This window comes from Bradyrhizobium ingae, assembly GCF_055791185.1.
The window spans coordinates 1-57,156 of sequence record NZ_JBVUBB010000037.1; the positions used below are offsets into that span (position 1 = coordinate 1).

The 57,156-nt window shown below is 64.6% G+C and carries 51 protein-coding genes; 25 read left to right on the top strand and 26 right to left on the bottom strand.

The genetic code is table 11. The features are described 5' to 3' along the window. Nucleotides 1–232: 232 nt before the first annotated feature. Nucleotides 233–835: a heme ABC exporter ATP-binding protein CcmA gene (gene ccmA, locus ACV1FX_RS34175; protein ID WP_473121945.1), complete on the bottom strand. Its 603-nt coding sequence runs from the start codon at nt 833–835 to the stop codon at nt 233–235. Between the two features lie 239 nt (nt 836–1,074). Here ccmA and acnA point away from each other — a divergent pair, with 239 nt between their 5' ends. The 3 genes from acnA (at nt 1,075) to ACV1FX_RS34190 (ending at nt 5,762) form a co-directional block, all read left to right on the top strand. After that, nucleotides 1,075–3,795, top strand: coding sequence for an aconitate hydratase AcnA (gene acnA / locus ACV1FX_RS34180; RefSeq protein ID WP_473121946.1), 2,721 nt, complete (start codon nt 1,075–1,077; stop codon nt 3,793–3,795). 237 nt (nt 3,796–4,032) lie between these two features. Continuing rightward, on the top strand, nt 4,033–4,806 hold the full coding sequence (locus ACV1FX_RS34185; RefSeq protein WP_473121947.1) for a DUF1223 domain-containing protein: 774 nt from the start codon (nt 4,033–4,035) through the stop codon (nt 4,804–4,806). Nucleotides 4,807–5,390: 584 nt separating this feature from the next. Next, nucleotides 5,391–5,762, top strand: coding sequence for a DUF2794 domain-containing protein (locus ACV1FX_RS34190; protein ID WP_473121948.1), 372 nt, complete (start codon nt 5,391–5,393; stop codon nt 5,760–5,762). Between the two features lie 136 nt (nt 5,763–5,898). On the opposite strand, the gene ACV1FX_RS34195 is transcribed toward ACV1FX_RS34190, so the two are convergent. The 4 genes from ACV1FX_RS34195 to ACV1FX_RS34210 all read right to left on the bottom strand — a co-directional run bounded on the left by ACV1FX_RS34195 (nt 5,899) and on the right by ACV1FX_RS34210 (nt 11,009). Further along, a complete protein-coding gene (locus tag ACV1FX_RS34195) occupies nt 5,899–6,429 on the bottom strand; it encodes a GNAT family N-acetyltransferase (protein WP_473121949.1) in 531 nt (176 codons plus the stop codon). A gap of 214 nt (nt 6,430–6,643) precedes the next feature. Beyond that, nucleotides 6,644–7,435, bottom strand: a complete 792-nt coding sequence (locus tag ACV1FX_RS34200) for a Bax inhibitor-1/YccA family protein (protein WP_473121950.1) — start codon at nt 7,433–7,435, stop codon at nt 6,644–6,646. Between the two features lie 269 nt (nt 7,436–7,704). Continuing rightward, entirely contained in the window at nt 7,705–10,290 is a 2,586-nt protein-coding gene (locus ACV1FX_RS34205; RefSeq protein WP_473121951.1) for an ABC transporter permease, read from the bottom strand. Beyond that, nucleotides 10,287–11,009, bottom strand: a complete 723-nt coding sequence (locus ACV1FX_RS34210) for an ABC transporter ATP-binding protein (protein ID WP_473121952.1) — start codon at nt 11,007–11,009, stop codon at nt 10,287–10,289. The genes ACV1FX_RS34205 and ACV1FX_RS34210 overlap by 4 nt, the downstream gene beginning before the upstream one ends. A 55-nt stretch (nt 11,010–11,064) precedes the next feature. On the opposite strand from ACV1FX_RS34210, the gene ACV1FX_RS34215 reads away from it, so the two are divergent. The 13 genes from ACV1FX_RS34215 to ACV1FX_RS34275 all read left to right on the top strand — a co-directional run bounded on the left by ACV1FX_RS34215 (nt 11,065) and on the right by ACV1FX_RS34275 (nt 25,602). Further along, nucleotides 11,065–11,700: an arylesterase gene (locus ACV1FX_RS34215; RefSeq protein ID WP_473122009.1), complete on the top strand. Its 636-nt coding sequence runs from the start codon at nt 11,065–11,067 to the stop codon at nt 11,698–11,700. A gap of 172 nt (nt 11,701–11,872) precedes the next feature. Beyond that, nucleotides 11,873–12,409: an RNA 2',3'-cyclic phosphodiesterase gene (gene thpR, locus ACV1FX_RS34220; protein WP_473121953.1), complete on the top strand. Its 537-nt coding sequence runs from the start codon at nt 11,873–11,875 to the stop codon at nt 12,407–12,409. Nucleotides 12,410–12,572: 163 nt separating this feature from the next. After that, nucleotides 12,573–13,760, top strand: a complete 1,188-nt coding sequence (gene zapE / locus ACV1FX_RS34225) for a cell division protein ZapE (RefSeq protein ID WP_473121954.1) — start codon at nt 12,573–12,575, stop codon at nt 13,758–13,760. Between the two features lie 227 nt (nt 13,761–13,987). Further along, nucleotides 13,988–14,956, top strand: a complete 969-nt coding sequence (mdh, locus tag ACV1FX_RS34230; RefSeq protein ID WP_473121955.1) for a malate dehydrogenase — start codon at nt 13,988–13,990, stop codon at nt 14,954–14,956. 197 nt (nt 14,957–15,153) lie between these two features. Continuing rightward, a complete protein-coding gene (sucC, locus tag ACV1FX_RS34235) occupies nt 15,154–16,350 on the top strand; it encodes an ADP-forming succinate--CoA ligase subunit beta (RefSeq protein ID WP_449380585.1) in 1,197 nt (398 codons plus the stop codon). Nucleotides 16,351–16,353: 3 nt separating this feature from the next. Further along, nucleotides 16,354–16,833 carry a DUF1579 family protein gene (locus ACV1FX_RS34240; protein WP_473121956.1) on the top strand — a complete coding sequence of 160 codons (480 nt, stop codon included), beginning with the start codon at nt 16,354–16,356 and terminating at the stop codon, nt 16,831–16,833. An 11-nt stretch (nt 16,834–16,844) separates the two neighbouring features. Further along, nucleotides 16,845–17,306 carry a hypothetical protein gene (locus ACV1FX_RS34245; RefSeq protein WP_473121957.1) on the top strand — a complete coding sequence of 154 codons (462 nt, stop codon included), beginning with the start codon at nt 16,845–16,847 and terminating at the stop codon, nt 17,304–17,306. A 64-nt stretch (nt 17,307–17,370) separates the two neighbouring features. Further along, nucleotides 17,371–18,255, top strand: a complete 885-nt coding sequence (gene sucD / locus ACV1FX_RS34250; RefSeq protein WP_092289970.1) for a succinate--CoA ligase subunit alpha — start codon at nt 17,371–17,373, stop codon at nt 18,253–18,255. Between the two features lie 138 nt (nt 18,256–18,393). Continuing rightward, the gene (locus tag ACV1FX_RS34255; RefSeq protein WP_473121958.1) at nt 18,394–21,351 is read left to right on the top strand and encodes a 2-oxoglutarate dehydrogenase E1 component; all 2,958 of its coding nucleotides are present in this window, start codon (nt 18,394–18,396) and stop codon (nt 21,349–21,351) included. A 178-nt stretch (nt 21,352–21,529) separates the two neighbouring features. Beyond that, the gene (gene odhB / locus ACV1FX_RS34260; RefSeq protein ID WP_473121959.1) at nt 21,530–22,765 is read left to right on the top strand and encodes a 2-oxoglutarate dehydrogenase complex dihydrolipoyllysine-residue succinyltransferase; all 1,236 of its coding nucleotides are present in this window, start codon (nt 21,530–21,532) and stop codon (nt 22,763–22,765) included. 55 nt (nt 22,766–22,820) lie between these two features. Further along, complete coding sequence (locus ACV1FX_RS34265; protein WP_473122010.1) at nt 22,821–23,582, top strand: SDR family oxidoreductase; 762 nt, start codon at nt 22,821–22,823, stop codon at nt 23,580–23,582. Between the two features lie 55 nt (nt 23,583–23,637). Then, nucleotides 23,638–25,038 (top strand): dihydrolipoyl dehydrogenase, encoded by a 1,401-nt coding sequence (gene lpdA / locus ACV1FX_RS34270; protein WP_473121960.1) that lies wholly within the window; start codon nt 23,638–23,640, stop codon nt 25,036–25,038. 33 nt (nt 25,039–25,071) lie between these two features. Then, a complete protein-coding gene (locus ACV1FX_RS34275; protein WP_473121961.1) occupies nt 25,072–25,602 on the top strand; it encodes a hypothetical protein in 531 nt (176 codons plus the stop codon). Between the two features lie 97 nt (nt 25,603–25,699). Here ACV1FX_RS34275 and ACV1FX_RS34280 read toward each other — a convergent pair whose 3' ends face one another. The 4 genes from ACV1FX_RS34280 to ACV1FX_RS34295 form a co-directional block, all read right to left on the bottom strand. Further along, nucleotides 25,700–26,293 carry a DUF4337 domain-containing protein gene (locus ACV1FX_RS34280; protein ID WP_473121962.1) on the bottom strand — a complete coding sequence of 198 codons (594 nt, stop codon included), beginning with the start codon at nt 26,291–26,293 and terminating at the stop codon, nt 25,700–25,702. A 112-nt stretch (nt 26,294–26,405) separates the two neighbouring features. After that, on the bottom strand, nt 26,406–27,947 hold the full coding sequence (locus tag ACV1FX_RS34285) for a sulfatase (RefSeq protein WP_473121963.1): 1,542 nt from the start codon (nt 27,945–27,947) through the stop codon (nt 26,406–26,408). Between the two features lie 112 nt (nt 27,948–28,059). Beyond that, on the bottom strand, nt 28,060–28,311 hold the full coding sequence (locus ACV1FX_RS34290) for a hypothetical protein (protein ID WP_473121964.1): 252 nt from the start codon (nt 28,309–28,311) through the stop codon (nt 28,060–28,062). 205 nt (nt 28,312–28,516) lie between these two features. Further along, nucleotides 28,517–29,482: a tyrosine recombinase XerC gene (locus ACV1FX_RS34295; RefSeq protein ID WP_473121965.1), complete on the bottom strand. Its 966-nt coding sequence runs from the start codon at nt 29,480–29,482 to the stop codon at nt 28,517–28,519. A gap of 112 nt (nt 29,483–29,594) precedes the next feature. Here ACV1FX_RS34295 and ACV1FX_RS34300 point away from each other — a divergent pair, with 112 nt between their 5' ends. After that, nucleotides 29,595–31,808 (top strand): primosomal protein N', encoded by a 2,214-nt coding sequence (locus tag ACV1FX_RS34300; protein WP_473121966.1) that lies wholly within the window; start codon nt 29,595–29,597, stop codon nt 31,806–31,808. Nucleotides 31,809–32,049: 241 nt separating this feature from the next. Here ACV1FX_RS34300 and ACV1FX_RS34305 read toward each other — a convergent pair whose 3' ends face one another. Beyond that, nucleotides 32,050–32,562 carry a septal ring lytic transglycosylase RlpA family protein gene (locus tag ACV1FX_RS34305; protein WP_473121967.1) on the bottom strand — a complete coding sequence of 171 codons (513 nt, stop codon included), beginning with the start codon at nt 32,560–32,562 and terminating at the stop codon, nt 32,050–32,052. 648 nt (nt 32,563–33,210) lie between these two features. Between ACV1FX_RS34305 and ACV1FX_RS34310 the strand changes: the two genes are divergently transcribed. From ACV1FX_RS34310 to ACV1FX_RS34335, 6 genes are all read left to right on the top strand, one after another. After that, a complete protein-coding gene (locus ACV1FX_RS34310; RefSeq protein WP_473121968.1) occupies nt 33,211–33,771 on the top strand; it encodes a F0F1 ATP synthase subunit delta in 561 nt (186 codons plus the stop codon). Next, nucleotides 33,771–35,300: a F0F1 ATP synthase subunit alpha gene (gene atpA / locus ACV1FX_RS34315; protein ID WP_473121969.1), complete on the top strand. Its 1,530-nt coding sequence runs from the start codon at nt 33,771–33,773 to the stop codon at nt 35,298–35,300. Before ACV1FX_RS34310 ends, atpA begins: the two co-directional genes overlap by 1 nt. 152 nt (nt 35,301–35,452) lie before the next feature. Then, entirely contained in the window at nt 35,453–36,328 is an 876-nt protein-coding gene (locus ACV1FX_RS34320) for a F0F1 ATP synthase subunit gamma (RefSeq protein WP_473121970.1), read from the top strand. A 49-nt stretch (nt 36,329–36,377) separates the two neighbouring features. Continuing rightward, on the top strand, nt 36,378–37,820 hold the full coding sequence (atpD, locus tag ACV1FX_RS34325; protein ID WP_473121971.1) for a F0F1 ATP synthase subunit beta: 1,443 nt from the start codon (nt 36,378–36,380) through the stop codon (nt 37,818–37,820). A gap of 114 nt (nt 37,821–37,934) precedes the next feature. Beyond that, complete coding sequence (locus tag ACV1FX_RS34330) at nt 37,935–38,342, top strand: F0F1 ATP synthase subunit epsilon (RefSeq protein ID WP_473121972.1); 408 nt, start codon at nt 37,935–37,937, stop codon at nt 38,340–38,342. Nucleotides 38,343–38,483: 141 nt separating this feature from the next. Further along, nucleotides 38,484–40,175 (top strand): adenylate/guanylate cyclase domain-containing protein, encoded by a 1,692-nt coding sequence (locus tag ACV1FX_RS34335; protein WP_473121973.1) that lies wholly within the window; start codon nt 38,484–38,486, stop codon nt 40,173–40,175. Between the two features lie 280 nt (nt 40,176–40,455). Here the strand turns inward: ACV1FX_RS34335 and ACV1FX_RS34340 are convergent, their stop codons facing one another. From ACV1FX_RS34340 to proB, 10 genes are all read right to left on the bottom strand, one after another. Continuing rightward, nucleotides 40,456–40,956, bottom strand: coding sequence for an RNA pyrophosphohydrolase (locus tag ACV1FX_RS34340; RefSeq protein ID WP_473121974.1), 501 nt, complete (start codon nt 40,954–40,956; stop codon nt 40,456–40,458). 167 nt (nt 40,957–41,123) lie between these two features. Then, on the bottom strand, nt 41,124–41,630 hold the full coding sequence (locus ACV1FX_RS34345; RefSeq protein WP_473121975.1) for an RNA pyrophosphohydrolase: 507 nt from the start codon (nt 41,628–41,630) through the stop codon (nt 41,124–41,126). A gap of 72 nt (nt 41,631–41,702) precedes the next feature. Next, nucleotides 41,703–42,911 carry a divergent polysaccharide deacetylase family protein gene (locus tag ACV1FX_RS34350; RefSeq protein WP_473121976.1) on the bottom strand — a complete coding sequence of 403 codons (1,209 nt, stop codon included), beginning with the start codon at nt 42,909–42,911 and terminating at the stop codon, nt 41,703–41,705. Nucleotides 42,912–43,080: 169 nt separating this feature from the next. Next, nucleotides 43,081–44,436 (bottom strand): S41 family peptidase, encoded by a 1,356-nt coding sequence (locus tag ACV1FX_RS34355; RefSeq protein WP_473121977.1) that lies wholly within the window; start codon nt 44,434–44,436, stop codon nt 43,081–43,083. Next, nucleotides 44,433–45,752 carry a murein hydrolase activator EnvC family protein gene (locus ACV1FX_RS34360; protein WP_473122011.1) on the bottom strand — a complete coding sequence of 440 codons (1,320 nt, stop codon included), beginning with the start codon at nt 45,750–45,752 and terminating at the stop codon, nt 44,433–44,435. Before ACV1FX_RS34360 ends, ACV1FX_RS34355 begins: the two co-directional genes overlap by 4 nt. A gap of 32 nt (nt 45,753–45,784) precedes the next feature. Next, nucleotides 45,785–46,267 carry a 23S rRNA (pseudouridine(1915)-N(3))-methyltransferase RlmH gene (gene rlmH, locus ACV1FX_RS34365; protein ID WP_473121978.1) on the bottom strand — a complete coding sequence of 161 codons (483 nt, stop codon included), beginning with the start codon at nt 46,265–46,267 and terminating at the stop codon, nt 45,785–45,787. 96 nt (nt 46,268–46,363) lie between these two features. Continuing rightward, entirely contained in the window at nt 46,364–46,720 is a 357-nt protein-coding gene (rsfS, locus tag ACV1FX_RS34370) for a ribosome silencing factor (RefSeq protein ID WP_027523570.1), read from the bottom strand. 195 nt (nt 46,721–46,915) lie between these two features. After that, the gene (locus ACV1FX_RS34375; RefSeq protein ID WP_473121979.1) at nt 46,916–47,566 is read right to left on the bottom strand and encodes a nicotinate-nucleotide adenylyltransferase; all 651 of its coding nucleotides are present in this window, start codon (nt 47,564–47,566) and stop codon (nt 46,916–46,918) included. Nucleotides 47,567–47,582: 16 nt separating this feature from the next. Then, entirely contained in the window at nt 47,583–48,890 is a 1,308-nt protein-coding gene (locus ACV1FX_RS34380) for a glutamate-5-semialdehyde dehydrogenase (protein ID WP_473121980.1), read from the bottom strand. Nucleotides 48,891–49,115: 225 nt separating this feature from the next. Further along, on the bottom strand, nt 49,116–50,237 hold the full coding sequence (gene proB / locus ACV1FX_RS34385; protein ID WP_473121981.1) for a glutamate 5-kinase: 1,122 nt from the start codon (nt 50,235–50,237) through the stop codon (nt 49,116–49,118). A gap of 189 nt (nt 50,238–50,426) precedes the next feature. Here proB and ACV1FX_RS34390 point away from each other — a divergent pair, with 189 nt between their 5' ends. Further along, a complete protein-coding gene (locus tag ACV1FX_RS34390) occupies nt 50,427–51,395 on the top strand; it encodes a Bug family tripartite tricarboxylate transporter substrate binding protein (RefSeq protein ID WP_473121982.1) in 969 nt (322 codons plus the stop codon). A gap of 85 nt (nt 51,396–51,480) precedes the next feature. Here ACV1FX_RS34390 and ACV1FX_RS34395 read toward each other — a convergent pair whose 3' ends face one another. The 3 genes from ACV1FX_RS34395 to ACV1FX_RS34405 all read right to left on the bottom strand — a co-directional run bounded on the left by ACV1FX_RS34395 (nt 51,481) and on the right by ACV1FX_RS34405 (nt 54,646). Further along, the gene (locus ACV1FX_RS34395) at nt 51,481–53,112 is read right to left on the bottom strand and encodes an alkaline phosphatase family protein (RefSeq protein WP_473121983.1); all 1,632 of its coding nucleotides are present in this window, start codon (nt 53,110–53,112) and stop codon (nt 51,481–51,483) included. Nucleotides 53,113–53,265: 153 nt separating this feature from the next. Next, nucleotides 53,266–54,306, bottom strand: coding sequence for a GTPase ObgE (gene obgE / locus ACV1FX_RS34400; RefSeq protein WP_473121984.1), 1,041 nt, complete (start codon nt 54,304–54,306; stop codon nt 53,266–53,268). A 157-nt stretch (nt 54,307–54,463) separates the two neighbouring features. Continuing rightward, nucleotides 54,464–54,646, bottom strand: coding sequence for a hypothetical protein (locus ACV1FX_RS34405; protein ID WP_473121985.1), 183 nt, complete (start codon nt 54,644–54,646; stop codon nt 54,464–54,466). 14 nt (nt 54,647–54,660) lie between these two features. On the opposite strand from ACV1FX_RS34405, the gene ACV1FX_RS34410 reads away from it, so the two are divergent. Further along, nucleotides 54,661–55,575, top strand: a complete 915-nt coding sequence (locus ACV1FX_RS34410) for a DMT family transporter (RefSeq protein WP_473121986.1) — start codon at nt 54,661–54,663, stop codon at nt 55,573–55,575. An 80-nt stretch (nt 55,576–55,655) separates the two neighbouring features. Here the strand turns inward: ACV1FX_RS34410 and ACV1FX_RS34415 are convergent, their stop codons facing one another. The 3 genes from ACV1FX_RS34415 to rplU form a co-directional block, all read right to left on the bottom strand. Further along, entirely contained in the window at nt 55,656–56,249 is a 594-nt protein-coding gene (locus ACV1FX_RS34415) for a GNAT family N-acetyltransferase (protein WP_473121987.1), read from the bottom strand. A 140-nt stretch (nt 56,250–56,389) separates the two neighbouring features. Next, nucleotides 56,390–56,659 carry a 50S ribosomal protein L27 gene (gene rpmA, locus ACV1FX_RS34420; RefSeq protein WP_018643862.1) on the bottom strand — a complete coding sequence of 90 codons (270 nt, stop codon included), beginning with the start codon at nt 56,657–56,659 and terminating at the stop codon, nt 56,390–56,392. A gap of 103 nt (nt 56,660–56,762) precedes the next feature. Continuing rightward, nucleotides 56,763–57,137 (bottom strand): 50S ribosomal protein L21, encoded by a 375-nt coding sequence (gene rplU / locus ACV1FX_RS34425; protein WP_473121988.1) that lies wholly within the window; start codon nt 57,135–57,137, stop codon nt 56,763–56,765. Nucleotides 57,138–57,156: the final 19 nt, after the last annotated feature.

Below are 57,156 nucleotides of genomic sequence, written 5' to 3' on the forward strand. Positions count from 1 at the left end.
GGGGGTAGCCCCGGGGAAAGTAAGAGAGGTTCGCGAGCCGCTAGCAACAGAACGCCCGCACCGTTCGCGATTAAACCGGGAGGCCGTACCGTGTGGCACCCCCCTCCCTGCCCCTCCCCCGCAAGGGGGGAGGGAACGGATAAAGCTGAGTCCAGCCTCGCTGAGGCTCTTGGTAAGGAGAAGCGCCTGTGCCGCGCCGACACGCAGCAGGAAAGCTGAGGGTGGTCGAACCTCACGCCACACCCCCGATCCGCAACTCCCGCGCATCGATCCCCAGCGCCATGTGGGTGGCGGCGATGATCAGGCCCCCGCGCTCCAGGTGCTCCCGCATCACGGCGCAAAACATGTCCTGACCGGCGGTGTCGAGCGCGGTGGTCGGCTCGTCCAGCAGCCAGACCGGGCGGCGGACCGTCAGCAGGCGGGCAAGGGAGAGGCGGCGGCGCTGGCCGGCGGAAAGGAAGGCGGCCGGCAGATGGGTGGCATGGTCGAGGCCGACGGTCGCAAGATTTTCAGCCCCGTCGACGCGCTCGCCGCCCAGAAAATCAGCCCAGAATGCGAGGTTTTCCGCCACGCTCAGCGCCGGCTTCAGCGCGTCGCGGTGACCGAGATAGTGGCATTGCTCGGCCAGGTTCAGCTCAGTGTCGCCGCCGGACAGCTCGATCGTGCCGCCGGCCGGAATCAGCAGCCCCGCGATCAGCCGCAGCAGCGAGGTCTTGCCGGAGCCGTTGCGCCCCACCACCGCCAGCGCCTCACCGGAGGCGGCCGCAAAATCGAGGCCCGCAAACACCTCGCGGCCGCCCCGCACGCATCTGATGCCACGCCCTGAGAGCTGCATGTCGCCTCTGGTCGCCCCCTTCACCGCTAGCCCGCAAGAAAACTTGGGGTAGCGCAGCAGAATTTGAGGCTCCGGGATTGCTGCGGCACGATCGTCCTTGTGGCGGTGCGGTTAGAAAGCTTCTATAAGCCCGGAACTTGATGCAGCACTCCACTCGCTCCTGCAAGCGACCCAGCCGGATTTGCTGACGGTGTTAAAGTACCCTCTGCCGGGTATAACTAACAATTGGGATTTCCTACATGACCTCGCTCGACAGCTTCAAATGCAAAAAGACCCTCAAGGTCGGCGCCAAGACCTATGTCTATTACAGCCTGCCGACCGCCGAGAAGAATGGTCTGAAGGGGATTTCAAAGCTCCCTTATTCGATGAAGGTCCTGCTCGAGAACCTGCTGCGCAACGAGGACGGCCGTTCGGTCAAGAAGGAAGACATCGTCGCCGTTTCGAAGTGGTTGCGCAAAAAATCGCTGGAGCATGAGATCGCCTTCCGCCCGGCGCGGGTGCTGATGCAGGACTTCACCGGCGTGCCGGCGGTGGTCGACCTCGCCGCGATGCGCAACGCGATGCAGAAGCTCGGCGGCGATGCCGAGAAGATCAACCCGCTGGTGCCCGTCGATCTCGTCATCGACCACTCCGTGATCGTGAACTTCTTCGGCGACAACAAGGCTTTCGCCAAGAACGTGACCGAGGAATACAAGCAGAACCAGGAGCGCTACGAGTTCCTGAAGTGGGGCCAGAAGGCGTTCTCGAACTTCTCCGTCGTGCCGCCCGGCACCGGCATCTGCCACCAGGTCAACCTCGAATATCTCGCCCAGACCGTCTGGACCAAGAAGGAGAAGATGACGGTCGGCAAGAAGACCGGCACCTTCGAGGTCGCCTATCCCGACTCGCTCGTCGGCACCGATTCCCACACCACCATGGTCAACGGCCTCGCCGTGCTCGGCTGGGGTGTCGGCGGCATCGAGGCGGAAGCCTGCATGCTCGGCCAGCCGCTGTCGATGCTGCTGCCGAACGTGGTCGGCTTCAAGCTGAAGGGCGCGATGAAGGAAGGCGTCACCGCGACCGACCTCGTGCTGACCGTGACGCAGATGCTGCGCAAGCTCGGCGTCGTCGGCAAGTTCGTCGAGTTCTTCGGCCCCGGCCTCGACAACCTCTCCGTCGCGGACAAGGCGACGATCGCCAACATGGCGCCCGAATACGGCGCGACCTGCGGCTTCTTCCCCGTGGACGCCGCAGCGATCGATTACCTCAAGACCTCCGGCCGCGCCGCACCGCGCGTTGCGCTGGTGCAGGCCTATGCCAAGGCGCAGGGCCTGTTCCGCACCGCCAAGTCGCCGGATCCGGTGTTCACGGAGACCCTGACGCTCGATCTCGGCGACGTCGTGCCATCGATGGCCGGTCCGAAGCGTCCCGAAGGGCGCATCGCGTTGCCGTCGGTCGCCGAAGGTTTCGAGCTTGCGTTGACCAGCGAATACAAGAAGGCCGATGACGCCGAGAAGCGTTATCCGGTCGAGGGCAAGAATTTCGAGCTCGGCCATGGCGACGTGGTGATCGCTGCGATCACCTCCTGCACCAACACCTCGAATCCGAGCGTGCTGATCGGTGCCGGCCTGCTCGCGCGCAATGCGGCTGCGAAGGGCCTCAAGGCCAAGCCGTGGGTCAAGACCTCGCTCGCACCGGGCAGCCAGGTGGTCGCCGAATATCTCGCCAACTCCGGTCTGCAGAAGGATCTCGACAAGGTCGGCTTCAACCTGGTCGGCTTCGGCTGCACCACCTGTATTGGCAATTCCGGCCCGCTTCCGGAGGAGATATCGAAGTCCATCAACGACCATGGCATCGTCGCTGCCGCCGTGCTCTCCGGCAACCGCAACTTCGAAGGCCGCGTCTCGCCGGATGTGCAGGCGAACTATCTCGCCTCACCGCCGCTCGTCGTCGCGCACGCGCTCGCGGGCAGCGTGACGAAGAACCTCGCGACCGAGCCGCTCGGCGAGGGCAAGGACGGCAAGCCGGTATATCTCAAGGACATCTGGCCGACGACGAAAGAGATCAACGCCTTCATGAAGAAGTTCGTGACCGCGACGATCTTCAAGAAGAAGTATGCCGATGTGTTCAAGGGGGACACCAACTGGCGCAAGATCAAGACGGTCGAGAGCGAGACCTATCGCTGGAACATGAGCTCGACCTATGTGCAGAACCCGCCCTATTTCGATGGCATGAAGAAGGAGCCGGAGCCGGTCACGGATATCGTCGAGGCGCGCGTCCTCGCCATGTTCGGCGACAAGATCACCACCGACCACATCTCGCCGGCGGGTTCGATCAAGCTGACCTCTCCGGCCGGCAAGTATCTCAGCGAGCGTCAGGTGCGCCCCGCCGACTTCAACCAGTACGGCACGCGGCGCGGCAACCATGAAGTGATGATGCGCGGCACCTTCGCCAACATCCGCATCAAGAACTTCATGCTCAAGGGCGCCGACGGCAACATTCCGGAAGGCGGTCTCACCAAGCACTGGCCCGACGGCGAGCAGATGTCGATCTACGATGCCGCGATGAGATACCAGCAGGAGCAGGTCCCGCTGGTGGTGTTCGCCGGCGCCGAATATGGCAACGGCTCCTCGCGCGACTGGGCCGCAAAGGGCACGCGTCTGCTCGGCGTTCGCGCCGTGATCTGCCAGAGCTTCGAGCGCATCCATCGCTCCAACCTGGTCGGCATGGGCGTGCTGCCGCTCACCTTCGAGGAAGGCACGTCCTGGCAGTCGCTCGGTCTGAAGGGCGACGAGAAGGTCACGCTGCGCGGTCTCGTCGGCGATTTGAAGCCGCGCCAGAAGCTGACTGCCGAGATCGTCTCGGCCGACGGCTCGCTGCAGCGCGTTTCGCTGCTGTGCCGCATCGATACGCTGGACGAGCTCGACTACTATCGCAACGGCGGTATCCTGCACTACGTGCTGCGCAAACTCGCGGCGTAAGCGCGGATTTGTGAACGATGGCTCACTGCGAAGTGAGTAGAACGTTAAGCGAAGGCGGCCTATCAAGAGCCGCCTTCGTTCGTTTGTGGTATGTTCCAGATGGGCGCGTCCGGCGAAACATCTTCGTCTCGGGCGGTGCGGAGCGTACCGCGCGCGGAGGATTTGTCCGTAAGACTACGGTGACCAGCCGGCGACAGGATTTCCCCTCGACATCAGCCAAGGTGTGCGGCGTTCAACATGACAATGATGGCCTCTAATCTGATTTCGCGATGGTCCGGTGCGATCTGGTCGAGTGCACTTGGGGTCTGCGCAATCATCGCGGTCATCCGTCCCGCCTACGCCGATCCCCGCGCGGTGGTCGAGCTGTTCACGTCGCAGGGCTGCTCGTCCTGTCCGCCCGCCGACAAGATCATCGGCGAGCTCTCCAACGATCCCTCGATCATCGCGCTGAGCATGCCGATCGATTACTGGGACTATCTCGGCTGGAAGGACACGCTGGCGGATTCCCGCTTCTCGGCGCGGCAGCGCGCCTATTCGCGGATGCGCGGCGACCGCGAGGTCTATACGCCGCAGGTCGTGGTCAACGGCTCTGAGCATGTCATCGGCAGCGACCGCGCCGGCATCGAGAGTGCGATCGCAAAGACCGCCAAGGCCGACACCGTGATGAGCGTGCCGGTGTCGATGTCGCTCGCCGGCAAGCAGCTCAACGTCTCGGTGGCTGCGAGCAAGGAGGCGGCGGTCTCGCATGGCGAGGTCTGGATCTGCTCGATCACCAAGGCGGTGCCGATCTCGATCAGCCGCGGCGAAAATCGCGGGCAGCAGATCACCTATCACAACGTGGTGCGCAACCTGCTGAAAGTCGGCGACTGGAACGGCACTCCGGAAAGCTGGACCGTGCCGCTGGAGAACCTCACGCGCGAGGGTGTCGATGGCGCCGTGGTCTATGTCCAGGATGGCAGCCGCGAGAAGCCGGGCCCGATGCTGGGCGCCGCGTACACCTCGCTGCACTGATCTCGTAGCTTCGAATTTTTCGTAACGAGCACCGCCGCCATTCCTCATGGCGAGGAGCGCAGTCTCGCGCGCGTCCAGCGGACGATGCTTCGTATCGCCGCGTGAACCATGAAAGGCTCCGGAGGTGTGGCTAGGCCTGCTGCGCAGATTCGTCAGGATGAGGGGGAGAAACTGGAGGCGCGGGGAGAGCGGGCCGGCAAATCAACTTGGCGCAACAAAAAAGGACCAACTCTCGTTGGTCCTTCCTTCGTGCGAACAGGCCCGATCCCGACGACCCCGGGGGGCTGGGGGCTGAGGAATCCGGAACCGAAAGGACCGGGCCAACGCACACGAATCTTTTCGCAGTGCAGGGCGGCAGGCGCTAGGCGGAAAAGCGGCGAGACTATGATTCCTGCTAACGATCCCGTGACGGTATGCCGCGCGCGGGTTCCACAGCCTGGAGGTGTGTTTGCGGTGCGATGTGCACCCGCGCGGTTGGCGCCCCTTGCGGCCGGCCGCGGTTGGCGCAATCATGCAATTGTCATGATCCGCGGACGGGACGGTTTCGCGCCCGCCGGTCACCAACGCCACAGGAGGCGCTTCGCATGAGTTTGGTGCCGGAGGATGCCGATCCGAGCGAGCAGCGCGCAGTGGCGCGAGGCGCCGCTGCGAGTTCCCAGCCGAGCCGGGTGACCTTCAACCGCCTCGAATTGCATCGCATCCTCAATCTCTATGGCCGCATGGTCGCCGACGGCGAGTGGCGCGACTATGCCATCGATTTCCTGAAGGACCGGGCCGTGTTCTCGGTCTATCGCCGCGCCTCCGAAGTGCCGATCTACCGCATCGAGAAAGACCCGCGGCTCGCGCGCAAGCAGGGCATGTACAGCGTGATCTCGGCGACCGGCCTGATCCTGCGCCGCGGCCATGAGCTCGAGCGCGTGTTGCTAGTGATCGATCGGAAGCTCGCGGTGGTGTAGCCCGTCGTGCGGCCGCCGTAGCGTCGCTGCGTAGGTTGGGCAAAGGCGCTCTTGCGCCGTGCTGACCACGTCTGTCTCTCGGATTTTTGACACAAGAGGTGGGCACGTTCCGCTTTGCCCACCTACGAATCCGGGCCTACTTCTCCGGAACGCTCGTTGCGCCCTCGCCGAGGTCGCGCTGCATCATCACCGTGTCCAGCCAGCGGCCAAACTTCAGGCCGACATTGGGATGCGTGCCGATCATCTTGAAGCCGGCCCTGGTGTGCACGCCGATCGAGCCGGCATTGGCGGAATCGCCGATCACCGCGATCATCTGGCGGAAGCCGCGTGCCTCGCATTCGACGAGCAGCCGCTGCAACAGCGCCGAGCCGATGCCGCGGCGATGGAACGACGGCTCGAGATAAATCGAATTCTCGACCGTGAAGCGATAAGCCGGCCGCGGCCGGTAGGCGCCGGCATAGGCGTAGCCGGCGATGCGGCCATCGAGCACGGCGACGAAATAGGGGTAGCCGCCATCCGCCAGCGCGCGGTAGCGGCGCGTCATCTCGGCGAGGTCGGGCGGTTCGAGCTCGAAGGTCGCCGTGCCGTGGCGCACGGCGTGCTCGTAGATGGCGGTGATGGCGGGCAGGTCGGCCTCGGTTGTAGGCCTGATTTCAGGTGCGGACATGGCGGCAGCTTAGGGCCTCCACATCGTCGCTGGAAGAGGTCCCGGGGGTTTCACAGCGTCATTGCGAGCGAAGCGAAGCAATCCAGAAATGCATCCGCGGAGGGGCTCTGGATTGCTTCGCTGCGCCCGCAATGACGGGACTTGCGGATGCAGGCGGGCAAACAAAAACCCCGGCCTTGCGGCCGGGGCTCATGTCGTTCTCTCGTCTCGGCGCTTAGTCGCGCTGGCCGAGGAGCTGCAGCAGCAGCGTGAACAGGTTGATGAAGTTCAGGTACAGCGACAGCGCGCCGGTGATCGCCGCGCGTTCGGCAATGTCACCGCCGGCCGAGGCGTAGCCGTAGATGTAGTCGTTCTTCAGCCGCTGGGTGTCCCAGGCAGTGAGGCCCGCGAACACCAGCACGCCGCCGACCGACACGATGAACTGCAGCGCCGAGCTCGCCAGGAACAGGTTGACCAGGCTGGCGATGATGATGCCGATCAGGCCCATGAACAGGAACGATCCTATCCCGGTCATGTCACGCTTGGTAGTGTAGCCGTAGAGGCTCAGCGCGCCGAAGGTGGCCGCGGTGATGAAGAACACCCGCACGATCGAGGTGTGCGTGAACACCAGGAAGATCGAGGACAGCGAGACGCCCATCAGCGCCGAGAACACCCAGAACAGGATCTGGGCGGTCGAGGGGGCCAGGCGGTTGATGCCGGCCGAGATCACGAACACCATGGCGAGCGGGGCCAGGATGAACAGCCATTTCAGCGGGCTCACGAACATGGCGTAGCCGAACGGCGTCAGGAACGCGTTGCCGATCTTGGCAGCGGCGCCCGACGGGTCGTTGGTCACGGCCGCCATGTAGACACCAAGCGCGGCGAGGCCGGTGATGGCGAGGCCAATGCTCATGTAGTTGTAGATGCGCAGCATGTATGCGCGCAGGCCGGCATCGACCGTCGCGGCGTCGACACGCCCGGCGGCCCTGCCGAAAGGAGAAGCGTAGTTGCGGTCTAGGTCCGACATGGTCGAATTCCCGTTGGTTGGCCGGTCGGCACTAGGGTTGATGCCGCCGGGTCGTCAAAATTCTATCCCGGATACCGATGCCTGCCGACATTAATTTTGGCTAACAATCGGGGATCCGGACCCATCCGATATGTGGGAAACTAACACATTCGCTGCAAGCGTCCACGCGCGGCCGAATGTCGCCATGGGCGGGAAAGCCTGACACGCGGTCGTAGTTAACCCGGAAAATCCGGGGATTGGGGTACCGCGTCGGCGCCCGCTTCAATTTGTCACAAATTCCGCAACACGGTGGCGGGCTTTTGGTTCAACGCCAGCAGCGTGCCGGCAAGCCCGAGACCGACCGTGACGACGAGCGCGGAAGCGACCACGCCGGCCGCGCTGCCGGCCTGCCAGACGAAGCTCAGCGTCATCAGCCGGGTCACGATCATCCAGGCAGCTATGCTGCCGGCGATGACGCCGAACACGGCGGTGGCGAGCCCGATCAGGAGGTATTCCAGCGCATAGGCGCCGAGCAGCCGCAGCCGCGTCGCACCCAGCGTCTTCAGGATGACGGCGTCATAGACCCGGTGGCGATGGCCGGCGGCAAGCGCGCCGCCCAGCACTAGGATGGCGGAGATCAGCGTCACCGCGCTGGCGCCGCGGATCGCGAGCGTGAGGTTGGTGACGACCGACCCGACCGTCTCCATGACCTCGCGCACCCGCACGCTGGTTACCATCGGATAGGCGTCGGCGACCTCTTTGATGATCCTGCCGTCACCGGCGGCATCGCCGCCTTGTTCGGTCAGCGTCGCGATGTGGGTATGCGGGGCGCCCTTGAAGGCATTGGGCGAGAACACCAGAACGAAATTGATGCCGAGCCCCTGCCAGTCGATGTTGCGCAGGTTGGAGATTTTGGCGGGAATGTCGCGGCCGAGCACGTTGACGACGACCTCGTCGCCGAGCTTGAGGCCGAGCCCGTCGGCGATCTTCTTCTCCATCGAGACCAGCGGCGGGCCGGAATAGTCGGCGCTCCACCATTCGCCCTCGACCACCTTGGAGCCCTTCGGCAGCTCGCTGGTATAGGTCAGGCCGCGATCGCTTTGCAGCACCCATTCGGCGTCGGTCGCAGGCTTCAGCTCCTCGGCCTTGACGCCGCGCGCGCCGACGATGCGGCCGCGCAGCATCGGGACGTCCTCGACTTTCGCGCCCGGCGCGATCTGGCGCAGATAAGCGTCAAACTGCTCGGCTTGCGCGCTCGGGATGTCGATGAAGTAGAACGATGGCGCCCGGTCCGGCAGCGCCGCGAGAAACTGCCGGCGCAGATTGCCGTCGATCTGGGTGATGGTGACGAGCACGGCAAGCCCGAGGCCCAGAGACAACACCACGGACGGTGTCAGCGCGCCCGGCCGGTGGATGTTGGCGATCGCAAGCCGAAGCATCGGCAGCCGCGTACGCGGCAGCCGCCGCGCGATCGTCATCAACAGGCCGGCGATGCCGCGCAGCACTGCAAAGACGACGACGGACGAAAGCACGAACACCGTGGCGATGCGCTTGTCGAAGGACAGCCCGATCACGACCGCGACGAGAAGCGCGACCACCACCGCCATGAAGGCCAGATAGCGCCAGCGCGGCCGGTGCCATTCGGCGCTGATCGTGTCGCGAAACAGCGCGGCGACAGGCACGTCATGCACGCGCCCGAGCGGCCACAGGCCGAAGGCGAGCGCGGTGAGCAGCCCATAGACGAAGGAGAGCGCCAGCTCGTCGGCATGCACCGCCGGGATCACCGGCAGCGGCAACAGCTTTCCGAACAGGCCGACGATGACGAAGGGGAGCGCTGCGCCAAGCGCGAGCCCGATCACCGAGCCGATCCCGGCGAGCAGGATGACCTGCGCGAAATAAATGCCGAACACGTCGCGCCCGGTGGCGCCGACGGCCTTGAACGCCGCGATCACCTCGAGCCGGCGGTCGATATGGCTTTTCACGGCATTGGCGACGCCGACACCTCCGACCAAAAGCGCGGCGAGGCCGACCAGCGTCAGGAACTGGGTGAAGCGGCTGATATTGCGCTCGAGCTGCGGCGAGGCATTGGAGCGGCTGCGGATCTCCCATCCGGCCTGGGGCGCCGCGTTGCGGGCGTCGCTGATGAAAGCCTCGGTCGCGCGCTCGCTGTTGGCGCCGTCAGGCAGCTTCACGCGATAGACCCAGCGCACCAGGCTGCCGGGCTGGATCAGTCCGGTGGCCCGCAGGCCCGCCTCGCTGATCAGGAAACGCGGGCCGAAACCGATACCGCCGGCGAGCTTGTCGGGCTCGGCCTCGACCGCGCTGCGGATCTGGAAGGTCGCGTTGCCGATGGTGACACGGTCGCCGTTCTTGAGCGAAAGCCGCGCCAGCAGCGTCGGATCGGCGGCGGCACCGAACGCGCCGTCGCGCTCCGCCAGGAGGTCGGACAGCGGCAATTGCGGCGTCAGCGTCAACTGGCCGAGCATCGGATAATTGTCGTCGACCGCCTTCATCTCGACCAGCGCGAGCCTGCCGTCGGCCGCGCGCGCCATGCCGCGCAAGGTTGCGGCGATCGACACCGTGCCGCGCGAGCGCAGGAAGGCGATCTCCTCAGGCTTTGCCTCGCGCTGGAACAGCACGAATGATGCGTCGCCGCCGAGCAGAGTGCGGCCCTCGCGCGCGAGGCCCTCGCTGAGACTCGCCGCGACCGAGCCGACGCCGGCGATCGCCATCACGCCGAGCGCGATGCAGGCGATGAAGACGTAGAAGCCGCGCAGGCCTCCGCGCAGTTCGCGCAACGCGTAGCGCAGCGACAGCGCGACCGCGCCGCTTCGCGCGAACGGTTTTGGCGCGACCGGTTCGGCGGCAACGCTCATGGCTGGGAATACTGCGTATCGATGCGCCCGGAGCGCAGGCGGATCACGCGGTCGCAGCGATGCGCGAGCGAGGAATCATGGGTCACCAGCACCAAGGTCATGCCGCGCTCTGCATGCTTGCCGAAGATGAGATCGACGATCTGCTTTCCCGTCGCTTCGTCGAGATTGCCGGTGGGCTCGTCGGCGACGAGGATCGCCGGATCCGGCGCCAGCGCGCGGGCAAGCGCGACACGCTGCTGCTCGCCGCCCGAGAGTTGCGAGGGATAGTGATGCAGGCGATCGCCGAGCCCGACCGATTGCAGCTCCTGCGCGGCACGCTTGCCCGCATCCGGATTGCCGGCGAGCTCGAGCGGCACGGCGACATTCTCCAGCGCCGTCATGGTCGGGATCAGATGAAAGGACTGGAAGACGATGCCGACCTCGCGGCCGCGGAAGCGCGCGAGCGCGTCCTCGTCGAGGGCATTGAAAGGCGTGCCATTGACCACCACCTCTCCGCTATCAGGACGCTCCAACCCCGCCATCACCATCAGCAGCGTGGATTTGCCCGAACCTGACGGGCCGATCAGGCCGATTGCCTCGCTACGGCCGACCCGCAAGGAGATATCCTTGAGAATGTGGACGCGCGCCGCGCCTGTGCCCAGTGAGAGATTGACGTTGGAGATCGAGATGGTGTCCGGCCCGATGCCGGCGAGCGAAGAGGATTCGATGCGACTGTCCATGGTCCGGTCATATGGCAACTCCGCGCGCGCGGTCGAGAGGCGTTACGGATTGTTCATGCACATAGCCGTGTTGATGGTCGCTTTGATGACGGGGATTGCCGGCGCCAGCGCCCAGGCCAAGCCGCCGGTCAAGCTCGTGGTGCTCGGTGATTCCTTGAGCGCCGGCCTCGGCCTCCAGGGCCAGGAGGCATTTCCCATGAAGCTCAAAAAATCCTTGCAGGACAATGGTATAGCGGTCGATATGATCAATGCCGGGGTGTCCGGCGACACCGCCTCCGGCGGCCGTGACCGGCTCGACTGGTCGGTGCCGGAAGGAACCGAGGGGGTCATCGTCGAGCTCGGGGCCAATGATGCGCTGCGCGGGCTCGACCCCGACGTCACGCGCGCCGCGCTCAGCGACATCGTGGCGCGGCTGAAGGCGCGCGGCGTTGCGGTCATGCTGTGCGGCATGCTGGCGCCGCCGAATTACGGCGCGGACTATGCAGCGCGCTTCAATTCGATTTATCCGGATCTGGCGAAAAAATTCGACGTGCCGCTCTATCCGTTCTTCCTCGACGGCGTCGCGGCCGACGCCAAGCTCAACCAGGCGGACGGCATCCATCCCACCGCTGCGGGCGTCGACATCATCGTCAAGAACATGATGCCCACCGTGGAAGCATTCCTTGGCACCATAAGCGGGCAACGGCGTTGAAAATCAGGCAAAGCTAACCCTAATTCCCAGGGTTTTCCCGGAGTGGTCTGCGCCACGCTTCGCAGAGTCACATAACTGCGATAGGAATCAGGGTACCGGTGATTCGTCACCGGCTCTAATTTGGACATGGGCCTTTTCAAGGCGCGTGTCCAAGCATCGGGAGTGCTCAACGATGCCGCGCTTGTTTACTGGTCTGGAAATCCCGGCCGATGTCGGCCACACGCTTTCCAACTTGCGGGGTGGCCTTCCCGGCGCCCGCTGGATCGATCCCGAAAATTACCACGTTACGCTGCGCTTCATCGGCGACATCGACGGCATTTCCGCCAACGAGGTCGCCTCGATGCTGTTTCGCGTCAATCGCAAGCCTTTCGAGGTGAAGGTGCAGGGGCTCACGAGCTTCGGGGGCCGCAAGCCGCGCGCGGTGGTTGCGGCCATCGAGCCGAGCAAGCCGCTGATCGAATTGCAGGCCGAGCTCGAGCGGATGATGCAGCGCATCGGCCTCGATCCGGAGGGGCGCAAATTCATTCCGCATGTCACGCTGGCGCGCCTGCACGATGCCTCGGATCAGGACGTCGCCGATTATCTCTCGCTGCGCGGTTACTTCCCGAGCAAGGTGTTCACGGCCGAACGTTTCGTCCTGTTTTCCTCGCGCGCGTCGACGGGTGGCGGGCCGTACATCGTCGAGGATTCCTACGATCTGTGCGCGTGATCTCTTAAACTTCTCCGCGCATCGGTTTTCTCGCCGTAATCGTGGAGGCAGCCCCTTGACCCCGCCCTCTCTCCGTAAGAACGGGGCGAGGGGGAGAAACTGCATACCCCCTGGCACCAATTCTCGGCTTGCATTTTCGGCCGGTCTCTGGCGGTAAGGGGCGATGCTCTCCACCCCCAATTCATCGTTCCGAAGCGAATATCAGGCGCTGGTCTCCTCCGGCGCGATCGAGCCGGATGCGGCCCAGGCCGAGATCGCGGAGGCCTATGCGGCGCTGGATCAGCGGCTTGAAAGCTACAAGCCCGTGCGCAAGCAGGGCCTGCTCGGCCGTCTGTTCGGCGGCGGCGACAAGGACGATGCGCCGCGCGGCCTCTACATCCATGGCGAGGTCGGGCGCGGCAAGACCATGCTGATGGACCTGTTCTTTCAGCACTCCTCCGTCGCGCACAAGCAGCGTGCGCATTTCCACGAATTCATGGCCGAGGTGCATGAGCGCATCTACGGCTATCGCCAGAACATCGCGCGCGGCGAGATCGCCGACGGCGATGTGATCGCGCTGACGGCGCATGCGATCTTCGATGAGGGCTGGCTGCTCTGCTTCGACGAATTCCACGTCACCGACATCGCGGATGCGATGATTCTCGGGCGGCTGTTCGCAAAGCTGTTCGAGCTCGGCACGGTGGTGGTGGCGACGTCGAACGTCGCGCCGGACGATCTCTACAAGGGCGGACTCAATCGCGCGCTGTTCCTTCCTTTCATCGCGCAGATCAACGATCACATGGACGTGCTGCGGCTCGATGCGCGCACCGACTTCCGGCTGGAGAAACTTCAGGGCGTGAAGATGTGGCTGGTGCCGGCCGATGCCGACGCCGATGCCGCGCTCGATCGCGCCTGGGCAAAGATGACCGGCCACGCCAAATGCAAGTCACGCGACATTTCGATCAAGGGTCGCATCCTGCACGTGCCGTGCTCGGCGCACGGCGTGGCGCGATTCTCGTTCGCCGATCTCTGCGAGAAGCCGCTCGGCGCATCCGACTATTTGAGGCTTGCGCACGACTATCACACCATCCTGGTCGACCATATTCCAGTGATGGACCTCGCCGAGCGCAACGCCGCCAAGCGCTTCATCACGCTGATCGACACGCTCTATGACAATGCCGTGAAGCTGATGGCCTCGGCCGAAGCCGATCCGGTGTCGCTGTATCTGGCGAACGAAGGCAACGAGGCCAACGAGTTCAAGCGCACGTCCTCGCGCCTGATCGAGATGAGCTCGGAATCCTATCTGGCGCAGCCGCACGGCCGCAAGGATTCCACCGCCAGCGGATCCACCAAGGGTCTGGTGGAGACTTAAGTCCTAATCCCCGTCGAGGGTGCCGCTGTCATTTCGGGGGCCGCGCGAAGCGCGGTCCGATGTCGGGCTCGTCGCTTCGCGGCGCCCCGGAATGTCGGCGTTGCCATGCTGGTCGGAATATCAGCAAGCCCGACAATTGAGCATCCGGCGACTTGAACGGGGGAGGCGAAAGGGATAACCACCCCTCTCAGTTTTCCCCTCCTTACGTGTCTAAAGGACAGGTTCACATGGCGCGCGACAAGATTGCTTTGATTGGCTCCGGTCAGATCGGCGGAACGTTGGCTCATCTCATCGGCCTGAAAGAACTCGGCGACGTGGTGATGTTCGACATCGCGGAGGGCGTGCCGCAGGGCAAGGCGCTCGACATCGCGCAGTCCTCGCCGGTCGACGGTTTTGACGCGCGTTATTCCGGCGCCAATTCGTACGAAGCGCTCGACAACGCCAAGGTCTGCATCGTCACCGCCGGCGTGCCGCGCAAGCCCGGCATGAGCCGCGACGACCTCCTCTCCATCAACCTCAAGGTCATGGAGCAGGTCGGTGCCGGCATCAAGAAGTACGCCCCCGACGCCTTCGTCATCTGCATCACCAACCCGCTCGACGCCATGGTCTGGGCGCTCCAGAAGGCCTCCGGCCTGCCGCACAAGAAGGTCGTCGGCATGGCCGGCGTGCTGGATTCGGCGCGCTTCCGCTACTTCCTGGCCGACGAGTTCAACGTCTCGGTCGAGGACGTCACCGCCTTCGTGCTCGGCGGCCATGGCGACACCATGGTGCCGCTGGTGAAGTACTCCACCGTCGCCGGCATTCCGCTGCCCGACCTCGTGAAGATGGGCTGGACCTCGCAGGCGCGCCTCGACGAGATCGTCGATCGCACCCGCAATGGCGGCGCCGAGATCGTCAACCTGCTGAAGACCGGCTCGGCCTTCTATGCGCCGGCGGCGTCCGCGATCGCGATGGCCGAGAGCTATCTGAGGGACAAGAAGCGCGTGCTGCCCTGCGCCGCGTATCTCAACGGCGAATACAGCGTGAAGGACATGTATGTCGGCGTGCCCGTCGTCATCGGTGCCAAGGGCGTCGAGCGCGTCGTCGAGATCGAGCTCGCCGGCAAGGACCGCGAGGCCTTCGACAAGTCGGTCGGCGCGGTGCAGGGCCTGGTCGACGCCTGCAAGAAGATCGCGCCCGACCTTCTGGGCCGCTGATCGGGAAAATCTCGCCGAGGATCGGACCCGATCCTCGGCGCTTTCATGTCCGGAGCCCCGTCGGGTGGGTCTTCCGGGTCCGGCGGCCCAGATTCCAGAAGATTCCGGGTTGCAGATGTCGTGGTATATGGTATGCCAGACGACAAATTAGAGGCGAACCCCCGAGGTCACCGCGCGCGGGTTCAGGGAGCGACCAGATGAATATCCATGAGTACCAGGCCAAGGCGCTTTTGAACGAGTTCGGCGTGCCGATCTCCAAGGGCGTTCCGGTCCTGAAGGCGGCTGATGCGGAAGCGGCGGCGAAGGCTCTCCCGGGCCCGGTCTGGGTGGTGAAGAGCCAGATCCATGCCGGCGGCCGCGGCAAGGGCAAGTTCAAGGAGGCTTCGGCCGGCGACAAGGGCGGCGTCCGCATCGCCAAGTCGGCAGGCGAAGTTGCCGAGTTCGCCAAGCAGATGCTCGGCGCCACGCTCGTGACCGTGCAGACCGGCCCCGCCGGCAAGCAGGTCAACCGCCTCTACATCGAGGACGGCTCCGACATCGACAAGGAATTCTACCTCTCGATCCTGGTCGACCGCGAGACCTCGCGGGTCTCCTTCGTGGTGTCGACCGAAGGCGGCGTCAACATCGAGGACGTCGCGCACAACACGCCCGAGAAGATCGTCACCTTCTCGGTCGATCCGGCGACCGGCATCATGGGCCATCACGGCCGTACCGTCGCCAAGGCGCTGAACCTGTCCGGCGATCTCGCCAAGCAGGCGGAAAAGCTCACCGCGCAGCTCTTTGCGGCCTTCGTCGCCAAGGACATGTCGATGCTGGAGATCAACCCGCTGGTCGTGACCAAGCAGGGCCAGCTCCGCGTGCTCGACGCCAAGGTGTCGTTCGACGACAACGCGCTGTTCCGTCATCCCGAGGTGGTGGCGCTGCGCGACGAGACCGAAGAGGACGCCAAGGAGATCGAGGCCTCGAAATACGATCTCAACTACGTCACGCTCGACGGCAATATCGGCTGCATGGTCAACGGCGCCGGCCTTGCCATGGCGACCATGGACATCATCAAGCTCTACGGCATGGCGCCGGCCAACTTCCTCGACGTCGGCGGCAGCGCCAGCAAGGAGAAGGTCGCCGCCGCCTTCAAGATCATCACCGCCGACCCGAACGTGAAGGGCATTCTGGTCAACATTTTCGGTGGTATCATGAAGTGTGACGTGATCGCCGAGGGCGTCACGGCCGCGGTGCGTGAAGTCGGCCTCAGCGTTCCGCTGGTGGTCCGCCTCGAAGGCACCAATGTCGAGCTCGGCAAGAAGATCATCCGTGAATCAGGCCTGAACGTCGTGCCGGCCGACAATCTCGATGACGCCGCGCAGAAGATCGTGAAGGCCGTCAAGGGAGGCTAGGCCATGCCCCAGGACCATCTCGCTCAATCATCTCCGCTGCCGGAACACGCGCGTCTCGCCGCGTTCGCCGGTGAATGGGATGGCGAGGAGATGGTCTACCCGTCGCGCTGGAATGCCGGCGGGCCGGCGACCTCGCGCACGGTGGCGCGCATGGATCTCAACGGCTTCTATCTGATCCAGGACGCTGTCCAGATGCGCGACGGCAAGGAGATCTTCGCCACGCACGGCATCTTCACCTACGACCGCGATGACCGGACCTATAAATTGTTCTGGTACGACTCGCTCGGCTACACGCCGCCCTCGCCCGCCTCCGGCGGCTGGGTCGGCAAGACCCTGACGCTGGTGCGTGGCTCGCTGCGCGGCAATGCGCGCCATGTCTACGAGATCATCGACGATAATTCCTACTCGTTGAAGATCCAGTTCTCGCCGGACGCGGAAGGCTGGGCCGACGTGCTCACCGGCGTCTATCGGCGGGTGCATTAGGGGCGAGATCCATGGGTGCTGATCCATATTGGTATTTCGTTCCGTACGAGGACGATGTCGACGCGGCGCTGCAGAAGTTGCGGTTGCGCGAGTTTCAAGCCGGGCGCTATTACCCGGTGACACCGCGACAGAAATTTCCCGTCGACTTGTCGGCACCGGTGCCGGGTGCGAAGCACGGTTCGATCGAGCAGGTGATGGAGCAGTGCGACGAGACCGGTACCCGGTCCATCCTCGACATCATGCAAGTTGCGCCGGCGCCTTTCGATGGAAGCGGAATGCCATTCATGACAGCCTTTCCGTTGGCTCCGGGCGATGCGGAAGGTTTGTTCGGGACGTCAAAGCCGACGCGCGAGCAGGTCGAAACCAACCAGCGAATGTGGGATCGCATCACGCGCGGATCGGCGCTCTACACAGTCATTTTCGATAAGGGTGAACCGCACGAAATCTTTTTCGGCGGGTACTCCTTCGATTGAACAGTCACGTTGAACAGCCGTCATCCGGCCAGGTAACAGTTATCCACGAAAGTAGGCTCGCCTCATGTCCATCCTGATCGACAAGAACACCAAGGTCATCTGCCAGGGCTTTACCGGCAAGAACGGCACCTTCCACTCCGAAGCCGCGATTGCCTACGGCACCAAGATGGTCGGCGGCACCTCGCCGGGCAAAGGCGGCGCGACGCACCTGGGCCTGCCGGTGTTCGACACCGTGCGCGAGGCGCGCGAGAAGACCGGCGCCGACGCGTCCGTGATCTACGTGCCGCCGCCGGGCGCTGCGGATGCGATCTGCGAGGCCATCGACGCCGAGATCCCGTTGATCGTCTGCATCACCGAAGGCATTCCGGTCATCGACATGGTTCGCGTGAAGCGCTCGCTCGCCGGCTCCAAGTCGCGCCTGATCGGGCCGAACTGCCCGGGCGTCATGACTGCCGGCGAATGCAAGATCGGCATCATGCCCGCCAACATCTTCAAGACCGGCAGCGTGGGTATCGTCTCCCGCTCCGGCACCCTGACCTATGAAGCCGTGTTCCAGACCTCGCAAGAGGGCCTCGGCCAGACCACCGCGGTCGGCATCGGCGGCGACCCGGTCAAGGGCACCGAGTTCATCGATGTGCTCGAAATGCTGCTGGCCGACCCCAAGACCGAGTCGATCATTATGATTGGCGAGATCGGCGGTTCCGCCGAGGAAGACGCCGCCCAGTTCCTCAAGGACGAGGCCAAGCGCGGCCGCAAGAAGCCGATGGTCGGATTCATCGCCGGTGTCACCGCACCTCCAGGGCGCCGCATGGGCCATGCCGGCGCGATCATCTCCGGCGGCAAGGGCGACGCCGGTTCCAAGACGGAAGCGATGAAATCAGCCGGAATTACCGTGTCTCCGTCGCCCGCACGGCTCGGACATACCCTTGCCGAAAAGTTGAAAGGTTAATTCACTTCTTGGTGCTTTTCCGGGCGAAAGTTCGCAATAGATAGGGTAAACGGTGCCTGACATGCCGATCCGCTGCCGGGAGGATCGGTGTCGGCGCCGTTTTCATTTGCGCGAACCGAAATCGCTGGGAAATCAAGAATGTCTCGCCAGGACGCGAACGCAGCCTTTGCCCTCTCATCTTTTTTGCAGGGCACCAACGCCACCTACATCGACGAAATCTACGCCCGCTACGAGAAAGACCCCTCCTCGGTTGACGCCGAGTGGCAGGAGTTTTTCCAGAGCCTGAAGGACCAGCCGGCCGACGTCCGCAAGAACGCGGAAGGGCCGTCCTGGGCCCGGGACAACTGGCCGGTCACGCCCCAGGACGAACTGACCTCGGCGCTCGACGGCAACTGGGCCCAGGTCGAGAAGGCGGTCGGCGCCAAGATCGCCGCCAAGGCGCAGGCCAAAGGCGCCGATCTCACCTCGGCCGACGTGCTGCAGGCGACCCGCGACTCCGTCCGTGCGTTGATGCTGATCCGCGCCTACCGCATGCGCGGCCACTTCCACGCCAAGCTCGATCCGCTCGGCATCGAAGCGCAGCGCAACCGCGAGGAGCTGGACCCGCGCACCTATGGCTTCAGCGAAGCCGATTTCGACCGCAAGATCTTCCTCGATCACGTGCTCGGCCTCGAATACGGCAATCTGCGCGAGATCGTCGCGATCTGCGAGCGTACCTACTGCCAGACGCTCGGCGTCGAGTTTATGCACATCAGCAATGCGGCGCAGAAGGCCTGGATCCAGGAGCGTATCGAGGGGCCGGACAAGGAAATTTCCTTCACCCCCGAGGGTCGCCGCGCCATCCTGATGAAGCTGGTCGAAGCCGAAGGCTTTGAAAAATTCTGCGACACCAAGTTCACCGGCACCAAGCGCTTCGGTCTGGACGGCGGCGAGTCGCTGATCCCCGCGCTCGAGCAGATCATCAAGCGCGGCGGCAATCTCGGCGTGAAGGAGATCGTGCTGGGCATGCCGCATCGCGGCCGCCTCAACGTGCTGACCCAGGTCATGGGCAAGGCACACCGGGCGCTGTTCCACGAGTTCAAGGGCGGCTCGGCCAATCCCGATGCGGTTGAAGGCTCGGGCGACGTCAAGTACCACCTCGGTGCGTCCTCGGACCGCGAGTTCGACGGCAACCGCATCCATCTCTCGCTCACCGCCAACCCCTCGCATCTCGAGATCGTCGATCCCGTCGTGCTCGGCAAGGTCCGCGCCAAGCAGGACCAGCACGGCGATCCGCCTGACATGCGGATCTCGGTATTGCCGCTCTTGATGCATGGCGACGCGGCATTCGCCGGCCAGGGCGTGGTCGCGGAATGCTTCGGCCTGTCCGACCTGAAGGGCTATCGCACCGGCGGCTCGGTGCACTTCATCGTCAACAACCAGATTGGCTTCACCACCTATCCGCGCTATTCGCGGTCGTCGCCTTACCCCTCCGACGTCGCGAAGATGATCGACGCGCCGATCTTCCACGTGAACGGCGACGATCCGGAAGCCGTGGTGTTCGCGGCCAAGGTCGCGACCGAGTTCCGGCAGAAGTTCCACAAGCCCGTCGTCATCGACATGTGGTGCTATCGCCGCTACGGCCACAATGAGGGCGACGAGCCGGCGTTCACCCAGCCGGTGATGTACAAGCGGATCGCGGCCCATCCCTCGACCCTCACGCTCTATGCCAAGCGCCTGATCGCCGAAGGCGTGGTCACCGAGGGCGAGGTCGACAAGCTTAAGGCCGACTGGCGCGCCCGGCTCGATGCCGAGTTCGAAGCCGGCACCTCCTACAAGCCGAACAAGGCCGACTGGCTCGACGGCAAGTGGGCGGGCTTCAAGATCGCCGATCAGGAAGAGGACGCACGCCGCGGCGTCACCGGCGTCGACCTGCCGATCCTCAAGGACATCGGTCGCAAGATCACCAAGGTGCCGGACGGTTTCCGCGTCCACCGCACCATCCAGCGCTTCCTCGACAACCGTGCAAAGGCGATCGACAACGGCGTTGGCATCGACTGGGCGACCGGCGAGGCGCTTGCGTTCTGCACGCTGCTCAACGAGAACCACCATGTTCGCCTGTCCGGCCAGGACTGCGAGCGCGGCACCTTCTCGCAGCGCCATTCGGTGCTGATCGACCAGGAGGACGAGAGCCGCTACACGCCGTTCAACCATCTCGGTCACGAGCAGGGTCACTACGAGGTCATCAACTCGCTGCTCTCGGAAGAAGCGGTGCTCGGCTTCGAATACGGCTACTCGCTGGCCGAGCCGAACACGCTGACGCTGTGGGAGGCGCAGTTCGGCGACTTCGCCAACGGCGCGCAGGTGCTGTTCGACCAGTTCATCTCCTCGGGCGAGCGCAAATGGCTGCGCATGTCCGGCCTCGTCTGCCTGCTGCCGCATGGCTATGAGGGCCAGGGACCCGAGCATTCCTCGGCGCGCCTCGAGCGTTACCTGCAGATGTGCGCGGAAGACAACATGCAGGTGGTCTATCCGACCACGCCGGCGAACTACTTCCACGTGCTGCGCCGCCAGCTCCATCGCGAGATCCGCAAGCCGCTGATCGTGATGACGCCGAAGTCGCTGCTCCGCCACAAGCGCGCGGTGTCGCGGCTCGACGAGCTCGCCAAGGGCACGACGTTCCACCGCATCCTCTATGATGACGCCCAGATGTTGCAGAACGAGGCGATCAAGCTCGTGCCGGACGAGAAGATCCGTCGCATCGTGCTGTGCTCGGGCAAGGTCTATTACGACCTCTACGAGGAGCGCGAGAAGCGCGGCATCGACGACATCTACCTGATGCGCGTCGAGCAGCTCTATCCGGTGCCGCTGAAGGCGCTGGTCGCGGAGCTCTCGCGCTTCAAGAAGGCCGAGGTGATCTGGTGCCAGGAGGAGCCGCGCAACATGGGTGCGTGGCACTTCATCGAGCCCTATCTCGAATGGGTGCTCAACCAGGCGAACGGCGCAAGCCGGCGTCCGCGCTATGTCGGCCGCGCCGCCTCCGCCGCGACCGCAACCGGCTTGATGTCGAAGCACCAGGCGCAGCTCAAGGCGTTCCTGGACGAGGCTCTGAGCTAACCAATTTTGGACTTGAGTCATGCCCCGCGAAAGCGGGGCATCCAGTACTCCGCGGCGTTCGTTCTGCTCACGGAAATCACGCCGTACCGGATCGCCCGCACCAGTGCGCAATTGCGCACAAGGCGGGCGATGACATTTGAATTCATGACCGCACAAGCGATCTCTTAGGGAAAAGACCATGACTGAAATTCGTGTGCCGACGCTCGGCGAATCCGTCACCGAGGCCACCATCGGCCGCTGGTTCAAGAAGGCCGGCGATCCCGTCGCCGTCGACGAGCCGTTGGTGGAGCTCGAGACCGACAAGGTCACCATCGAAGTGCCGGCGCCCTCGGCCGGCACGCTCAGCGAGATCATCGCCGCTGACGGTGCGACGGTTGCGGTTGGTGCGCTGCTCGGACAGATCACCGATGGCGCCGGCGCCGCCAAGCCGGCTGCTGCTCCCGCCAAGCCTGCCGCTGCCGCCGCGCCGGCTGCAGCTCCCGCACCTGCAGCGCCCAAGGCGGCGCCCGCCGATGCGCCGCTCGCCCCGTCGGTGCGCAAACTCTCGGCCGAGACCGGCATCGATGCCTCGACCGTTCCCGGCTCCGGCAAGGACGGCCGCGTCACCAAGGGCGACATGCTCGCCGCGATCGAGCGCGCGGCCTCCGCGCCGACCCCGGTCAACCAGCCGGCCGCCGCCGTGCAGGTGCGTGCGCCGTCGCCCGCCGACGATGCCGCGCGCGAGGAGCGCGTCAAGATGACCCGCCTGCGCCAGACCATCGCGCGGCGCCTGAAGGACGTGCAGAACACGGCCGCGATGCTGACGACCTTCAACGAGGTCGACATGACCAACGTCATGGCGCTGCGCGCGCACTACAAGGACGTGTTCGAGAAGAAGCACGGCTCCAAGCTCGGCTTCATGGGCTTCTTCACCAAGGCCGTCGTGCAGGCGCTGAAGGACATCCCGGCCGTCAACGCCGAGATCGACGGCACCGACCTGATCTACAAGAACTACTATCATATCGGCGTCGCCGTCGGCACCGACAAGGGCCTCGTCGTTCCCGTGGTCCGTGATTGCGACCAGAAGTCGATCGCCGACATCGAGAAGGGCATCGCCGATTTCGGTCGCCGCGCGCGCGACGGTCAGCTCAAGATCGACGAGATGCAGGGCGGCACCTTCACCATCACCAATGGCGGCATCTACGGCTCGCTGATGTCGACGCCGATCCTGAATGCGCCGCAGTCCGGCATCCTCGGCATGCACAAGATCCAGGAGCGGCCGATGGTGATCGGCGGCAAGATCGAGGTCCGCCCGATGATGTATCTGGCGCTGTCCTACGATCACCGCGTGATCGACGGCAAGGAAGCCGTGACCTTCCTGGTCCGCGTCAAGGAGAGCCTGGAAGATCCGGCGCGGCTGGTCCTGGACCTCTGATACCCGAAGTCTTGAAAGCGCCGCCGCCTGCAAGGGCGACGGCGTGCGCGCAAAGATGGAGGCTGATGTGACGGACAAGGTTGCGATCATCACTGGCGGCAGCCGCGGCATCGGCCGCGCTACCGCGCTTGCAGCGGCGGCGCGCGGCTTTCGCGTGGTCGTCGGCTATGCCAGCAACAAGAAAGCCGCCGACGAGGTCGTCGCCGCGATCGAAGCCAAGAACGGCAAGGCGATCGCGGTGAAGTGCGATGTCGCCGAGGAAAGCGATATCCTCGCGCTGTTCAAGGCCGCTGACGCGTTCGGCACGCTCGGGGCGCTCGTCAACAATGGCGGCATTGTCGGCAAGAGCGGCGTGCGCGTCGACGAGATGTCGGCGGAACGCATCCAGCGCGTGATGGCCGTCAACGTCACCGGCTCCATCCTCTGCGCGCGCGAGGCGGTGAAGCGGATGTCGACCAGGCATGGCGGCAAGGGCGGCGTCATCGTCAATCTGTCTTCGGTCGCTGCCAAGCTCGGCTCGCCCAATACCTATGTCGACTATGCCGCCTCCAAGGGCGCGATCGATTCCTTCACCATCGGCCTCGGCTATGAAGTCGCTGGCGAAGGTATCCGCGTCGCGGGCATCCGTCCCGGCCTGATCGACACCGAAATCCACGCCGCCGGCGGCGAACCCGACCGCGCCCATCGTCTGGCCCATCTGGTGCCGATGAAGCGCGTCGGCACCGCCGAGGAAATCGCCAATGCCATCGTCTGGCTGATGTCGGACGATGCCTCCTACGTCACCTCTGCCATTCTCGACGTGTCCGGCGGACGCTGACGCGCCGCGCGGACGCTGACACGTCTTCTCACGCTAAATTACGGGACTTCCTCTCATGGCTACCTACGATCTCGTCGTCATCGGCACCGGACCGGGCGGTTATGTCTGCGCGGTGCGCGCGAGCCAGCTCGGCATGAAAGTCGCCGTGGTGGAAAAGAACGCCAGCCTCGGCGGCACCTGCCTCAATGTCGGCTGCATGCCCTCGAAGGCTTTGCTGCATGCGTCAGAGATGTTCGAGGAAGCCGGGCACTCCTTCGCCAAGATGGGCGTCTCGGTCTCCGCGCCGAAACTCGATCTGCCCGCGATGATGAACTTCAAGCAGCAGGGCATTGACGGCAACGTCAAGGGCGTCGAGTTCCTGATGAAGAAGAACAAGATCGATGTGCTCAAGGGCACCGGCAAGATCCTGGGCACCGGCAAGGTCGAGGTTTCCGCGGACGGCAAGTCGCAAGTCGTCGAGACCAGGAACATCGTGATCGCCACCGGCTCGGACATCGCGCGGCTCAAGGGCATCGAGATCGACGAGAAGCGCATCGTGTCGTCGACCGGCGCGCTGTCGCTGGAGAAGGTGCCGGGCAAGCTGCTGATCATCGGCGCGGGCGTGATCGGGCTGGAGCTCGGCTCGGTCTGGCACCGACTCGGGGCCGAAGTCATGGTCGTCGAATTCCTCGATCGTATCCTGCCGGGCATGGACGGGGAGGTCGCGCGCCAATTTCAGCGCATCCTTGAGAAGCAGGGATTTGCATTCAAGCTGGGCTCGAAGGTCACTGGCGTCGAGGCCAACGGAAAGGCACTGCTCGCGAAGATCGAGCCCGCTGCCGGCGGCGCGGCCGAGACGATCGAGGCGGATGTCGTGCTGGTCTGCATCGGCCGCGTGCCCTACACCGACGGTCTCGGGCTGAAGGAAGCCGGCGTCGCGCTGGACAATCGCGGCCGCGTCCAGATCGATGCTCACTTCGCGACCACGCTGAAGGGGGTCTATGCCATCGGCGATGTCGTTGCCGGCCCGATGCTCGCGCACAAGGCGGAGGACGAGGGTGTGGCGGTCGCGGAGATCATCGCGGGGCAGGCGGGCCACGTGAACTACGATGTTATCCCAGGCGTCGTGTATACCACGCCGGAAGTGTCCTCCGTCGGCAAGACCGAGGAAGAGCTCAAGCAGGCGGGCGTGGCCTATACCGTCGGAAAGTTTCCCTTTACCGCCAACGGCCGCTCCAAGGTCAACCAGACCACCGACGGCTTTGTGAAGATTCTCGCAGATGCGAAGACCGATCGCGTGCTCGGCGTGCACATTATCGGCCGTGAAGCCGGTGAAATGATCCACGAGGCGTGCGTGCTGATGGAGTTTGGGGGCAGCGCGGAAGATCTCGCCCGCACCTGCCATGCGCATCCGACCCGCTCCGAGGCGATCAAGGAAGCCGCGCTTGCAGTCGGCAAGCGGGCCATCCATATGTAGGCGACGCCCCGAGCCGAATCGGGCGGGAAACACATGCTGCGCCGCCTTCTTCAACCCGTCTGGGTCCTGCTGGCGATCATCTTTTTGATCGAAGCCTGGCTATGGGACCATCTCGAGCCGATCGTGGCGCGCGTCGTCGCCGCGATCCCGCTCGCGCAGTTCAAGCAATGGCTGACCGAGCGTGTCGATGCGCTGTCGCCGGCGATGACGCTGATCGTCTTCGCCGTGCCGATCATCCCGCTGTTTCCGCTAAAACTCGTCGGGCTGTGGCTGCTAACCCACGAATACTGGATGAGCGCGCTGTTCACGATCCTGTTCGCCAAGCTGCTCGGCGTCGGCGTCACCGCCTTCGTGTTCGACGTGACGCGCGACAAGCTGCTTGAGATGGCGTGGTTCGAGCGGCTCTATGAATTCGTGATGAAGATCCGCGCCAAATCCACGGCGCTGGTCGAGCCGATCAAGCAGCGTCTCAAGAGCGCTCTCACCGGCAATGGCGAGGGATGGTCCTCCCGGGCGCTCCGCCTCATCCAGCGCTTCCGCAAGAGCGTGCACGAGGCGCGGTAGCTATCGGCCGTACATTCGGTGGCATCGCCCGCGAACGCGGGCAATCCAGTGACAGCGGCGTGTGTGTCGGCTGACTACCGCGACGTCGTTACGCGCCTTACCCGTGCAGATGCAGCAGGTGCGGCCACCACAGGCCGAGCGCGGTCATCACCATGCCGGCGAGGGTCAGGATGCCGCCGACATAGGCGAGCGCAATGATGCCGGTGATGATGGTGGCCGAGGCCAGCACGATGCCGATCTGGAAGGCGGCCGAGGCCAGCTCGAAGTGGTGATATTTGGCGGTCGCCTCGTCACGCTCATGCTCGGCGTGTTTTGCTTTTTCGGCGAGCTGTTCGGTGCCCTCGCCGGTCTCCGGCTCGGAGCGATAGCGCGCCGCTGTCTTCTGCCAGTCGTCGATCTGCTTCTGCGCCGCGGCTCTGGCGGCGTCCTCGGTGGCCGAGCCCAGCGTGAGCTTGCCCTGCTCGGCGGCGGTCTGCACCACGGTGCGACGAATGCTCTTGGCCTGGAAGAATGCCCAGAGATTGGCGGCCTCGACATTCTTGCTGATCGCTTCGGTCTGCGCACCCTTGCCGAGCGTCTCGGAGATCGCAAGGAACAGCGCCAGCACCGCGATCAGAAGGGCGATCTTCTTGTTCTCGCCGGATGCGTGCTCGGCATGCTCCGCATGCTCCATGCTTTCGTGTGCGCTCATAATATCCCTCCTGGATCCGGGCGTACGATTGACCGAACCGCGCGAGCTGCGCAAGAGGTAAAGCCGCACCGAGCAGCGCCGCATGCCCGCGGCTGCCCACGCTATCCACCGTTCATCTGACCCGTTCCGACGGATACTCGACGGCGCGGCCGAAATCCGCTGTGTCGTCATACGGCGTTACGAAAAATCGCGGAGAACGTCGCTCGAAAGGGCTGCCGGCAAGGCATGAGAACACCAGCGGGAATGTGTCGACGAGCGTGAGGTCGTCGACTGCGGCCGCGCGACACTGCGCCGGAAGTCGCATCGCATCCAAAGCGCCGAACCTTTCATGCAGGTCGGCATCGGACCAATCGGTCGGCGGCTGCTTGAACTGACCCCGGAAGGCGCTCCCGTGATCCGACTGTAGGATGATCAGCGCGCTGGAATCGGATCGGACGATCCGCTGCAACAGCGTCAGCGCCTGCGAATTGGTGCAGCGAAGCTGATCGATGAAGGCCGGACGGTTCTCCGGAATCCAGAGCTGGAGGTCCGGATCGGCGGTACGGAAGCCGCAGTCCGCCGTGAAGCGGATCGGCGGATGGGGCGCCAGCACATGCGCGTACAGGAAGAACGGCGATGGCGTCGAACGGATCGCCGCGAGCTTCGCCGTCAGATCGTCGACGCCGCCCCATGCGAACGGGGCTGCCTGCCGGTATTTGAGAACGAGATCGATGATCGGCGTGTTGGACAGGATGGCGATGTCGAGCTCGTCGAGCCCGAGATTGCCTCGGATGCATTTCGGAACGTCCGGCGCGCATTGCGTCAGATAGTCGTAGCCGTTCTCGAAGTGGACGTAGGTGTATCCGGCTGCCGTGAGGCGCGACACCGTCCGGCTCTTGCCCCGCACCAGCGCCTGCATTTTCTCCGTCGACAACGGCTTGAGCGCGTCGCCCTCGCCCTCGACGGTGTAGTCGGCGTTGACCGTGCTGGAGATCGAGTTGATGGTGGACGGGAAATTCGATCGGCTCTTGCCGAGGACGACGAAGTCGAGCGCGGCAAGCGACCGGATGAAGTCGCTGTTATCGAACGCGAACTCCTCCTTGAGCACATCCTGCCGCGGATAGCCGTCCAGCACGATCCAGTAGATATTGGGCGAGATCCTGAAGCTGGCCGCCGGCTCGCTGCTATCGGTGGTGAGCGCCTGTGCACTGCGCTCCCGCGTCAGGATCGTCGCGATGCGCGCCAGTGACGGCGCCGAAAATGCAATGGACACGGCAAGGCAGATCGTGATGGTCGCAGGCTCGCGCAGCAGGCTCAGCGCGAGGACGCCGGTGCCGATCGTCACCGCGGTCCAGACCGCAGGCGCGGATTCGCCGAGATGGGCCTTCAGCTCGCGATGGATCAGGCCGACATCGTAGGCGAAGAACACGAAGACCATCAATCCGGTCGCGAGCAGGATCCGCCACAGTGCAATCCGGCGCAGCAGCAGCGCCAGGCCGGTTGCGATGAGCGCCGCGACGGCGAGCGTGGCGGCTGCGTAGGTCAGCACCCGCGTCGGGCTCGTCAGCTCGGCCATATTCGCGGCGTAGAAGTCCAGCAGCGGAACGGTTGACAGGATGACGGCGGCTGGCAGCGCGCGGAGCAGGCCGGACGTGTCGTCGATGCGCAGAGGCATGCCGGTTCAGCCCGCAAGTCTTTTCGAGTTCTTACGGCGTGCGGCCGCCGGGCGTCAGCTCGGGCCGCTGCACGATTCGGATGTTTGGTGGGGATCGCGGAACGAGCCTGGATCACGCATCACGGTCGGAGGAAGGTCCGCTGGACCAGACCTCCGGCGATGTCTTGGAGCGGGAGAACAAGCCCAGGATTCGCTTGCCATAGGAACGGATGGCAATGAGGCCGCCGGCAACGGCGGCGATCAGACCCTGCACGGCGAACGCCCCCGTGCCGGGATCCAGATAGGCATAGGCGTTGGTCGGCATCAGCGCGGCAAGGCCGGCGAGCAGCCCAACGATCACCATTGGAGAGCTGTTTTTCTTCATTGAACGCCCCGTCACTGCAATGGCGGTCCGGCCAGAACGCGCCAGGACCGCTAACAGCTACAGAGCGTAGCATTCCACCAGAAGGCGTAACCTTAAATCTTGTCCATCAAACGAAGTGTGACAGGCGTATGTGACTTTTGTGCATCTATCGTCGCAACGCCAATTTCGAAGAACAAACCGTCCTGGAAATAATCAGAAATAATGCTCAGCGCCGCGGATGCGCGCTGGCGTAGACTTCGAGCAGCCGCTCGGAATCGATGCCGGTATAAACCTGTGTGGTCGACAGCGAGGAATGGCCGAGCAATTCCTGGATCGCGCGCAAGTCGCCGCCGCGCGACAGAAGATGCGTGGCAAAGGAATGCCGCAGCGCATGCGGCGTGGCGCTGTCGGGCAGGCCGAGTGCGCCGCGCAAGCGCTCCATCGCGAGCTGGATGATGCGCGGGCTCAATGGACCGCCGCGCGCGCCGACGAAGATCGAGCCTTCGGCGGGAAGCGGATGCGGGCACATCGCGACATATTCGGCGACCAGCGCCAGAACGTTTTGCAGCACCGGCACCATGCGCGTCTTGTTGCCCTTGCCGGTGACGACGAGCACGTCGCCTTCGCCGGGGCGCGGCACGTCGCGCCGCTTCAGCCCGAGGGCTTCCGAGATACGCAGGCCCGAGCCGTAGAGCAGGGCCATCACGGCGGCGTCGCGCACGAGGATCCAGGTCTCGCGTTCTTCGCCGGCACGTTCGTCGGCATCGGTGAGGCGTTTGGCCGAAACCATCGGCAGTGGCTTCGGCAGGCTCTTGGCCACCTTCGGCGCGCGGATCGCGGAGAGCGCGCCGACCTTGCCCTTGCCTTCGCGCTCCAGAAAACGGCCGAACGAGCGCAGCCCCGCAAGCGCGCGCATCAAGGAGCGGCCGGCGACGTCGTCGGCGCGGCGCATTGCCATGAAGGCTCTGATGTCGCTCGCCTCGAGCGCAGCAAAGCGCTTCAGCGTCACGCGCTCGCCCCAATGGGTGCAGAGGAAATCCAGGCACTGCCTCAGGTCGCGGGCATAGGCCTCCAGCGTCTTCGGCGACAGCCGCCGCTCGGCACCCAGGTGCGACAGCCAGCGCATCATCTCCTGCGCGATGTCAGGATCGGCGCTCGCGAGCTGGATTTGTGGGGCGGCCGCTTTGCTCATGCGCTCTGGACGTAATGATTCCGCTCAGTATATCGCATCAGACCCGTTTACTGTTCGCTAAGGCCGTCCCACGGCGCTAGCTTCAAGGCCCCAAGGTTCCGATTCTCCGTCCATGGATCATTCGTCGCGCAGCACGACCGCTCCCCAGGCCACATCGACCCGCATGGTCGACGTGCTGGTGCCGGTCGCGCTCGACCAGACCTATTCCTACCGCGTGCCGCGCGGCATGGAATTGAAGGTGGGTGATCTCGTCGGTGTGCCGCTCGGCCCGCGCGAGGTGCTGGCGGTGGTATGGGCCGAGAACGCCAATCCGGATCCGCGCCTGCACAACCGTCTGAAGGATGTCAGCGAGAAGCTCGATGTTCCGCCGCTGAAGAGCGAGCTGCGCGCGCTGGTCGACTGGGTCGCCAACTATACGCTCGGTCCGCGCGGCATGGTTTTGCGCATGTGCCTGCGCATGGGCGAGAACCTCGGCCCCGAGCGGACGCGCGCCGGCGTGCGGCTGGTCGGCGATCCCCCGAGGCGCCTGACGCCGGCGCGGCTGCGCGTGATCGAGGTGCTGTCGGATCGCCTGCTGCACGGCAAGTCCGATGTCGTGAAGGAGGCGGGCGTCTCGGCCGGGGTGATCGATGGCCTCGTCGACGAAGGCACGCTCACGGTCGAGCCGTTGCCGCCGCCGCCACCACCGCCGGCGCCCGATCCCGCCTACGGCCAGCCGGAGTTCGCGCATCTGCAGCGCGCCGCGGTCGATGCGATGCGCGCGCTCGCAGCCAACGGCACCTTTCATGTCGCCCTTCTCGACGGCGTCACCGGCTCGGGCAAGACCGAGGTCTATTTCGAGGCGGTGGCTGAAACCATCCGCCGCGGCAAGCAGTCGTTGATCCTGATGCCGGAGATCGCGCTTACCGGCCAGTTTCTCGATCGCTTCGCGCAACGTTTTGGCGTGCGGCCGCTGGAATGGCACTCGGAACTGACGCCGCGCACCCGCGCGCGCAATTGGGCGGCGATCTCGGAAGGCAGCGCGTCGGTCGTGGTCGGCGCGCGCTCGGCGCTGTTTCTGCCCTACGCCAATCTCGGCCTCATCGTCGTCGATGAAGAGCACGACCAGGCCTACAAGCAGGACGACGGCGTGCATTATCACGCCCGCGACATGGCGGTGGTGCGGGCGCATATCGCAAAGATTCCGATCGTGCTGGCATCGGCGACACCATCGGTCGAGTCCGAGGTCAATGCGCGCAAGGGACGCTACCAGCGCATCGCGCTGCCCTCGCGTTTCGGCGGCCAGCACATGCCGCATATCGAGGCGATCGATTTGCGCCGCGAGCAGCCCGCGCGCGGCCGCTTCATCTCGCCGCGGCTCGCCGGCGAGATCAAGACCGCAATCGAGCGGCGCGAGCAGGCGCTGCTGTTCCTCAATCGCCGCGGCTACGCGCCGCTGACGCTATGCCGGGCCTGCGGCCATCGCTTTGCCTGCACGATCTGCGATGCCTGGCTGGTCGATCACAGATTCCGCCAGCGGCTGGTCTGCCATCACTGCGGTTTCTCGATGCCGCGGCCGAACGCCTGCCCGCATTGCGCGGCGGAGGAATCGCTGGTCGCGGTCGGGCCCGGCGTCGAGCGCTTGCAGGAGGAGGCGGCTGCGCTGTTCCCGCAGGCCCGCGCCATGGTGCTGTCGAGCGATCTCATCACCTCGATCGAGACCATGCGCTCGGAGCTGAACGACATTGCCGAGGGCCGCGTCGACATCATCATCGGCACGCAGCTCGTGGCCAAGGGCCACAATTTTCCGCGGCTCAATCTGGTCGGCGTGGTCGATGCTGATCTCGGCCTTTCCAACGGCGATCCGCGCGCCGCCGAGCGCACCTGGCAGCTGCTCAACCAGGTGATCGGCCGCGCCGGCCGCGAGCAGGGCCGCGGCGTCGGCTATCTCCAGACCCATCAGCCCGAGCATCCCGTGATGAAGGCGCTGATCGCCTGCGATCGCGAGGCGTTCTACAACAGCGAGATCGATCTGCGCGAGCGCACGCTCTATCCGCCGTTCGGACGGCTCGCGGGCCTGATCATTTCCGCGGGCGATCGCCCGAGTGCGGAAGGCTTTGCGCGCCGCCTCGTTGCGCTGGCGCCGCGCGACGAGCGCGTGAAGGTGCTGGGCCCCGCCGAAGCGCCGCTCGCCGTGATCAAGGGCCGCTATCGCTTCCGCATCCTGGTGAAATCCGCGCGCGGCTTCGATCTCTCGGACTATTTGCGCAACTGGCTTGCCGTGGCGCCGAAGCCGAAAGGCAATCTCAAGCTCGAGACCGACGTCGACCCGCAGAGCTTTTTGTAGCGTCGCGATCCATCCCTGTTGTTGTGTTGGCCCAACAAGGCACCCTGCACCCCCTCCCCCGCAAGGGGGGACGGAACGCACCGCGCGATCGATCAACACCGTCCTTGCAATGACGAGCGCACGAAAAAGCCCGCCGTCCCCCAAGACGGCGGGCTTGTTTCGAACGCAGCAAGTTTCACACGGTCCGTTGCGGACGATGAAGCTGCCGGGCTCGCCTAAGAGATGCGCGTCGGACGACGCGTCAGGAGACGACTTCCGCCGTCACGCGGCCGACGCCGGCGCCGGTCAGGCCGATGGCGCGGGCAGCGCCGGTGGAGAGATCGAGGACACGGCCGCGAACGAACGGGCCGCGGTCATTGATGGTGACGATGACGCTCTGGCCGCCATGGGTGACGCGGAGCTTGGTGCCGAACGGCAGCGAACGGTGCGCCGCGGTCATGGCGTTCTGGTTGAAGCGTGCGCCCGACGCTGTGCGGCTGCCGGACTCGTTGCCGTAATAGGAGGCCATGCCGGAAAAGCTGTGGCCGGAACCCGAAGAGGGCGCCACGGAGGCGTTGGCATTCATCCAGGAACCCATGTTGTTGGAGGTGTCGCTGGTGCCGGCTTCGTGATGGCGGTGGTGATGCCGGTAATGGTGGTGCCGGGATTTGGCGGATGCTTCGGTGGCAGTTCCACCGAGGACAAGAGTGGCGGCGACGAAAGCGAGTGCCGTCCGCGGCCGGGTTGCAAACCCCAGCGTTTTCAATGTCAACATTTATTGGTCCCTACGCTAGTATTGCCACACATGTGGCCAGTGGAGCCCCCATCAGTTTGTGAGCGGTAGCGCGTTTCACGCCGCAATGCGGCATGAATTGGGCAGTAATTTCGTCATGTGTCGGGTTGAGACATCTTGTTATCCGATCGGATATTCCTCGGATGTTTTGTTATCTCTGTCGTTAACGATTAATTAACTAATCGAATACTTACGAATACTGTAAAGCCAAGTTATCAGCGGGCGCGTTGAGAATTTGATAAGTAATTGACCAAGTGAATCGGCGGCCGCCGGACTCACGTCTCTGCGAGCTGTGTTCATGGCCGCTATGCGCAAAAGGCAGGAACGAATTCCTGTCGGGCCGCCCGCTCGGTCGCCTTTGGGCGCCGGCGGAACGGGGCGCCGCCCGCATGGCCGAGGGTGACCTGTGACCCAAAACAGGGACGGAGAGCCGCAGCCTTTAAGTTGGCGTCATGTTGCACGTGCGCGCCTGCTATGTTAGCAAAGCGCCGATTTTAACGAGCCCGGCACTTCCCTGTGTCGGTCGAAAATCGAAGTCCCGCTTGAATTCCAAGGGCTTGGATCGCTAGGCGCCGCTTTCGTGGCGACGGTTTTTCCCTTGCGAGTTTGACAGCTATAAAGAGCGCGTCTGTGGCTGCAGAAGATACGTCCGTTTCAGGTGTGTCCGGCCGTTATGCAACGGCCTTGTTTGAACTGGCCCGCGACCAGAATGTGGTCGATGCGGTCAAAGCCGATCTCGACCGGTTCGGCGCCATGCTCAGCGATAGCGCCGATCTGAAGCGCCTCGTCCGCAGCCCGGTGTTCTCGGCCGATACCCAGTCCAAGGCGCTGGCCGCGGTGCTGGACAAGGCCGGCATATCAGGCATTTCCGCCAATTTCCTCAAGGTGCTGACCGCCAACCGCCGGCTGTTCGCGGTGGTCGACGTCATCCGCGCCTACGGCGCGCTGGTCGCCAAATATAAAGGCGAGGTTTCCGCCGACGTGACCGTCGCGGAGCCGCTCTCGGACAAGAATCTCGACGCCCTCAAGGTCGCCCTCAAGTCGGTGACCGGCAAGGACGTCGCGCTCAACGTGAAAGTCGATCCCTCGATCATCGGCGGCCTCGTCGTCAAGCTTGGCAGCCGCATGATCGATAGTTCGCTTCGCACCAAACTCAATTCGATCAAGCACGCGATGAAAGAGGCAGGCTGATGGACATCCGCGCCGCGGAAATTTCCGCGATCCTCAAGGACCAGATCAAGAATTTCGGCCAGGAAGCTGAAGTCTCCGAAGTCGGACAGGTGCTGTCCGTCGGTGACGGTATCGCTCGCGTCTACGGTCTGGACAACGTTCAGGCCGGCGAAATGGTCGAGTTCGAGAACGGCACCCGCGGCATGGCGCTGAACCTCGAAACCGACAACGTCGGCGTCGTCATCTTCGGTGCCGACCGCGAGATCAAGGAAGGCCAGACCGTCAAGCGCACCCGCGCCATCGTCGACGCGCCGGTCGGCAAGGGCCTGCTCGGCCGCGTCGTCGACGCGCTCGGCAACCCCATCGACGGCAAGGGCCCGATCCAGGCCGACAAGCGCATGCGCGTCGACGTCAAGGCGCCCGGCATCATTCCGCGCAAGTCGGTGAATGAGCCGATGGCGACCGGTCTCAAGGCGATCGACGCCCTGATCCCGATCGGCCGCGGTCAGCGCGAGCTGATCATCGGCGACCGCCAGACCGGCAAGACCGCGATCGCGCTCGACACCATCCTGAACCAAAAGCCGCTCAACGCGCAGCCCGACGAGAACATCAAGCTCTACTGCGTCTACGTCGCGATCGGCCAGAAGCGTTCGACCGTCGCCCAGTTCGTCAAGGTGCTCGAAGAGCAGGGCGCGCTGGAATATTCGATCGTCGTCGCCGCCACCGCTTCCGACCCGGCGCCGATGCAGTACATCGCCCCGTTCACCGGCTGCACCATGGGCGAGTACTTCCGCGACAACGGCATGCACGCCGTCATCATCTATGACGACTTGTCCAAGCAGGCCGTCGCCTACCGCCAGATGTCGCTGCTGCTGCGCCGCCCGCCGGGCCGCGAAGCCTATCCGGGCGACGTGTTCTATCTCCACTCCCGCCTGCTTGAGCGCGCCGCAAAGCTCAACAAGGACCAGGGCTCGGGCTCGCTGACGGCGCTGCCGGTCATTGAAACCCAGGCCAACGACGTGTCGGCCTACATCCCGACCAACGTCATCTCGATCACCGACGGCCAGATCTTCCTGGAAACCGACCTGTTCTTCCAGGGCATCCGCCCCGCGGTGAACGTCGGTCTGTCGGTGTCGCGCGTGGGTTCGTCCGCGCAGACCAAGGCCACCAAGAAGGTCGCCGGCAAGATCAAGGGTGAGCTCGCGCAGTACCGCGAAATGGCGGCGTTCGCGCAGTTCGGCTCCGACCTCGACGCCTCGACCCAGCGCCTGCTCAACCGCGGCTCGCGCCTGACCGAACTCCTCAAGCAGCCGCAGTTCGCGCCGCTGAAGATGGAAGAACAGGTCTGCGTGATCTGGGCCGGCACCAACGGCTATCTTGATCCGCTGCCACTCAACAAGGTTCGCGCCTTCGAGGACGGTCTCCTGTCGTTGCTGCGTGGCAAGAACGCCGACATCCTCAACGCGATCCGCGACAGCCGCGACCTCTCGGACGACACGGCGGCCAAGCTGAAGGCCGTGGTCGAAGGCTTCGCGAAGTCCTTCGCTTAAGAAAGAAACGTCATGGCCGGGCTTGTCCCGGCCATCCACGCGTTTCGGCGTGGACAGACGAAGACGTGGATGCCCGGGACGCGCCCGGGCATGACGACTGGGATAGGCTAGCGGCTTGATCGCAAAGGTCGAACCGCCGGGGTGAACGAAGAATGGCGTCACTTAAAGACATGCGGGTCCGCATCGCCTCCACCAAGGCGACGCAGAAGATCACCAAGGCCATGCAGATGGTCGCCGCGTCCAGATTGCGCCGCGCCCAGCAGGCGGCGGAAGCGGCGCGGCCCTATGCCGACAAGATGGCGGCCGTGATCGCCAACATCGCCGGCGCTGCCGCGGGCTCGCCCGGTGCACCGAAACTGCTCGGTGGCACCGGCAAGGACCAGGTTCACCTGCTGCTGGTCTGCACCGGCGAGCGCGGCCTGTCCGGCGCTTTCAACTCCTCGATCGTGCGCCTGGCGCGCGAGCGGGCCCTCGCCCTCCAGAACGAGGGCAAGGAAGTCAAATTCTTCTGTGTCGGCCGCAAGGGCTATGAGCAGCTCCGCCGCCTGTTCGACAAGCAGATCGTCGAGCACCTGGATCTGCGCGCTGTCCGCCAGCTCGGCTTCGTCAACGCCGAGGATATCGCCAAGAAGGTGCTGGCCCGCTTCGATGCCGGCGAATTCGACGTCTGCACGCTGTTCTACGCGCAGTTCAAATCTGTGATCGCCCAGATCCCCACCGCGCAGCAGATCATTCCGCTGAAGGTGGAAGAGAAGGCGGCGAACGCGCCGTCGACGTCCTACGAATACGAGCCGGAGGAGGACGAGCTCCTCTCCCGCCTGCTGCCGCGCAATATCGCGGTGCAGATCTTCCGCGCGCTCCTGGAAAACAACGCCTCGTTCTATGGCGCGCAGATGAGCTCAATGGACAACGCCACCCGCAACGCCGGCGAAATGATCCGCAAGCAAACCCAGATCTACAACCGAACCCGTCAAGCCCAGATCACCAAGGAGCTGATCGAGATCATCTCCGGCGCCGAGGCGGTCTGAGGCACGAACGACGGTCGTTCACGTATAGAATTTCGAAGGAGAGCTCTTCATGGCTACAGCAGCTAACCCGGTCGGTCGCGTCACCCAGGTCATGGGCGCCGTCGTCGACGTGCAGTTCGAAGGCCACCTGCCGGCCATTCTCAACTCGCTGGAAACCAAGAACGGCAGCATCCGCCTGGTGCTGGAAGTCGCCCAGCATCTCGGCGAGTCCACCGTGCGCACGATCGCGATGGACGTGACCGAAGGTCTGGTGCGCGGCCAGGAAGTGACCGACACCGGCCAGCCGATCGCAGTTCCGGTGGGTGACGGTACGCTCGGCCGCATCATGAACGTCATCGGCGAGCCGATCGACGAAGCCGGTCCGATCAAGTCCGACGGCAAGCGCGCCATCCACCAGGACGCGCCGACCTACACCGACCAGTCCACCGAAGCCGAAATTCTCGTCACCGGCATCAAGGTCGTCGACCTTCTTGCTCCATATGCGAAGGGCGGCAAGATCGGTCTGTTTGGCGGCGCCGGCGTCGGCAAGACCGTGCTGATTCAGGAGCTGATCAACAACGTCGCGAAGGCGCACGGCGGTTACTCCGTGTTCGCAGGCGTCGGCGAGCGTACCCGTGAGGGCAACGACCTCTATCACGAGTTCATCGAATCCAAGGTCAACGCCGATCCGCACAATCCGGATCCGAGCGTGAAGTCGAAGTGCGCGCTGGTGTTCGGCCAGATGAACGAGCCGCCGGGCGCGCGTGCCCGCGTCGGCCTCACCGGTCTCACCGTCGCCGAGCACTTCCGCGACCAGGGCCAGGACGTGCTGTTCTTCGTCGACAACATCTTCCGCTTCACGCAGGCCGGCTCGGAAGTGTCGGCGCTGCTCGGCCGTATTCCTTCGGCGGTGGGTTACCAGCCGACGCTCGCCACCGACATGGGCGCGCTGCAGGAGCGCATCACCACCACGCAGAAGGGCTCGATCACCTCTGTGCAGGCCATCTACGTGCCGGCCGACGACTTGACCGACCCGGCGCCCGCGACCTCGTTCGCCCACTTGGACGCCACCACCGTGCTGTCGCGCGCGATCTCGGAAAAGGGCATCTATCCCGCCGTGGACCCGCTCGACTCGACCTCGCGCATGCTCTCGCCGCTCGTTGTCGGTGAGGAGCACTATCAGACCGCGCGTATGGTCCAGCAGGTGCTCCAGCGTTACAAGTCGCTCCAGGACATCATCGCCATTCTCGGCATGGACGAGCTCTCGGAAGAGGACAAGCTGACGGTGGCCCGCGCCCGCAAGATCGAGCGCTTCCTGTCGCAGCCGTTCCACGTCGCCGAAATCTTCACCGGCTCGCCTGGCAAGTTCGTCGAGCTCGCGGATACCATCAAGGGCTTCCGCGGTCTCTGCGAAGGCAAGTATGACCACCTCCCGGAAGCGGCCTTCTACATGGTCGGCACCATCGAAGAGGCGGTCGAGAAGGGCAAGAAGCTGGCGGCGGAAGCCGCCTAAGCTTGCTCATCTCGTCATCGCCGGACTTGATCCGGCGATCCATCGAAAGAGAACTTTAGCGGATGGACCCGCGGGTCAAGCCCGCGGGTGACAACCGAAGCAAGCGGAAACACCATGGCCACCTTCCACTTCGATCTCGTCTCTCCCGAAAAACTCGCTTTCTCCGGCGAGGTCGATCAGGTCGACATTCCCGGCTGGGAAGGTGATTTCGGCGTGCTCGCCGGACATGCTCCGGTGGTGGCCGCGGTGCGGCCGGGTATCCTCACCATTATCACCGGCGGTCAGAAGCAGAAGGTCATCGTAACCGGCGGTCTCGCCGAAGTGTCCGACAACCGTCTGACGGTGCTCGCTGACGTCGCCACCTCGATCGACGAGCTCGACCGGGCGCAGTTCGCCGACACCATCACGCAGATGCAGGAGAAGCTCTCCGAGAAGGAGGGCGGCGAGCTCGATCTCGCAATCGCGCGGCTCGACCACTACAAGAACATCCAGAGCCAGCTCAACACGACGGCGATGCACTAGCCGTCCGCCATCGCCGGATCGTCGAAAAACTGTAGCAAATTCAGCGCTCGTCACGGCCGTGACGGGCGCTGAAACTTTGTTGCACCGCGCCGCCGATAGCGGCATTCTCCCCGCGGGAATGGAGTTCCAGGGCTGGTGCAGATGAAACGCAAGATCGCGGCGATCTTCGCAGCGGATATTGCCGGCTATTCCAGGCTGGTGGCGGAAGACGAAGAAGAGACGCTGCGGCGTCTTGCGTCCTACCGGGCTGTCGTCGACGATTTCATCGCCAAGGCCGGCGGACGCATCTTCAACACCGCTGGCGATGCCGTGCTCGCGGAATTTCCGAGCGCAGTGGATGCGGTGCGCTGTGCGATCGACATCCAGGAATCCCTGCGCACCCGCAACATGGCCTATCCGCCGAGCCGGCAGATGTCGTTCCGCATCGGCATCACCATCGGCGACGTGGTCGAGCGCGACGGTGATCTCCTCGGCGATGGCGTCAACATCGCCGCGCGCCTCGAGGGGCTTGCCGAAGTCGGCGGCATCTGCGTCTCGCGCGCAGTGCACGAACAGGTCGCCAACAAGCTCTCGGTGCAGTTCGCCGATATCGGGGCGCAGGAGGTCAAGAACATTCCGACCCCCGTGCACGCCTACATGGTCGCGATGCGCCGCGAGGACGGAAGTTACTCGACACCGCAGGTCAAGAAGCCGGGCGCCAAAGCCGCGCCGGCGCCGAACTGGATGTGGCCGCTGGTGGTCGCGGTGGTCTCCATCGTCGCGATCGGTGTTGCGGGCTTTCTCTACTTCACCAAGCTGGAGCAGTCGTCGACGGCCGTTGCGACCTCGAGCCCGCCGCCGGCGGCAACCGCAGCCGCCGCGCCGAGTGTGCCCGCGACGCCGGGCAGCACCGCACCAGGCTCAACGGCCAAAGCACCCGCGAGCACACCGATCGCGGCCCCGACGGCAACACCGACAGCGGCGGCCGCAGCGTCGCCCAGTTCGGCGCCATCGCCGCCCGCAGCCGCGGCCGTCAAGTTTCCGGCCGACGCCGTTCCTTTCGTCAGCGAACGTGTTCGCAGCTATCTGAGTAATGAATACACGGCCGCCGGTGACTACAAGGCGTTCGCGTTGAACATCGGCGGCTTCACCGGCGCCGCGCTCAATCAGCCGAGTGAGGACGCCGCTCGAAACTCTGCCGTCGAACAATGCCAGAAGCGCGCCGATACCGCGCAATCGCCGCGCCGCTGCGAGATCTACGCGGTCGGCAACAATGTGGTCTATGCGCACGGCAAGCCGCCAATGCCGCCGCAGCCCTTCATGCGCCACGACGCCATGACCGAACGTGCATTCGCATCGAAGGATGTGCCGCTGCTGCGCGATCAGGGCAAGCAACGGCTCGAGACCATGTTCGTCCCGGCGGCCAAATCGCGGGCCCTCGCACTCGGGCCCGCCGCGGCTCAGTACTTCATGATTTTCGGCGCGCCGTCACCCGACGAGGCAATGCGACGCGCGCTGGAGTCCTGCGGAGCGATTGCGGGGGTGGCTTGCATCATCGTCGCGCTCGATGACAATTTCGTCGTGCCGATTCCGAGCCTGTTCAAGGTCACCGGATTCTTCCATGCTGCGAGCAATGCCTCGATCGCGGCTGATGCGCGCGACGACGTCGTGCGCAAGCTTGGCGATGCGATGGGCTGGAATGCAGTGGCCGTCGGCACGACGGGGCGTCCGGGCCTCGGCCTGAAGTCCGCGGACGAACAGGGCGCCGTCAACACCGCGCTCGCCGATTGCGCCAAGCGCGACAGCGATTGCCACGTCATCGCCATCGGCCCGTTCACGGTGGGGCCGAACTAGGGCGAGATGTCTTAAGTTGAATCGATTGGGCCGCGGACTCGCTCGACCTCTCCCGCTTGCGGGGGAGGTCGGCGCGAAGCGCCGGGTGGGGGCTTTTCCACTCAGGGACACTCGATTGCGGAAGCACCCTGCCTCTCCCGCAAGCGGGAGAGGGAGTACACGCGTGGCAACGATTGCGCCGTGACGCTGATTTTGCCGGGCGAGTCAGTGGCTTCTCAAAATCCACCGTGCATCGCGCCGGCGTTTGCCGGCTATTGTGCATGGGGTAGTTCTCGACATTTTAGCTTCCGAACGATGCAAACTGCTGCGCGACCGCGCGATAAACCTCGCGGCGGAACGGCACCACGAGATCGGCGACACGGTCGAGGCGCTCCCAGCGCCAGGCATCGAATTCCGCGGGCTGGCCGTTGCGCGGCGTCAGCGGATCGATCTCCTCGTCGCGCCCGGTGAAGCGCAGCGCGAACCATTTTTGGCGCTGGCCGCGGAATTTCGCCAAGCGGTGGGTCTGCGGTCCGTCATAGGGCGGGAATTCGTATGTGAACCAGTCGGTCTCGCCGAGATATTCGGCACTCTTGACGCTGGTCTCTTCCCAGAGCTCGCGCATGGCGGCATCGCGCAGGTTCTCGCCTTCGTCGACGCCGCCTTGCGGCATCTGCCAGTCGAGGCCGGGCAGGATGATCTCGGGGCCGTCACCGCGGAAGCGATGGCCGATCAGCACCAGGCCGTCGGCGTTGAACAGCGCGATCCCGACATTGGGACGATAAGGCTTTTGATCGGGCACTGATCTCTTTCTTCGTCATTCCGGGGCGCGCGAGGCGCGAGCTCGGAATCCATAACCACAGGCCGGTGTCAGTTGAAAGGTCGTGCTTGATATCTGTCGCAGCAATTACCGCCTGGGGTTATGGATCCCCGGGATGACGGGCGAGAATGTGGCGGCTGCGGATCAATCTACTCTTCCGCCAGCGCGGCAAATTCCTGCACCACGCGATCATAGACCGGCCGCTTGAAGGGAATGATCAGCGAGGAAAGATTCTTCATCGGCTCCCAGCGCCAGGTGACGAATTCCGCCTTGTGACCGCCGCCGCCGGGGTTGGCGACGTTGATCTCGCTGTCCTTGCCGGTGAAGCGCATGGCGTACCATTTCTGGCGCTGGCCGCGATAACGGCCCTTCCAGGCGCGACCAGCGACCGTGCGCGGGATGTCGTAGGTGAGCCAGTCGGCGACCTCGCCGAGCCGCTCCACCGAGCGCACGCTGGTCTCTTCGTAAAGCTCGCGCGTGGCGGCTTCCCAGGTATCCTCGCCGGGATCGACGCCGCCCTGCGGCATCTGCCAGACATGGGTCTCGTCGACATGCTCGATGCCGCCGGCGCGGCGCCCGATGAAGACCAGTCCGCCCTTGTTGAGCAGCATCACCCCGACGCAGGTCCGGTAGGGCAGATCCTCGTAACGCGTCATTCCGCCAAACCCTCTCGCCACTCGTGGCCGACCCTTTCGGCCCCGGAGGACCTGCCGCGCCAATTCGTCGATTCAGCTGGATTTTGATTTCAACATCGCGGTTGTCAATGGCACCAGCAGGACACCGCGGTCGGGAAGCGTCTTGATCCAGGCGCCCAACCGCTCGATCGAGACGGGGAGGGCGGAAGCGGTGCCGATGGCGACGCCGCGCTCGCGGGCGATGGATTCGAGCTTGTTCAGGGCGCGGTCGATCTCGGCGCCGGTCGGCACGGCGTCGATTGCGATGTCGCCCTTGCCGAACGGCATGGCCTGGCCCGCGGCAGCCTGGGGCGCGACGCTGCGCGGCGAGGAGCCGTCGTCGAAGAAGCCGAGCCCGCGCTTGGCCGCCTCGCGCACGATCGGCTGCATTGCCGCGTCGGTGGCGATGAAGCGCGCGCCCATGAAATTGGCGAGCCCGGCATAGCCCTGCATCCGGCTCAAATGCCAGTACAGCCTGTCCATGTTCTGCTCAGCGCTCAGCGAAGTCAGCAGGGTCTGCGGGCCCGGATCATTGTCGGGGAAATCGTAGGGTTCCATCGGGATCTGGAGGAAGATCTCGTGGCGCTGGGCGCGGGCGCGCTCGGCGAGTTTTCCAGGATCCGATCCATAAGGCGTGAAGGCCAGCGTCACCGCGCCCGGCAGTTTCATGATGGCGTCAGCGGTCTTGGCGGCTCCGACGCCGAGCCCGCCGATGACGATCGCGACAACGGGCATCTTGGCTGCCTTGGCGCGGTCGGCTTCCGCCGCATAGACCGTGAACGGCTTCAGATCGGCGGCTGCGATCGGGATCATGCCGTAGCGCGACTTCTCGAGCAGTCGCTGATCGACGCCGGACATGATGGCTGGCGCGGCGGAAGCGGGGTCACCCTTGTCGGCGCCTTCGCCGCCGCTGCCGATCACGACGTCATGACGTGCGCCGCTGGAGCCGTCGATGATGGTGACGGTCTTCTGGTCGCCGGGCGCAGCCTGCTTCGGCGCGGCTTTGGTCTCGTGCCCCGAACTTTCCGGCGCAGCGGCTGCCGGCTTGTCCTCGGCGGCCTTCTCGCGAATGGCGACGCGCGTGATCGGCTCGCCGCCGAGCGGATCCTTGTGGAAGATGGCAAAGCCGGCGAAGGTCGCGAGGAAAAGCAGAAGCAGCACGGCGAGGACCTGCAGTCCCGTGAACGGGAGCCGCAGCCGGCGTTTGCGGCGCGGCTTGTCCCGTCCGAGCGGGGCGCTCAGATCATCGGCCGTTTCAGTCATGCGCGATCCCGAATCACTCGAGCCGACGATACCACGACGCGGTCAAGCGGCGGCAGGCCGGGGGTCTACCGGGAGCGGGCTTGTCAGCAAAAAGGGCGGCTCCGGGAGCCGCCCTTTCGAAACGTCTAGGTTGCCGCGTGGCGTCAGTTCGCCGGCTTAGTTCGCTGGCTTAGTTCGCTGCCTTGGGCTTGTCCGCCGCTGCCTTGTCGGTACCCGGCGCGGGCGCCGCGGAGGCGCTGTTCTTGATGCCGTGCAAGAGGTCATCGGCCATCTTGAGCGCCTTGTCGTCCTTGGCATCAGGCGGAACGTAGGACTGCGAGCCGGTCTTCTCGTCGCCGTCGTTCTTGAGGTGGCCGCGCAGCGAGGCCTCGCCCTTGGTGTCGGTGCGGGACTTCAGCTCATCCGGCACGTCCTGCAGCACTTCGATGTCGGGCACGATGCCCTTGGCCTGGATCGACTTGCCCGACGGCGTGTAGTAGCGCGCCGTGGTCAGCCGCAGCGCGCCGTTGCCGCTGCCGAGCGGAATGATGGTCTGCACCGAGCCCTTGCCGAACGAGCGCGTGCCGACAATGGTCGCGCGCTTGTGGTCCTGCAATGCGCCGGCGACGATTTCCGAAGCCGAGGCCGAGCCGCCGTTGACCAGCACGATCACCGGCTTGCCCTTGGTCAGGTCGCCCGGATGGGCGGAGCGGCGTTGCGTCTCCTCGGCGTTGCGGCCGCGGGTCGACACGATCTCGCCGCGCTCGAGGAGCGAGTCGGACACGGTGACCGCTTCTTCAAGAAGGCCGCCGGGATTGTTGCGCAGATCGATGATGTAGCCCTTCAGCTTGTCGCCGATCTGGGTCGAGAGATTGGCGATCTCCTTCTTCAGGCCTTCGGTGGTCTGCTCGTTGAAGGTGGTGATGCGGATGTAGGCGATGTCGTCGGCCTCGACGCGTGCGCGCACCGAGCGGACGCGGATGTTGTCGCGCACCAGCGTGACGTCGATCGGATTGTCGACGCCCTTGCGGATGATCTTGAGCTTGATCTTGGTGTTGACGGGGCCGCGCATTTTCTCGACCGCCTGGTTCAGGGTCAGGCCCTGCACCGCCTCGTCGTCGAGATTGGTGATGATGTCGTTGGCCATGACGCCGGCGCGCGAGGCCGGAGTGTCGTCGATCGGCGAGACCACCTTGATCAGGCCGTCCTCCATGGTGACCTCGATGCCGAGGCCGCCGAACTCGCCGCGGGTCTGCACCTGCATGTCACGGAAGCTCTTGGCGTCCATGTAGCTGGAGTGCGGATCGAGGCCGGAGAGCATGCCGCTGATCGCCGATTCGATCAGCTTGGTGTCGTCGGGCTTCTCGACATAGTCGGAGCGCACGCGCTCGAACACATCGCCGAACAGATTGAGCTGGCGATACGTGTCCGCGGTCGCGGCGCGCGCGCTCGAGCCCATGAACACCGCGCGCGGCTGGGTCACGAACAGCGTCAGCGCCGCGCCGGTGGCCGCGCTGAGGAGGATAACTGAAGTCTTGCGCATCATCCGCGAACCTTCTCGCCTTCATTTGCGGCCCACCATGGGCCTGGATCGATTGGAGTGCCGTCTTTGCGGAACTCGACATAGAGCACAGGTTGACTCGCATTGGTGGCGAGAATGGAGGCGACTTGGGATGTCGACCCCATGGTCGCGACCGGTTCACCCGTGAGCACGAACTGTCCGATGTTTACCGAAATGCGCTCCATCCCGGCGATCAGGACATGATACCCGCCCCCCGCGTTAAGGATCAAGAGTTGTCCATAGCTGCGGAAGGGGCCGGAATAAACCACCCAGCCGTCACACGGTGTCGTGACCTGGGAGCCGGGCCTGCTTGCCAAAGAAATGCCCTTTTGGACGCCGCCGACGCCGTCGGAACCGCCAAAATCCCTGATCTTGGTACCGTTGACGGGCAAAGGCAGCAGGCCCTTGGCCGAGGCGAAAGCGATTGCCGGGCTGGTCCGGGAACGGTCCTTGAAAGCGGCCGGCCCCGGCTTGGCGTTGGCGGCCGCTTTCGCTTCGGCCTGCTTGGCCGCTTCGGCCGCCTTGGCGGCGCTCTGCAGATCCTGCTCCATCTTCGCGATCAGGCCCTGGAGGTCGCCCACCTGCCTGGAGAGCGCAATGGCGCGCGCGTTCTCGGCGTCGAGGTCCTTTTCCCGCGAGGCCTGCTGGCGCTGCCGTTCGTCGACGAGGGCTGCAAGCCGCGTCTGATCGTTGCGGACCTTGTCGCGGTCGGCGGCGAGCTGGTCGCGCTCGGTTGCGATGTTCTTGCGCAGGGCTACGAGCTCGCCGAGCTCGCTTGCGATCTTCTCGGCGCGGCCACGCAGTTCCGGAACCACTGCCCCCAGCAGCATCGCCGTGCGCAGCGATTGCAGCGCGTCCTCGGGCCGCACCAACAGCGCGGGCGGCGTCCGCCGGCCGGCACGTTGCAGCGCGGCCAGGACCTCCACGATGTCGGCGCGCCGCGAATTGAGCGAATTCCGCATCTCCTGCTCGCGCCCGTTCAGCGTGGTCAGCCGCGATTCGGCTTCGCCGATCTTGGTCTCGACGTTGCGCACATTGGCGGCGGTGTCGATCAGTTGCTGGTTGAGCTGGGTGCGGTCCTGGCCGAGCGAGGCGATCTCGGCCTTCAGCTTCGCCTGCGCCTCCTCGGCGTTCTTCTGCCGCTGCCGTGCAGCCTCGAGCTCCTGCTCGCGCTGCTTGATCGCGTCGGCCGAGACTTCGGCAGTCTGCGCCGCCGGCGGCGCGGTCTGCGCTGCGGCCGGCGCAAGCTGGCTGCCGGCAAGGCCTGCGATCAGCAACAGGTTGAAAAGCTGAGCCCGCATCGCGTCGGAAAAGGTGCTCGTTGTGGCGCGAATCACGCGCGATGATAAGGATGGCCGGCCAGGATGGTTGCGGCCCGATAAAGCTGTTCCAGAAGCATGACGCGTACCATCTGGTGCGGCCAGGTCGCCGCGCCGAACGCGATCACGAGCTTGGCCTTACGGCGCAATTCGGGCGAAAGTCCGTCCGCCCCGCCGATGACGAATATTGTATGTGCGCCCCCCTCGTCGCGCCAGCGGCCGAGATTCCGTGCGAATACGGTCGAGTCGAGATTTTGCCCGCGCTCGTCGAGCGCCACGATCACCGACTTGTCGGGAACATGCGAACTGATTGCCGCGGCCTCTTCGGCCATGCGCGTCGCGCTGTCCCGCGCGCGGCTTTCCGGAATTTCATGAATGGTCAGCTCGCGGAAACCGAGCTTGCGGCCGACCTCGTCGAACCGCTCGAAATAGCGTTCGGCCAGCTCCCGTTCGGGGCCCTGCTTCAGCCGGCCTACCGCAATGATTGCAACACGCATGACGTCGTAAGAGCCGCGTTTTCAACCCACGCGCATAAGGCGCGCGCACGACGCTAGCATGCGCGTCGGCCGATTCGAAATCGGCCTCTTCAGTCTCTAGATCGCCTTCGCCGCCCCAGGGCCCTGCGTGTACAATCTCTCGAGATTGTAGAACTCACGGACCTCGGGTCTGAACACGTGCACGATCACGTCGCCGGAATCGATCAGCACCCAGTCGCAATTGGGCAAGCCCTCGACATGGATGTTCTTGATGCCGGTTTCCTTGAGGCTCTTCGTGACGTTTTCCGCGATCGCGCCAACGTGCCGGTTGGCCCGGCCCGTGGTGACGATCATGTAGTCGGAGTACGCCGATTTGCCGCGAAGGTCGATGGTGACCGTCTCTTCCGCCTTCATATCCTCGAGGCGGGAGAGGATCAGGCTCAGCGTCTTGTCGGCGTCGGGTTGCGCCTTCAAGGCCGCAGCTTTGGTCGATGTTTTACGCGTAGGCTTAGCAACCTTGGGTAAAACAGACTTGGACAATACAGACGTGGCCAGGGACCATTCCTTTCACTGTATCGCGAACGCCGAATCCGGCACTCACTGGTTACACTACATCATGTGGGGTTAAGGGTTTCAATATGCCAGAGCCTGTTTCCCGCACGATCCGCCTCACGCCTCATCGGCCGCCTTCCAGCTCCCGTCCGGGTTCCGCAAGGTGGTGGACGACAGGCTGAGCTTCAGCCCGGTGAGGAAGACCCATGCCGGCGCCTGGCGGTCCGCAAGCCGCGCCGCCTCGTTCTCGGGCAAACGGTAACGGGCGAGGGCCTGGGCGGCCGGCGAAGCGAGGGCGCGAAAACTTTGCGGCGGACGGTCGATGACCGCCATCGGCACCTGGGCCGCGATGCGCTGCCAGTCCTGCCAGCGATGGAATTGCGCGAGGTTGTCGGCGCCCATGATCCAGACAAAGCGCAGGCCGCTCGCGCGGCGGCGCAAGAAGTTGATCGTGTCGATAGTGTAGCGCGTGCGGATGACGGATTCGAGACAGCTCACCTCGATGCGCGGATCAGCAGCGAGATCGCGCGCGGCCTTCATGCGCTCGCCGAGCGCGTGCAGCGCGCCGTTCTCCTTCAGCGGATTGCCCGGCGTGACCAGCCACCACACGCGATCGAGCCTGAGGCGCGTGAGCGCGAAGCGGCTGATCGCGCGATGCGCGTGATGCGGCGGATTGAAGGAGCCGCCGAGCAGCCCGATGCGCATGCCATCGGTGTAAGACGGCAATGCTTGCGCCACGAAGCGCGGCACGACGAAATTGTTGCTCAATGCCCGCCCTGCGAGGTCACGGCCGCGTCTGTCCGGTGCCGTGGACGCGGTACTTGAAGCTCGTGAGCTGCTCGGCGCCAACCGGCCCGCGCGCGTGGAATCGACCGGTGGCTATGCCGATCTCGGCGCCGAAGCCGAACTCGCCGCCATCGGCGAATTGCGTCGAGGCGTTGTGCAGCACGATCGCGGAATCCACTTCGCTCAGGAATTTTTTCGCGGCGGCTTCATCCTTGCTCACGATCGCATCGGTGTGATGCGAGCCGTGATTCTGGATGTGCGCGATCGCGCCGTCGACGCCATCGACAACTTTCGCCGCGATGATCGCGTCGAGATATTCGGTGTCCCAGTCGTCCTCGCTCGCAGCCTTGACGCGGGCGTCGGTCGCCTGCACGGCGTCGTCGCCGCGCACCTCGCAGCCGGCGTCGATCAGCAACTCGACCAGCGGCTTCAGGCTCCTTGCAGCGCCGGCGCGATCGACCAGCAGCGTCTCGGCCGCACCGCAGACGCCGGTGCGGCGCATCTTGGCATTGAGCACGATCGACTTTGCCATCTCGAGATCGGCGCTCGCGTCGACATAGACGTGGTTGACGCCTTCGAGATGCGCGAACACGGGCACGCGCGCCTCGGCCTCGACGCGCGCGACGAGGCTCTTTCCCCCGCGCGGCACGATCACGTCGACGGCACCGTTCAGGCCCGACAGCATCATGCCGACCGCCGCGCGGTCGCGCGTCGGCACCAGCGTGATCGCGGCCTCGGGCAGTCCCGTCTCGCGCAGGCCCTGCATCAGACATTCGTGAATCGCGCGGCAGGAGCGGAAACTGTCGGAGCCGCCGCGCAGGATCACGGCGTTGCCGGATTTCAGGCACAGCACGCCGGCATCGGCCGCGACGTTGGGCCGGCTCTCGAAGATCACGCCGATGACGCCGAGCGGCACGCGCACGCGCTCGATGGTCATGCCATTCGGCCGTTGCCAGCTCTCGGTGACGACGCCGACAGGATCTGCGACGCCGCGCACGATGGCGATGCCCTCGGCCATCGCCTCGACACGCGCGGGCGTGAGCGTCAGGCGGTCGATGAAGGCGCCCGTCGCGTCGCCGCCGGCGCGCGCCTCGGCGACGTCCTCGGCATTGGCCGCGAGAATGGCCGCCGCGTTCTTGCGGATCGCCCGCTCCATGGCCTCCAGTGCCCGGTTCTTCTGCTCCGCCGGCGCCAGCGCCAGCACACGCGCCGCAGCGCGAGCACGGGCGGCGAGATCGGTCATCAGCGCCAGGAGATCGGCAGTGCGATCGGCAGTGCCGTCGAGGGCTTTGAGGGGGGCGGCCATGGGAGTTCAACCTTCTGCTAAGGCGGTGTCCTAGCACGGAAATCCCGCATTTGCGAAGGGGCGGGCGGGGTATGGCAGGTAACCCGACGACCAGCGTCGGCTGGGCCAATGGCCCAGCCTTGGCGTCATGGCCGGGCTTGACCCGGCCATCCACGTCTTTGTCGGCCCGCAAGAACGTGGATGCCTGGGACAAGCCCGGCCATGACGGCTCGTCTGCCTTTGGCGCTACCCGCCCACCACCAGATCGTCGCGGTGGATCATCTCCGATCTCCCGCTGATGCCGAGGATGGCCATCACGTCGGGCGAGGAGCGGCCCTTGATCTGCTCGGCGTCGTCGGCATCATAGGCGATCAGGCCGCGGCCGATCTCGCGCATGTCCGGGCCACGCACGATCACGGCATCGCCGCGGGCGAACTGGCCTTCGACCTTGATCACGCCGGCCGGCAACAGGCTGGCGCCGGCACGCAGCGCGGCGACCGCGCCGGCATCGATGGTCAGCGTGCCCTTCGGCTCAAGCGAGCCCGCGATCCAGCGCTTTCGCGAGGTCACGGGATTGGCGGGTGTCAGGAACCAGGTGCAGCGGCCGCCGTCGGCGATCGCCTGCAAGGGATGCTCGATCTTGCCCGACGCAATCAGCATATGCGTGCCGCCAGTGGTCGCGATTTTCGCGGCTTCGACCTTGGTGCGCATGCCGCCGCGCGACAATTCGGACTCGGCATCGCCTGCCACCGCCTCGATCTCCGAGGAGATGCTGTCGACCACCGGAATCAACTTTGCGTTCGGGTTGTTCTTCGGCGGCGCGTCGTAGAGGCCGTCGATATCGGACAGCAGCACGAGCAGGTCGGCGCTCGCCATGGTGGCAACGCGCGCGGCGAGGCGGTCATTGTCGCCGTAGCGGATTTCGGTCGTGGCGACCGTGTCGTTCTCGTTGATGACGGGGATCGCGCGCCATTCCAGCAGCTTGCCGATGGTGGAGCGCGCATTGAGATAGCGGCGGCGCTCCTCGGTGTCCTGCAGCGTCACCAGGATCTGCCCGGCGCCGATGTCGTGGGCCCCCAGCACCTCCGACCAGATCCGCGCCAGCGCGATCTGGCCGACGGCGGCTGCAGCCTGGCTTTCTTCCAGCTTCAGCGGGCCGCGCGGCAGCTTGAGGCGGCTGCGACCGAGCGCGATCGAGCCTGAGGAGACAATCAGCACATCGCGCCCCTCGCGATGCAGCTTTGCGAGGTCGGCCGCGAGCGCCGCGAGCCATGACGCGCGCACTTCGCCGGCGTCGGAATCGACCAGCAGGGCTGAGCCCACCTTGACGACGATGCGGCGGAATTGACTGAGTTCGGGGCTGGCCATGGGCGCGCTTTAGAACGATCTGCTCTGCACTCGAGAGACGGCGGAGCGAAACAGCGGCGCCGGTGAGGCCTGCTTTTGCAGCAGGACGATGGCCGGCGCAAGGCGGGGCTGCCGGTAAACAGCGTTAACGGCCTTGTCTGTGACCGCCGCACCTGTCTAATGCCGCGGGCCCATCGGAGGAAACTGTTCATGGATCGCCGCACCTTTATCGCTGGGGGCCTTTCGCTGCCCTGGTTGGCGCAGGCGGGTGCGGCATGCGCCGAATCCGGCCCTCTGACCAAGATCATCTTTCCATTCGCGGCCGGTGGGAGCGGCGATACTCTCTGCCGCCTCGTGGCCCAGCATGCGGCATCGATGCTCGACCGCACGATGATCGTGGAGAATCGTACCGGAGGCGATGGCCTGATCGGGATCAAGGCGGTGAAGAATGCAAGCCCCGACGGAAGCATGATCCTGGTGACGACGGGTCCCACGATGTATCTGCTGCCGATGGTGGAGACGACGCCGAGTTTCGATACGGCGAAGGATTTCGTCCCGGTGTCGCTGCTCGCACGCTTCGAGCTTGCCGTCGTGACCAGCATGGCCGTCGACGCCAAGGACTTCGGGCAGTTCGTCGCCTGGCTGAGGTCGCATCCCGACATGACCACCTTCGGAGTGCCCTCCAACGGGACCATTCCGCATTTTGCCGGGTCGAAGCTGGAGAAGGATCTCGGCATCCCCCTGACGCGGGTGCCCTATCGCGGCAGCGCGCTGATGATCAACGATCTCGTCGGCGGCCATCTGCCCTTCGGCATCACCACGCTCGCCGACGCGCTCCCGCAGCATCGCGCCAAGGGCGTCAAGATCATCGCGGTCAGCAGCGCGGAGCGCTCGCCGTTCATTCCCGAAGTGCCCACGCTGAAGGAGAACGGCATCGATCTCGTCGCGGATGCCTGGTACGGCATGTGGCTGCCGGCCGGCAGTCCGCCAGACTTTGCGGCGAAGCTCAGCGCGGCGGCGGTCGCGACGCTCGCCAAGCCCGAGGTGAAGGAGAAGCTCACCGCGATCGGACTCATTCCGGTCGGCAGCACGGCGGAGGGGCTCACTCAGGAGCTCGCCGCGAACACCGCGTTCTGGCAGCCGATCGTGAAGGCGACGGGGTACAAGATCGACAATTAGTTTCTGGCCGCGCCAGGCACTCAGTCGTCAAGCCTGGGCTTGACGATATGAAAGAGCCGCTGCGCGCCCTCTCACCATGAGGGTCTCACAGCTTCGCGCGCTGCGCTATGCCATCCTTGATCGCGGCGAGCTCGGCTTCGTCCCAGATGCCGATGAGAAATCCGCCCTTCACCTGGAGCTGGTTGTCGGCATAGGCCGCGATCTTCTCAGCGGGCGTGGTGATGTGACCGCTCGGATGCAGCGCCCAGTCGAAAAGTTCCGATTGAAGCCTTGCGATGATGCCGGCGCAATCGGGGTCGTCGCCGCGATCGACAAACTCGTCCGGGTCTGTTTCCAGGTCGTACAGCATCGGGCGGAAGCCGGAGGCGTGAATATATTTCCAGCGACCGTCGAACACCATGAACAGGCGGCAGCGCTCGATCGGCTGGTTCAGCTTCAGCCGCACGTCCTGCATGGCGTAGTCGTATTCGGAGAATGCGACCTTGCGCCATTTTGGCTTCTCGCCGCGCAGCAGCGGCAATAGCGAGCGGCCCTCGAGGATGTGGCTGGGCAACTTGCCGCCGAAATAATCGACGAAGGTCGGCGCGAGATCGATGCCCTCGACGAGCGCATCGCATGTCGTGCCGCGCGTGGCGTCGGCTTCCTTCGAGGGATCGATGATGATGAGCGGGATCTTCGCCGACTGCTCGTGGAACAGGTCCTTCTCTCCCATCCAGTGATCGCCGAGATAGTCGCCGTGATCCGACGTGAACACGATCATGGTCGTCTCCAGCAGGCCGCGCGCCTCCAAAAACTTCATCAGCACGCCCATCTGGTCGTCGATCTGCGTGATCAGGCCCATATAGGTCGGGATCACCTTCTCGCGGGCCTCGTCGCGCGCCATGTTGCGGGAGTAACGCATGTCCATGTAGGCGCCGAACACCGGGTGCGGATTTTGCCGCTCGCGCTCGGAGCGGGTCACTGGAAGCATGTCATCCGTCGAATACATGCTCGCGTAAGGCTCGGGCGCGATATAGGGCCAGTGCGGCTTGATGTAGGACAGATGCAGGCACCACGGCCGGCCATCCGTCTCGGCCTCGCTGATGAAGTCCATCGCACGGCGCGTCATGTAGGGCGTCTCGGAGTGCTCGTCCGGTACGCGCGCGGTCTTGTCGGCATGCACCAGCAGCCAGCCATTCTGCAACGAGCCGTCTTCTGCGGAGCCCGAATTGGCCCAATGCTCCCACGGATTCGTGGCCTCAAAACCGTGCTGACGCAGATACTCGTCGTATTTCGGGCGCGGACGTCCCGTCGGATGCAGGCCGTCGTCGCGCTCATACGGTTCAAAACCGCATTCGGCGACGTGAACGCCGATGACCGATTCCAAGGGGATGCCGAGCGCTTTCATGCCTTCGAGATCGGGCGCCATGTGAGTCTTGCCGACCAGCACATTACGCACGCCGATCTTGCCCAGGTGATCGCCGAGCGTGGGCTCACCGACGCGCAGCGGCCAGCCGTTCCAGTGCGAGCCGTGCGAGCGCATGTAGCGTCCGGTGTAGAACGACATCCGCGACGGCCCGCAGATCGGCGATTGTACATAGGCCTTGGAGAACAGCACGCCGCGCCTGGCCATGGCGTCGATATTCGGCGTCTTCAGCGAGGGATGACCGGTGCAGCCGAGATAGTCGTAGCGAAGCTGGTCGCACATGATCCAGAGAACGTTCTTCGCGCGCGACATGCCTCGCCCCTGCTTTTTCTTGATTGCTTGATGCTGCGCTATTGGTGCTGCGATGGCAACCTGCCAGCGATGTGCGTGCCCGCGGCCATGCATTCCGCCGTCGTCCCCGCGTTTTCGCGGGGACGACATTGGAGAGAGTTCAGGCCGACCGAATCAAGCCGACCACGGCTCCGCTTCGGCCGCGCTCTTGGCCTTGCTGGACACCGGGCTCTCGCCGATCACCTCAGCCAGCGCACGCAGTGCTTCCTTGACGCCGTCGCCGGTGACGCCGGAGAGCAGCAGCGGCGTCTTCTTGGCGGCGCGCTTCAGCCGGTCCTTCTGCTTCTTCAGCTCGTCCGGCTCGACCGCGTCGATCTTGTTGAGTGCGACGATCTCGATCTTGTCGGTCAAGAGCCCGCCATAGGCGTCGAGCTCCTTGCGTACGGTCTTGTAGGCCTTGCCGGCGTGTTCGCAGGTTGCGTCGATCAGATGCAGCAGCACGCGGCAGCGCTCGACATGGCCGAGGAAGCGATCACCGAGACCCGTCCCTTCATGCGCGCCTTCGATCAGACCGGGAATGTCCGCGAGCACGAATTCGCGGCCGTCGGCGCTCACGACGCCAAGCTGAGGATGCAGCGTGGTGAAGGGATAGTCGGCGATCTTCGGCCGCGCCGCGCTGACCTTGGAAAGGAAGGTCGATTTGCCGGCGTTGGGCATGCCGACAAGACCGGCATCCGCGATCAGCTTCAGGCGCAGCCAGATCCAGCGCTCTTCGCCCACCTGGCCGGGATTGGCGTTGCGCGGCGCACGGTTGGTCGACGATTTGAAGTGCGCGTTGCCGAACCCGCCATTGCCGCCTTCGGCGAGCACGAATTTTTCGCCGACATTGGTGAAGTCGTGGATCAGCGTCTCGCGATCTTCATCAAAGATCTGCGTACCGACCGGCACCTTCAGCACGATGTTCTTGCCGTTGGCGCCGTGACGGTCCGAGCCCATGCCGTTCTCGCCCTTCTGGGCCTTGAAGTGCTGCTGGTAGCGGTAGTCGATCAGCGTGTTGAGGCCGTCGGCGACCTCGATGATCACGTTGCCGCCGCGGCCGCCATTGCCGCCGGACGGACCGCCGAATTCGATGAACTTCTCGCGGCGGAACGCCACGCAGCCGTTCCCGCCGTCACCCGAGCGGATATAGACCTTTGCTTCGTCGAGGAATTTCATGGGCCATAGGTAGGGCAGGGGAACGGTCGCGGCAACCCGAACTTGTCCGGGAGGAGGCTAAAATCGGCGATTTTCGGCCCCTTGCTTAACCCGTTGACATCAAGCCTGCGCCCCGCCGGATCACGAATTTTGCGGCCAGCGCGTTGCGACAATCCGTTCAATTCGTCATGACGGGCTTGTCTGGGTTCTCCATGCCGTTAAAACGGCCTTTGTCGGTCGTATCGATCGCGCCGCCGCCCCGTCTTCCGTCATTGCGAGGAGCGTAGCGACGAAGCAATCCAGAGTGCATCCGCGGAAGGATTCTGGATTGCTTCGCTGCGCTCGCGATGACGAGTTCCAAAAGCAAACTCTTCAATGCCGCTCTTCAAGAAACTCTCCGCCTATGACGAACGCTCGGCGCGGCTGGCCGGCATCGCGTTGATGGTGCTGTCGATCTTCCTGTTCTCGTTCGGCGACGCGATGGGCAAGTTCATCGTCGCGACCTATTCGGTGGGGCAGCTGCTGTTTCTGCGCGCCTGCGCGGCGTTGCTCGTGCTGGCGCCGTCGATCTGGCGGCGGCGTCACGAATTCACCCGTCTGGAACGGCCGTGGCTGCAGCTCTTTCGCGTGGTGCTCTCGACGCTGGAGGTCGCTGCCTTCTTCCTCGCGACGGTCTACCTGCCGCTCGCCGACGTCATCACCTACTATCTGGCAGGTCCGATCTTCGTCACCGCACTGTCGGCGATCTTCCTGGGCGAGCATGTCGGCTGGCGGCGCTGGACCGCGATCCTGGTCGGCTTCTGCGGAGTCCTGATCGCGCTCCGCCCATCGGCGCAGACGGTGAGCCTGCCGGCGCTGATCGCGCTCGGCGGCAGCCTGTCGTTTGCGACGCTGATGCTGGTCACGCGCTCGTTGCGCGCGACGCCCGACATCGTGATGGCGTCCTCGCAGTTCGGCGGCACGTTCCTGCTCGGGCTCGCCCTGTCCCTGTTTCACTGGGTGCCGCCGAGCGCCGGCAGCCTCGTGGTGTTTGCGCTCGCCGGCTGCACCTCGGTCGCCGCGCTCCTGTGTGTCAACCGCTCGCTCAAGCTCGCGCCCGCGAGCGTGGTGGTGCCCTATCAATATTCGATGATCGTCTGGGCTGTGATCTTCGGCTTCGTGGTGTTCGGCGATGTCCCATCGATCGCCACCATCATCGGCGCCGCCATCATCATCGGCGCCGGTTTCTACATATATTTGCGCGAACGGGATCTGGGACGGCAGGACGATCAGGTGAATCCACCGGTGTGACTGCATATGCGAATCGTCGTCCCGGATCTGCGCTTGCGCTTGTCCGGGACGACAGCGGAGAATGTGGCGCCGCGCGCCCCTTACCTCGCCCGCCGCGCGCTGCTCCAGCTCTTCAGCGACGACCACACGCCGCGCGACAGGCGGAAGCAGTCGACGGGGGTCGAGGATCCCAGCGCGTAGAAGCGGTGTAGCTGGACGCCACTCCACTGGAAGCCGCACTTCTCTAGCACGTTGCGCGAGGCCGGATTGGTGACGCGCGCGCCGGCGTAAAGATGATCCTCCGGAAATTCCTCGAAGAAGAAATCGATCGCCCCGCGTGCGGCCTCGGTGGCAAAGCCTTGTCCCCAATGCTCGACGCCGAGCCAATAGCCGAGCTCGGCATTGCCGGGTGTCGAACAGTCGATCCCGATCATGCCGACGGGTGCATTGTCATGCTCGATCAGGAACACGGTCTCGTTGCCGAGCTCTGCGGTGGCGCGGACGAATGCCACGGCGTCGTCGTAGGAATAGGGATGCGGCAAACGGCGCGTGTTCTCCGCGACGCGGCGGTCGTTGGCGAGATGCGCGATCGCCTTGACGTCGGCGAGTGTGGGCCGCCGCAATGTCAGCCGCTCGGTCGCGACGACGTTCGGCCTCAGCCCAGCCAAGGTCGTGCTTGAAAAGTCCTGCAACATGTCCGGCTCCGTCAACGACTTTAAGTCAAAACGAAAAGGGGAGGCCGGTTTCCCGCCTCCCCTGGAGCCTTCGATCTTTTGATCTCAAGGACTCCGCCGGTTTGGTCAGGACCCGGCGGACTCCAATTTGATCCACCGTATTATTCAGCCGCCTCTGCGATCGGAAGCACCGATACGAATGTGCGGCCGTTGGCTTTAGCCTGGAACGCAACGCGGCCTTCAACCTTGGCGAACAGAGTGTGGTCAGTGCCCATGCCGACATTAAGGCCGGGATGCCAGGTGGTGCCGCGCTGACGCGCAATGATGTTGCCGGGAGTGACGATCTCCCCGCCGAACGCCTTGATGCCGAGGCGCTTGCCCTTCGAATCGCGTCCGTTGCGCGATGAACCGCCTGCTTTTTTGTGAGCCATGGCTCGTCTCCGAAATCCTGCGTATCTCTAGATCAATTCCTTGACGGAATCATTTCACATTTTCTCACGCATCAATTCGTGAATTGGCGTGATCAACGTTTCGCTACTCGGCGGCCTCTTTCGCCACCTTCTCCTTCTTCGGACGCGGCCCCTTGGTGGGCTTGGCGTTGTCGGTCAGGATCTCGGTGACGCGAAGCACGGTGATCTCGTCGCGATAGCCGCGCTTGCGGCGCGAATTCTTGCGGCGGCGCTTCTTGAACGCGATGACCTTCGGCCCGCGCTTGTGCTGGAGCACCTCGGCCGCCACGGACGCACCGGCAACGTTCGGTGCACCCAGGACCGGCGTGTCACCGCCGACCACCAAAACTTCATTCAACTGCACGATCGTGCCGACTTCGCCGGCGATCTTGCCAATTTCCAGGACATCATCCGCAACGACCCGGTACTGCCGGCCGCCGGTTTTGATGACTGCGAACATCGTTTTCTTCCTTCGTGTT

Coding starts and splice junctions, on each gene's coding strand:
- ACV1FX_RS34290 (WP_473121964.1), bottom strand. CDS start 28,311: ATGAAGAAAAACAGCTCTCCAATGGTGATCGTTGGGCTGCTCGCCGGC.
- ACV1FX_RS34210 (WP_473121952.1), bottom strand. CDS start 11,009: ATGGACAGTCGCATCGAATCCTCTTCGCTCGCCGGCATCGGGCCGGAC.
- rplU (WP_473121988.1), bottom strand. CDS start 57,137: ATGTTCGCAGTCATCAAAACCGGCGGCCGGCAGTACCGGGTCGTTGCG.
- ACV1FX_RS34215 (WP_473122009.1), top strand. CDS start 11,065: ATGCACATAGCCGTGTTGATGGTCGCTTTGATGACGGGGATTGCCGGC.
- ACV1FX_RS34345 (WP_473121975.1), bottom strand. CDS start 41,630: ATGACGCGTTACGAGGATCTGCCCTACCGGACCTGCGTCGGGGTGATG.
- ACV1FX_RS34205 (WP_473121951.1), bottom strand. CDS start 10,290: ATGAGCGTTGCCGCCGAACCGGTCGCGCCAAAACCGTTCGCGCGAAGC.
- ACV1FX_RS34185 (WP_473121947.1), top strand. CDS start 4,033: ATGACAATGATGGCCTCTAATCTGATTTCGCGATGGTCCGGTGCGATC.
- rlmH (WP_473121978.1), bottom strand. CDS start 46,267: ATGCGTGTTGCAATCATTGCGGTAGGCCGGCTGAAGCAGGGCCCCGAA.
- ACV1FX_RS34280 (WP_473121962.1), bottom strand. CDS start 26,293: ATGAGCGCACACGAAAGCATGGAGCATGCGGAGCATGCCGAGCACGCA.
- ACV1FX_RS34335 (WP_473121973.1), top strand. CDS start 38,484: ATGAAACGCAAGATCGCGGCGATCTTCGCAGCGGATATTGCCGGCTAT.
- ACV1FX_RS34190 (WP_473121948.1), top strand. CDS start 5,391: ATGAGTTTGGTGCCGGAGGATGCCGATCCGAGCGAGCAGCGCGCAGTG.
- odhB (WP_473121959.1), top strand. CDS start 21,530: ATGACTGAAATTCGTGTGCCGACGCTCGGCGAATCCGTCACCGAGGCC.
- lpdA (WP_473121960.1), top strand. CDS start 23,638: ATGGCTACCTACGATCTCGTCGTCATCGGCACCGGACCGGGCGGTTAT.
- ACV1FX_RS34355 (WP_473121977.1), bottom strand. CDS start 44,436: ATGATGCGCAAGACTTCAGTTATCCTCCTCAGCGCGGCCACCGGCGCG.
- ccmA (WP_473121945.1), bottom strand. CDS start 835: ATGCAGCTCTCAGGGCGTGGCATCAGATGCGTGCGGGGCGGCCGCGAG.
- ACV1FX_RS34350 (WP_473121976.1), bottom strand. CDS start 42,911: ATGACTGAAACGGCCGATGATCTGAGCGCCCCGCTCGGACGGGACAAG.
- ACV1FX_RS34265 (WP_473122010.1), top strand. CDS start 22,821: ATGGAGGCTGATGTGACGGACAAGGTTGCGATCATCACTGGCGGCAGC.
- ACV1FX_RS34200 (WP_473121950.1), bottom strand. CDS start 7,435: ATGTCGGACCTAGACCGCAACTACGCTTCTCCTTTCGGCAGGGCCGCC.
- ACV1FX_RS34245 (WP_473121957.1), top strand. CDS start 16,845: ATGGGTGCTGATCCATATTGGTATTTCGTTCCGTACGAGGACGATGTC.
- ACV1FX_RS34415 (WP_473121987.1), bottom strand. CDS start 56,249: ATGTTGCAGGACTTTTCAAGCACGACCTTGGCTGGGCTGAGGCCGAAC.
- ACV1FX_RS34275 (WP_473121961.1), top strand. CDS start 25,072: ATGCTGCGCCGCCTTCTTCAACCCGTCTGGGTCCTGCTGGCGATCATC.
- ACV1FX_RS34300 (WP_473121966.1), top strand. CDS start 29,595: ATGGATCATTCGTCGCGCAGCACGACCGCTCCCCAGGCCACATCGACC.
- ACV1FX_RS34360 (WP_473122011.1), bottom strand. CDS start 45,752: ATGCGGGCTCAGCTTTTCAACCTGTTGCTGATCGCAGGCCTTGCCGGC.
- ACV1FX_RS34305 (WP_473121967.1), bottom strand. CDS start 32,562: ATGTTGACATTGAAAACGCTGGGGTTTGCAACCCGGCCGCGGACGGCA.
- ACV1FX_RS34330 (WP_473121972.1), top strand. CDS start 37,935: ATGGCCACCTTCCACTTCGATCTCGTCTCTCCCGAAAAACTCGCTTTC.
- atpD (WP_473121971.1), top strand. CDS start 36,378: ATGGCTACAGCAGCTAACCCGGTCGGTCGCGTCACCCAGGTCATGGGC.
- thpR (WP_473121953.1), top strand. CDS start 11,873: ATGCCGCGCTTGTTTACTGGTCTGGAAATCCCGGCCGATGTCGGCCAC.
- ACV1FX_RS34240 (WP_473121956.1), top strand. CDS start 16,354: ATGCCCCAGGACCATCTCGCTCAATCATCTCCGCTGCCGGAACACGCG.
- zapE (WP_473121954.1), top strand. CDS start 12,573: ATGCTCTCCACCCCCAATTCATCGTTCCGAAGCGAATATCAGGCGCTG.
- obgE (WP_473121984.1), bottom strand. CDS start 54,306: ATGAAATTCCTCGACGAAGCAAAGGTCTATATCCGCTCGGGTGACGGC.
- ACV1FX_RS34390 (WP_473121982.1), top strand. CDS start 50,427: ATGGATCGCCGCACCTTTATCGCTGGGGGCCTTTCGCTGCCCTGGTTG.
- acnA (WP_473121946.1), top strand. CDS start 1,075: ATGACCTCGCTCGACAGCTTCAAATGCAAAAAGACCCTCAAGGTCGGC.
- mdh (WP_473121955.1), top strand. CDS start 13,988: ATGGCGCGCGACAAGATTGCTTTGATTGGCTCCGGTCAGATCGGCGGA.
- ACV1FX_RS34410 (WP_473121986.1), top strand. CDS start 54,661: ATGCCGCTCTTCAAGAAACTCTCCGCCTATGACGAACGCTCGGCGCGG.
- proB (WP_473121981.1), bottom strand. CDS start 50,237: ATGGCCAGCCCCGAACTCAGTCAATTCCGCCGCATCGTCGTCAAGGTG.
- ACV1FX_RS34255 (WP_473121958.1), top strand. CDS start 18,394: ATGTCTCGCCAGGACGCGAACGCAGCCTTTGCCCTCTCATCTTTTTTG.
- ACV1FX_RS34195 (WP_473121949.1), bottom strand. CDS start 6,429: ATGTCCGCACCTGAAATCAGGCCTACAACCGAGGCCGACCTGCCCGCC.
- ACV1FX_RS34295 (WP_473121965.1), bottom strand. CDS start 29,482: ATGAGCAAAGCGGCCGCCCCACAAATCCAGCTCGCGAGCGCCGATCCT.
- sucD (WP_092289970.1), top strand. CDS start 17,371: ATGTCCATCCTGATCGACAAGAACACCAAGGTCATCTGCCAGGGCTTT.
- ACV1FX_RS34320 (WP_473121970.1), top strand. CDS start 35,453: ATGGCGTCACTTAAAGACATGCGGGTCCGCATCGCCTCCACCAAGGCG.
- atpA (WP_473121969.1), top strand. CDS start 33,771: ATGGACATCCGCGCCGCGGAAATTTCCGCGATCCTCAAGGACCAGATC.
- ACV1FX_RS34285 (WP_473121963.1), bottom strand. CDS start 27,947: ATGCCTCTGCGCATCGACGACACGTCCGGCCTGCTCCGCGCGCTGCCA.
- sucC (WP_449380585.1), top strand. CDS start 15,154: ATGAATATCCATGAGTACCAGGCCAAGGCGCTTTTGAACGAGTTCGGC.
- ACV1FX_RS34395 (WP_473121983.1), bottom strand. CDS start 53,112: ATGTCGCGCGCGAAGAACGTTCTCTGGATCATGTGCGACCAGCTTCGC.
- ACV1FX_RS34380 (WP_473121980.1), bottom strand. CDS start 48,890: ATGGCCGCCCCCCTCAAAGCCCTCGACGGCACTGCCGATCGCACTGCC.
- rpmA (WP_018643862.1), bottom strand. CDS start 56,659: ATGGCTCACAAAAAAGCAGGCGGTTCATCGCGCAACGGACGCGATTCG.